Consider the following 57,671-nt stretch of genomic DNA (forward strand, 5'->3'; position numbering starts at 1 on the left):
CCTCTTCAACCACGGATGACACAGAGCAACACGGAAGGATTGTTTGTTCATTTTCCGTGCATTCAGTGTATTCCGTGGTTAAAGCATAAATATAGGCATTCAAAACCCTCTTCAACCACGGATGACACAGAGCAACACGGAAGGATTGTTTGTTCACTTTCCGTGTAATCCGTGTATTCCGTGGTTAAATATTTGTATTTACGTCTATTCAGTAGTTAAAGCTTAAGGAACCTCTGAACAAGTTACGAACCATATCCTGCCGCAAGAATGCACCGTCTCAGAGTTACCTTAATCCATTCCACAAGCCAGGTTAGGTTTCGGCCTAACGAACCAACGACAATCAGACTCGGACAATTTACGTGATCTGGATGGATAAATTAAACGCGTAAGCATGAGAACAATACCTAATGCAATAGATGTCGTTATGACCGATACAATACCTGCCATTGCCAGATACCAGGCGTAGACTGTCATAGAATGTGTGCTCACAACACCCAAGGACGATACCAGGCACGATATAACAATGATCGCCACTTGAACAAGTGTAATGGATTTGTGAATTTTACAGATATTTATCATCTTTTAATCCCGCCATAATCTTTAGTGGAATGATGTACTCAGAGTTATGCCTGCTCACCTGATACAACTTTAATTCTTAAAACATACCCATAGCAGATGCATTCAACCGCATCTTGGTGGACTATATATCGAAAGCTTTTATTGCAGATGGAAAGTCAGAGATTCTTGGCTCGGTTAATTTCTTCCGGTCAATTCATGAATCGGTTCACGGAGAGACTGACTTCTATAGACTTCGTAGAAATAATCTACGAAACATGGCTTTTGTCTTCTTTTTAACCTATTCATCACAGTAGACCCTTGTTCCATTATAAAATGTAGATTCACTAATTAAATAAACCCAAAACTTTTTAGTGGAACAAATAAACGCCTTAAAACTGGACTCTCTACCATATTTAAAACAGGCTGAAGACAATATACTTTTCGTTATGAACACCAGTAGTACTGGAGTTCCCATTAGACTATTCACAGGCTCCCTCCAGAACAGATGTTCCATCTTTATGCGCGGCAAGATTGACAGATCACAATTGCGATTACAAGACGTAATGCTGACCATTTATTGCTATTGTTTAATAACCTCACCTCGACACATTCGATCGACCTTTGATGTCTCTGGTTAAGCCTGAGCAAGGAAGCCGTGTGATCAATAAAGTTGCCATAAATCGCAATTAGGGCTACAAGCGTGGCTCAGATCAAGGCGTGGCACAAGGATGTGCCGTTTACGGACCTAAGGATGGAATGGCCCAGCCCGCGTCAAGAGCCGCAACACCGAGCTGAGCCACGCTTGTAGCCCCTACCCTTATGATATTTAACGACAGGCCGTCGAGTATTAATACCTATGACCTGGTTAGTAACTATGCCCTTGCTGCAGCCTCTCCGTTTCCTATCGTAGAAATCACTTTGATCTGTCGATTATCCGGGACTTCATTGTAAGAGAGGATATGCATACCTGGTGCAGTATGCTTTGCAAAACGCGCCATCCAGGACCGAATAGGTGCAGCAACCAGCAGTAAGCCTTGTTGTCCTTGCGCCTCCATTGAAGCCTGGGTCTCAGCCAGTGCATTCTGAAGTCGTTCGGCCAATCCAGGTTCAAAACCAGCCTGACCATCTTCAGATGCCTGCAAGGTGCGTTGTAACAGTTGTTCCAATCCAGGATCTAAAACAGCAACAGGAATCTCTTCTGTGGTACCTATAAGTTTCTGCACTATCCCCCGTGATAAAGCCACACGAACAGCGGCTGTTAACACATTTGGATCCTGACTGCGTGTAGATTGCTCAGCCAATGTCTCAGCAATGGTACGAAAGTCCCTGATGGGAACATGTTCTGATAGAAGATTCTGAAGTATCTTGGTAACCACACTAAGAGATAGCGTTTTAGGCACCAGGTCTTCCACCAGTTTAGGTGCATTTCGTGCTAACAGATCAAGCAGTTGTTGTGTCTCTTCATGACCTAAGAGTTCATTTGACTGTGACTGGAGTATTTCACTCAAGTGTGTAGCCACCACCGTACTCGCATCGACAACGGTATAACCCAGTGTTTGGGCATGATCCTTCTGTTCCGGATCGATCCAAACTGCTTCGAGTCCGAATGTTGGGTCCTTAGTTGGCGTACCCTGTAACTGACCAAAGACCTGACCTGGATTTATTGCCAGCTCTCGGTCGGGGTAGATTTCCACCTCTGCAACCACCACACCATTGATCGAAATTCGGTAGTTGTTAGGTGCCAAATCGAGGTTATCTCGAATATGAACCGATGGGATAAGAAAGCCCAGTTCCTGAGAGAGTTTACGCCGGACACCTTTGATCCTGTTCATCAACTGACCACCCTGATTGCGATCAACCAATGGGATCAGCCGATAACCGACTTCCAAACCTACCAGGTCAACGGGCTGAACATCATCCCAACTCAGATCCCGCTGCTCAGGTTGTTCAACAGGTTCTTCGACAAGCAGCTCTTCCTCAGGTTGTTGCTGGCGTTGCCAGATCAGCCAGGCTCCCCCGGCCGCTGCAGCCGCAAGTGTTAGAAAGGCAAAATTGGGCATGCCTGGAATAATACCCATCAAAAACAAAACTGCCGCTGCAACGGACAGTGCTTTGGGGCTATTGAATAGCTGGCTGACGATCTGCCCACCCACATCCTGTGTACTGGCAACCCGGGTTACGATTATTGCAGCCGAGGTAGAGAGTAACAGTGAGGGAATTTGCGCTACCAGGCCGTCACCAATGGTTAACAACACATAGTTCTGCAAGGCCGTTGAGAAATCCAGACCATGTTGCGCCATACCAATGGAGAGACCACCAATAATATTGATGAACAGAATCAAAATACCTGCAATAGCATCACCGCGAACAAACTTACTTGCACCATCCATGGCACCATAAAAGTCTGCCTCGCGAGCTACATCTTCTCTTCGCGTTCTCGCTTCATCCTGGTCGATCAGGCCAGAGTTGAGGTCTGCATCGATGGCCATCTGTTTACCTGGCATGGCATCCAGGGTAAATCTTGCACTGACCTCTGAAACCCGGCCCGCACCTTTGGTGACCACTACAAAGTTAATGATTACTAAAATCAGAAATACCACCAGACCAACCGCATAGTTACCACCGATTACGAACGAACCGAAGGCTTCGATTACCTTACCCGCAGCATCACCACCAGTGTGCCCTTCAAGCAGTACCACCCGAGTCGATGCAACATTGAGCGCCAATCTTAATAGGGTGGCAATCAGCAACATACTGGGAAAAACTGAGAATTCCAACGGCCGACGAGTATAGATAACGACCAACATCACAACCAAAGAGAGCGTGATATTGAAGGTAAAAAACATATCCAATGCGATAGGTGGCAGAGGAATAACCAGCATTGCCAACAACATCACCAGCACCAGTGGTGCTCCGAGACCTCGTGCACCCAGTTGTTTGATGTTGTCTAAAATTGCAATATTATCCATTCTCTTCATCCGAGTTAGTGCAGATTATCAGCAGCCGAAAATTATTCATGCTGATACTCCTCCGGTACCTCTAAATCATCAGGCATCTCGGGATATAGACCACCTTCAGCGCTATAGGCCTTAAGCTGAAATACATAAGCCAACAGACGGGCCACGGCCATGTAGAGACCAGCAGGAATGAAGGTATTCAATTCAGTATGGAAAAATATGGCTCTGGCCAGAACGGGGGACTCTACAACAGGCACCTTGTGTTCAGCGCCAACCTTACGAATATTCTGCGCCACAAGATCAGCACCCTTGGCAACAAGTTTCGGCGCATGCATCGCCTCTGGATCATACTTAAGTGCTACAGCATAGTGAGTCGGGTTTGTCACAATAACATCAGCCTGAGGAACTTCCTGCATCATCCGTCTTTGTGCCATCTCCCGTTGTAACTGGCGTATCCGTCCTTTGACTTCAGGACGCCCTTCCGTCTCCTTCATCTCATCGCGCACTTCCTGACGGGTCATTTTCAATTGACGCTTGTGCTCCCATAATTGAAAAGGCACATCAATTGCCGCGATAAGAATCAGTGTTGCACTCATTAAAATAACCGACCAGCCAATAAGCGCGCTGAGATGCTGCAATGCTGGGGTAATTTCCATATTGTGTAGCGCCAGAAATTGGTCCAATGTCGCTCGCAACAACAATATGGTTGTGCCACCAATAAACAAAAATTTCGCCATTGCTTTCAACATCTCCACCAAGCTTTTTGCTGAAAACATCCTTTTCAATCCTTTCAAAGGACTCAACTTGCTCAGCTTTGGTGTCATGGATTCCGCACTGATTGAAAAACCACCCAAAGCTACGGAACTGAGAATTGCTGCTACGATCACTAGCAAAAAATATGGAACTATGGCAATAAAGGCTTTCCTAAACCCTTCACCCAAACTTTGGCTCATGGCGTTGATATCAAATATCTGCTCTCTGGTGATTACAAAACCATCACTCATCATCTGTGACATGGAATCACCAACTGAACCACTCATTATCACCAGGCAGATGACACCACCCAGTGTAACCGCCATGCTGTTGAGCTCCCGTGATCGCGGTACCTGGCCTTTTCGTTTCGCATCATCAAGGCGTTTCGATGAGGGTTGTTCTGTTTTTTCCTGGCCGTTTTCATTGTCAGCCATGATTCACCTCTCCACCTTCAGGGTCAGCATCAGATGCTGGAAGGCCTCATCCTGCAACTCGGTAAATACCGCAAAAACATTTGGCAAGCTTACCCACATCAGCGCGAATCCGAGCAACATAGTGATTGGAAATCCTACCGAAAATATATTCAATTGAGGCGCAGCACGCATCACCACTCCCATGCCCATATTCACCATCAACATAGCACCGACAATAGGCAACGCAATAATCAGCCCCCCTGCAAACAGACGACTACCCCAGGCGACCAGTTCGATTAACCCATTCCGTGAAATACCATCCACCGCTACCGGCATTGTGAGAAAACTGTCAGAGATCAACTCGATCGCATGCAGATGGCCGTTAAAGATCAAGAAAAGCAGTGTCGCCAGGATCAGATAAAACTGTGATATCACGGGTACCTGTACGCCATTTGCCGGATCCACCATTGAAGCAAAGCCCAAGCCCATACTGTAGGCGACGACCTGACCACCGAATACCAATGCTGCAAATACCATCTGCAACAGAAAACCCATCATGATGCCAATCAGAATCTGTTGAAGCATAATCATGAATCCGGTGTGACTAAGAACATCTGCTGGGGGCAACAGAGGCAGTGTTGGTGCAACTAAAAATGAGATCAGCACCATCAAAAACAGACGCAAACGTACCGGTACCTGGCGGGAACTGAACAGAGGAGCGGAGAGCAGCATGGCACTAATACGCACCATCGGCCAAAAATAGGTTGCGATCCAGGCATTGAGTTGAACTTCATTGAAGACCATGATCGTCTACCGGATTCTCCATCGCTGATTACAGAATCAGCTCAGGTATACTCTCGATTAAATTAATCGAGAAATTCATTAACAGTTGCAGCATCCAATTACCTGCCCACATTAAAATCAGTCCAGACACAACCAGCTTGGGGATAAATGTCAGGGTCATCTCATTGATCTGCGTGGCTGCCTGAAACATGGCAATGATCAAGCCCACAGCCAAAGCAGGAAGCAATATCATCCCGGAGAGGATGCCGATAACCTCCAGGCTATTCTGTCCGATGGCCATTACAGTATCAGGACTCATGAGCAGATCTCCCGTCTATATTTGAAAACTGGATGCCAAAGTGCCAAACACCAACGCCCAGCCATCAATCAGTACGAACAACATGATTTTGAAAGGTAACGAAATGATCATTGGCGAAAGCATCATCATGCCCATCGACATGAGAATACTGGCCACCACCAAGTCGATTACCAAAAACGGAATGAACAGTAGAAAACCGATCTGAAAACCTGTTTTCAATTCACTGGTTGCAAATGAGGGCAACAATAAACTGAAGGGCACTTCTTCAGGTCCGTTGAATTCACCAAAATTACCGATCCTTGCAAACAGAGCCAGATCATCTTCGCGTGTCTGTGCAAGCATGAAGGTTTTAACCGGTTCCGCAGCAGCCTGAAGTGCCTGCATGGTATCCAACTCTTCTGCCATATAGGGTTGCACTGCTACCTCATTTACTTCATTAAACACCGGCATCATGATGAATAGTGTCAAAAACAGGGCGAGTCCAATGAGAATCTGATTTGAAGGGGTGTTTTGAGTACCCAAGGCCTGTCGCAGGATTGCCAGTACGATGATGATCCTTGCAAAGGAAGTCATCATCATCAGCGCCCCAGGCAACATAGTCAGGGCGGTCATAAACATCAGAACCTGAATAGTCAGAGTATAAGTCTGCCCGCCATCAGCACCAGGGGTAACACTGAAAGCATCTACACCAGGAGCGGCTTGCAACAAACCGCTGACAAGCAATCCGAAGATAAGCCACAAAATTTTCATTGTGCTTTCTCACTACCCTGAGGAGTCGAATCATTTTGCTGTTCAAGCTCTTCAAGATGTTGTTTGAAATTTGCAGTTCCATCGTCCAGCAAGTGCAGCATGCGCACCTGTCCAGGTGCTACGCCGATCAACATTCGAGTGTTTTCAACTTCAACCACTACAACACGTTCGCGACTACCGACCGAGGCGCCACCAACAATGCGAACCAAACCCTTCCCGCCCATGGACATCTGGCCATAGCGTTTGAACAGCCAGGCCGCGCCAACGATCACTGCCAATACAATCAACAAACCACTGACTGTACTTAAAAGTCCTTCAGCGCCGATTGGAGAAACATTGACACCTATCTGCTTCTTTGTCTCTTCAGCTGCCATCAGGCAATTACTGAAAAAAATCCCAATCAGTAGCCAGCGGGTCATCAACTTAACCTCTTGACCCGTTCGGATGGACTGATGATATCGGTCAAACGTAAGCCGAATTTCTCATTTACCACCACAACTTCACCTTGTGCAATCAGGGTGCCATTAACCAGAACATCCATCGGTTCACCTGCCAGCCGATCAAGTTCAACTACTGAACCTTGATTTAGCTGCAATAAATTTCGGATATTAATTCTAGTGCGTCCAATCTCCATCGAGATAGTCACTGGCACATCCAAAATGGCATCCATGTTGACACTGTTTACTGATGCAGATTCATCTGTCAGCTCATCAAAGCTGGCTGCTGCAGTATCTGTCGGTTGTTCATCATCCGCTTGATCTTCAAGCGCTGCTGCCCATTCATCAGCTAACGCTTCATTAGGATCAACACTTTTCTCATCACTCATCTTCATACCCTCTTAGGGGATTTACCCTTGGCCATCGATAACAATCAAGCTACAACAAGCTCCCGGAGATGACTCCGACAGATTGCTCAGGCCTTGTTCTCTATTTCAAGATAATCGTGCAAACCTTTGCGCTGATTATTTATAAGCCATTCACTGATCTTTAAGGCATAGTTTCCATCAGAAACACCTAACTTGGCTTTAAATACCGGAACATCAGCTGCTTCAACCTCTACCTCTTCCGGCATGTCGATCGGAATCACATCACCAGCTTTCAATCCTGCCAGATCTTTCAGACTCATTTGCACCTCGGTCAGATTGCTGCACAATTCCACTTTTGCAGCCAAAATCTCTTCTTTAAGTGACCGCTCCCAACGCTCGTCTCTTTCGCCCCGATCACTTTGAACGCCGGCATCCAGTAATTCGCGGATGGGTTCAAGCATTGAATAGGGCAAGCAGATATGGAAATCACCTCCCCCATTTTCCAGATCCACATGAAAAGAGGTCACTACTACTACTTCTGATGGACTGACGATGTTTGCAAATTGTGGATTGACTTCAGACCCGCTGTATTCGAAGTCGACATTGAATACAGGCTTCCAGGCACTCTTCATATCTTCAAAGGCGCTGTTCAGCAATAACTGAACAACCCGATTCTCTGTGGGCGTAAAATCACGACCTTCAATCTTGGTATGGAAACGACCGGTACCACCGAAGTAATTATCAACAACGCTGAATACCAGTTTTGGATCAAATACGAATAACCCCTTCCCACGCATTGGCGGCATACGGATCATATTCAGGCTGGTTGGTACAAAAAGACTGTGGACAAACTCAGAGAATTTCTGCATCTGGATGCCAGAAACTGACAGATCCGCTGTTCGTCTCAACATATTGAAGAGACTGGTGCGAAACAATCTTGCGAATCGTTCGTTAATCATCTCCAGAGTTGGTAGCCGCCCCCGTACAATTCGGTCTTGACTGGTAAAATCATATGAGACGGTACCACCCTCATCCGAAACTTCTGATTCTGTGGCGACATCCCCACTATCGACACCATGTAACAGGGCATCGATCTCTTCTTGTGATAGCAGGTCGCTGGCACTCATCTCTAATTCCTATATGTTTGGATTACTGCATCACGAAACTGGTAAAAAAGATCCCATCCACTTCACCCGGCCCTTCCAACTCCTTCACCACCTGATTCAGTGCCTGCAGCATCTCATCCTGCAAGGCATCTTTGGCTTCACGTGTTTTCAGGGATTTCGCATCTTTAGCTGATAGAAGATTGAGTAGATGATGACGAATCATGGGATCATTGTGGCGGATGAACTCTGCCATGGGCTCAGAGTAGACCCGTATGCTGACACCGATCTGCAACAGGCTTGGTTTGCCAGGCATATTGACTACAAATGGCGGTTTGAAATCGAGATATTGAGCTGGCCCCTTCACCTCTTCCACCTGCTCTTCAGCTGTTGCTTCTTCAGCTTCAGCTTCCTCATCTCCGCTGAGTAGAAAAAATGCAGCTACACCACCGCCGATCAGCACAACCGCTACAATAGCGATAATAATGATGAGCTTGGATTTTCCGCTCTTCTCTTCACCCAGGTCGAGCTCTTCAGATTCCTGTTCGTTTGCCATGTTGTCATTCCTCAATGAGACTACTCATCAACGAATGCAATTAAAGTGCCACCCTGGTTGACCTGTTTTTATCAATTATTTTCAATAAGTTATAAATTGCTAAAAAGAAAAAGACAAAAAATTGACTCCTCATACGGACCCAATCAGGCGATTTTCCGACATCAAGCTTGTTGCCTGGATCTTTGAAAATATTACTTTCAACGCCAACTGAACAGGTGATGCCACACTCACCTCGGTTGTTAATAACATTATTGACCTGGCCGAATATGCCATCCAATAGTAATAAAAATACTATTATTCAAGCATGCCCTACCTGCAAGACATGCAGACATAGTGAAAACGCTTTTACAAATGAAGGATTAGTGCTATTAATTACAACAACATCCAGGTATAACTCTATAATAAACTTGGGATTTACGTGGAAACTCAACAGCAAAACAAAACAACTGCAGGCAAATTTTGCGATCTGCCTTCCCCGCCAGCGATACTGATAGCGTTGATTGATAGCTGCAATAACCCCGATGTGAGTTTCGAATCATTGGCAGAGATCATTCAGAAGGATGCCAGTATCACATCCCAAGTAATGTCAGCAGCAAATTCACCTTTTTATCGACAATGGAACGAGTTCACTACGCTTCAACAGATGCTGGTAGTGCTGGGCATCAACAGTGTCAGAACCATCGCTATCAACAGTGCGGTTCAGCAATACTTTTCCAACCTCAGTAAACAGATTGGTCAAAGTCTAGATCTGATCTGGTCAAGATCACTGGTCTGCGCCTATGTTGCCCGCTCCCTGGCTGAACTCACTGCCTACGCAACATTAGAAGAGGCTTACCTGGCCGGTCTGCTTCATCGTCTTGGACAACTTGCACTGTTGCAATCAGATCATCAGGGATATCTGAAACTGATCGATACAAACCAGGAAATCCAAGCGCTGCTACAGGCAGAAGAGAAGAGTTACGGGGCGACCTTTCCGCTGATTGGATCAGAGATGGTCGATCGATGGCAGCTTGAGGGTTTTCTTTCTGATGCGCTTCGTTTTCAGTGTGAACCGGCTGAAAACATTCTTGACAGTTCACAGCTGGTCAAACTGGTGAACCTCTCATGTCAACTCGTCGCAAACGGTATCAAACCAGATGATAGTGCACTGGCCCAAGGCGATGAGCTGTTTGGTTTGAATCAGGCTGTATTGGAACAGGTCATTACTGACGCCCATGAAAAGGCCAGCGCAGCCGCAGGTAGTTTAGGTATCCCATTCTCTGTCACAGGAGAAAATTCCTCGACTAAAGAGAAGAGTGAGGCGCAGCAGCAGGCACTTGGTGAACGAGTAAAACAAGCTGCGCTTTTCGGTGGCACTCTGGCGAGAACAAGCGAAAAGGCCGATTTTTCTGCCACTCTGCAGCAGATACAGAGAGATGTTGATCTACTGTTCGGAATCAAACAGGTCTGTTTCCTGCTGAAAGCGGAAGATGCACCACAATTAATCCCTCACTGTCCCTCCCCGACTCGCAGAGAGAAGATCCAGGATCTGCTAATTGCCATTGAATCGGATCGTAGTACGGCAGCCTGGGTTTTTAACAACCAAAGCCTTGCTTTCACCCATGATGATGCACATCTAGCAAGGCTGTCGGTTGCAGATCAACAATTGATGCGCCTGATCAGCAGTGAAGCACTGCTCTATCTGCCTCTGACATCCCAAGAGTATCCCATTGGCGTGATCGCACTCGGTATGGACAAGCACCAATACGATGCTCTCACCCCTCAGATATCACTTTTGAAACTGTTTGCCCGTGAAGCCGGTGAAACACTACAGCTTCAGCAGGAGATATCCACATCACGGCAACAGCTACTTGATGATGAGCGCGCCGCCTTCCACCTGGAGGCGCGAAAAGTGGTTCACGAGGCCAATAATCCACTTGGAATCATCAACAACTACCTACATATACTGGGCATGAAGCTGGGTGATGATAACCAGGTAAAGGAAGAATTGGATATCATCAAAGATGAGATCAACCGGGTCGGCAAGATTCTGCTACGTATCCGGGATATTCCTGATGAGTTGGAACAACAGGAAAAAAGGGTGGATATCAACAGTCTGATTACGGATCTTCACAAGTTGTTTCAATCCTCACTGTTTACAACCCACAATATCAACACCGAAGTCGACCTCGATGCCAATATCCCTCTGATCACTCTCCAGAGAGGTCATATGAAGCAAATACTAACCAATCTGATCAAAAATGCAGTCGAAGCCATGCCAGAGGGAGGGAAACTGAGTATTGCAACCAGAGATAATGCCTATCTTAATGGTAAGGCCCATATTGAGATTCAAATTGTGGATTCTGGGCCTGGGATCGATTCAGAGATCATGGATCAGCTTTTTTTGCCTGGGAAGAGTACCAAAGACAGCTCACATTCAGGTCTTGGGCTGGCGATAATCAAAAGTTTAATGGATGAACTTTCCGGGGTGATCAATTGCACCTCGAACAACAAAACGGGAACGCGTTTTCAGTTATTTTTGCCTCGTACGGCATGAGAATAAGCAATGCATCCATATTATCCAGCACCATGGCCGGGGATTGAAGGAAACTTCTCCACAATACCAAACGGGCTCAAAAAAGAGCAGCGCAAGCGGGAGGGTATTGCACGAATTCTTATCGCAGATGATGAACCCAGAGCAAGAGCCAGCCTGAAAGAGCTACTGAGGTTCTCTGGGCATGAGATAACCCTGGCAGAAAGTGGCAGGGAAGCGATAGAACTTCTTGATAGCAGCAGTTTCGACCTGATACTGCTCGATCTCAACATGCCTGACCTGAATGGTCACAAAGTAATGGAACATATCAGTCAGGAGAGTATCGATTGTGACATTATCGTAATCAGTGGAGAAGCCACTTTCGATCATGCCTCATTGGCCCTGCGCAAAGGTGCCCAGGATTTTCTGCGAAAACCCTATGAGCCTGAAGAGCTGTTACGTACCATCTCAAACACCCTGGAGAGACGACGCTTACAGATAGAAAATACCCAGATATCACAACGCCTGAATGAATCTGAGTCACTGCACAAATTCATCGTCAATAACTCTCCGGATATGATCTACCTGCTCGATCAGGAAGGCCGGTTTGCATTCGTCAATGAACGCGTCGAAACCCTGTTGGGTTATCCCCCGAAGGAGATGATTGGTCAACACTTCTCAAAACTGGTCTATGAGGAGGATATCAATCAGGCCCATTATACATTCAATGAACGGCGCACTGGTGATCGTGCAACACGAAGCACAGAGTTACGATTGAATTGCAAAATCAATGAGGGACCGCGTTATTTTGAATCTCGAACAGTTCCTATAGAGCTGAGCTCTATAGGCATCTACGCCGTTGATAATGAAAATCAAAAATCCTTTATTGGCACCTACGGAGTCGCCAGAGACATCACAGAGCGAAAACAGGCTGAAGAGTTGATCAAGTATCAGCTTTACCATGATCTGCTGACCAACTTACCAAATCGAACACTATTCCGAGACCGGCTGAACATGGCCATGGCGCAATCGAAGCGCTCAGGTAAAAAACTGGTGGTGATGTATCTCGACATGGACAGGTTCAAGATCATCAATGATTCCCTTGGCCATTTCGTTGGTGACGAACTGCTGAAACTGGTAGGACAACGCCTGCGCAGTGAACTGCGAGAAGCTGACACCCTGGCACGGGTGGGTGGAGATGAATTCAATCTGCTGATTCCAGAGATCAATGATATCCAGGAGGCGCGTAATCTGGCTGAGAAGATTCTACGTCTCACCTCTAACCCCTTCTTCATCAAAACTGAAGAGATCTACATGAGCTTCAGCATCGGCATTGCCGTCTATCCCGGTGATGGCGATACCAAGGACGCCTTGATCAAGAATGCCGACATTGCCATGTATAAGGTAAAGAATTCAGGTAAAAACGGCTACGCATTCTACTCCGAGCAGATGAAAACCCATTTCGCCGCTTCTCTGGATATAGAAAATGGCCTGAGAAAGGCGATATCCACAGATGAACTCTGCCTCTACTATCAACCTCAATACAATATGCTGGAAAACAGAATGGTAGGCGTTGAGGCACTGGTGCGATGGCAGCATCCTGTGAAGGGCCTCATTCAACCTAACGAATTTATCAATGTTGCTGAGGAGTCGGGCCTGATCATCCCACTCGGCGAATGGGTGATGCGCAAGGCCTGCGAGGATATGCAACGCTGGCAGACAGAGGAGAACATCACCCTGAGTCTCTCGGTGAATATTTCTGTACAGCAGTTGGAGATGGATCAGTTCGTCAATAAAACATTGGCAATCATCAAGCGACATAACCTGCCCAGAAATGTACTGGAACTTGAAATTACTGAACATGCCATTATGCAGGATATGGAGAAAGCCATAGATACCCTATCCCGACTCTCCCTTAAAGGCATACGTATTGCCATCGACGATTTCGGCACCGGATACTCATCCCTGGGTTATCTTCAATCACTACCGATCAACACTCTGAAAATGGATCGCTCTTTTGTCGAAGGGATCAAATCCACAGGTGACAACTCCATAGTCACTGCGATTATCTCAATGGCCAGGGGACTCAATCTGGATCTTATCGCTGAAGGGGTAGAGAGTCAGACACAGATTGACCAACTCAATATTGCCGGCTGCCACTTGGCCCAGGGATTTTTCTACAGCCGCCCTGTTCCCGAAAGTGAGTTTCTGCAGATGATCAGATCGCGTAGTAACATGATCAACTAGCGGGCCGCAGCGGCCTAGTCTGCTGGTAGTACAAGCTATGGAATAGCCACCAAAAAAAGATAGGGATATCATGAATAGAGACATAAACATCACACTGATTATTACGTTATTTCTTTTCTCCGGTTGCAACCACGACTCAAAGAATCAGACTGAACAATCCCCCTCTTCAGGGCACTTGGATCACTGAATCCTGCGATCCTGTTCCAATGGATGAGACAACTGAGACAAATCTTTGGGCAAAAGCGACTACGAATTCACCAGCTTCGGCACCATCCAGACAAGCCCCAAACTCTATTCTGATTCAGACTGCACCCTACCCCATAGAATTGATAAAACTGAATTTGGTTCAGTGGATATAGACTTCGAAAACTGCCTGACCCGGCCTTGAGGTGAAATTGCGGAAAATGGGGCGTGTACGTTTCAGGCAATAGCCTCCAGACAATCATCCAATAACAGGTAGAACTACCTGCAGGGATGCACCCATGTTAGGATATTGGCCAATAATATGAGCGATCGATTAACCCGACGACCTGGCATGCCGTGTTAATGGATGGCCACTCTCTGAAAATCAATACTACTATTTGAAAATCATGGCCCAATACATCTATACAATGAATCGGGTGGGCAAAGTTGTTCCCCCGAAAAAGCAGATTCTGCGGGATATCTCCCTCTCTTTTTTCCCCGGCGCCAAAATCGGCGTACTCGGACTCAACGGTGCAGGTAAATCGACTCTACTGCGTATCATGGCAGGGGTTGATACTGACATCGAAGGCGAAGCCCGTCCTCAAGCCGGCATACGAGTCGGTTATCTTTCCCAGGAACCCCAGCTTGATGAAACCCTTGATGTCAGAGGCAATGTGGAAGCTGCACTGGGCGAGGTCAAACAGGCCCTGTCACGTCTTGACGAAGTCTACGCCGCCTACGCCGAAGCTGATGCCGACTTCGATGCCCTGGCAAAGGAGCAAGCCAAACTCGAAGACATTATCCAAACCTGCGATGGTCACAACATTGAGCGACAGCTGGAAATTGCTGCCGACGCCCTTCGTCTCCCTGCCTGGGATGCTGACGTAAAAACACTCTCAGGCGGTGAGCGTCGTCGGGTCGCCTTGTGCCGCTTGCTGTTGGAAAAACCGGATATGCTGCTGCTGGATGAACCGACCAACCATCTCGATGCTGAGTCTGTAGCCTGGTTGGAGCGATTTCTGCACGAATATACAGGTACTGTGGTGGCGGTTACCCATGATCGCTACTTCCTCGACAATGTCGCTGGCTGGATACTCGAACTTGATCGGGGCTACGGCATTCCATGGGAGGGCAACTACTCCTCCTGGCTGGAGCAGAAAGAGCAGCGCCTGGCACAAGAGTCCCGTGAAGAAGCAGCTCATGTAAAGAGCATGAAGTCTGAGCTTGAGTGGGTACGCTCCAATCCAAAGGGACGCCATGCCAAGAGCAAGGCCCGTCTGCAAAGATTCGAAGAGTTGCAGTCTCAAGAGTTTCAAAAGCGCAATGAGACCAATGAGCTCTATATCCCACCAGGCCCAAGACTGGGTGATCAGGTGATAGAAGCAGAAAATTTAAAGAAGGCTTTTGGTGATCGAGTGCTCTACGACGACATCACCTTCAACCTGCCAAAAGGTGGCATTGTTGGCATCATTGGCCCTAATGGCGCAGGTAAGACCACTCTTTTCCGTATCATTACCGGGCAGGAAAAACCGGATGGTGGTGAAATGCGCATAGGTGAGAGTGTGGAAGTTGCCTATGTCGATCAGAGCCGCGATGCTCTGGATGCGGATAAGACCGTATGGGAAGAGATATCTGATGGTCAGGACATCCTTACGGTAGATCGATTTCAGATGCCTTCCAGGGCCTACGTCAGCCATTTCAATTTTAAAGGCTCAGATCAACAGAAACGGATTGGCAATCTATCAGGCGGTGAACGCAATCGGGTACACCTCGCGAAATTACTTAAAAGTGGCGGTAATTTACTGCTGCTCGACGAACCGACCAACGACCTGGATGTGGAGACCCTCAGGGCATTGGAAGAGGCCCTGCTCTCATTCCCAGGTTGCGCGGTAGTCATCAGCCATGATCGCTGGTTTCTGGATCGTATCGCAACCCATATTCTGGCATTCGAAGGTGATTCTGGCGTAGTCTGGTTTGAAGGCAACTATGCTGATTACGAAGCCGATCGTAAACGTCGTTTGGGTGCGGAAGCCGACCAACCTCACCGCATCAAATATAAACGTCTGAGCAATTGATTCGAACCTGATTACTTCAGATTCAGAAACGCATCCAGAGGCATCGGCCGATGAAACAGGTAACCTTGAAACTGATGACAGCCCATATCCAATAAAACCTCAAGGGCCTCTGACCGCTCGATGCCTTCTGCAATCACTTTCATCTTGAAATGTTGTGCAATAGAGATAATGACCTCAACAATGGCTTGATCATCTGGATTAGTATCGATATTAGCGACGAAGGCCTGGTCGATTTTGACCCGATTAATGGGTAGTCTGCGCAGATAGGCCAGAGAGGAGTAACCGGTACCAAAGTCATCAATTGAAATATGTAGTCCTGCATCCCGCAGCAGCCTCATCTTTTCGATCGCCTCTTCAACATTATCGAGCAATGTCCCCTCAGTCAGTTCCAGCTCTAAGCGATTGGGTTCTACACCGGACTCTTTTATTGTGGCTAATAGACGACTGACAAAATCGGGTTGATGAAACTGCTTGGCGCTTAAATTAACCCCAAGCTGAGCCCCAACAGGCAGTGCACCCTGCTGATCGAGTATTTTGATCAGTTTACAGGCTTCAATTACTACCCACTCGCTGAGGGGGACAATAAAGCCTGACTTTTCTGCCATTGGAATGAAGGTACCCGGCGACATCATACCTTTTTCCTTATGTTGCCAACGGATCAGGGTCTCTGCCCCTATGATGCATCCCTCAGGGTCAACCTGGGGTTGCAGCCAAAGCTGAAAGTCTCCGACCTTGAGGGCAGAGCGCATATCATAATCGAGGCTGAGACGTTGACTGGTGCCCTCATCTGTAGAGGTGTTGTGAAGATGGATGGTACTGCGGCCTAGCGCTTTTGCCCGGCGGAGTGCAGAGCGACCGTGACTGAGCAGCGCCTCGGGCTCATCACCTCTACCGGTCAACATAGCAATGCCAGCGCTTGCAGACACGCTTATCGATCGGCCGTTGACCTCACAGGGCTCTTCAATCTGTGCTAAAAGCCAGCGGGTCAACTCCACTACTCGTTCCCTTGCAGCTTTATCATCAGCTGGCAGGTTTGTCATCAAGACACCAAACTCGTCACCATCGAGTCGAGCGGCAACTGTCATATGGTCGCGAGGAAAAAAAACACGTTGTGAAAGTTGGGCCAGAACAGCATCCCCAATCTGGTAACCAAGAGACTCATTGATATCGCTGAAATTATCCAGCCCCAAGTAGACCAATGCGCTAAATACCTTCTCTGAGATGACCGTATCAATGTTATGTTTAATCTGTCTAAGCAGAAATCTTCGATTGGGAAGGCCAGTCAAGTCATCGTGGAATGCCAGATGCTCAATACGTCTTTCTGCAACTCTTCTGCGCTGCACTTCATGGGTGATCTGCTCATGCTGGATTGCCGCTTCATATCCCTGACGTAGACGTTCAAAGACAGGTGTCAATGCGCCAATCAATATATCCGGCAAAGGCGTTTGAGCACGCTCAAGAATCAATATGCCGTTATCAGCTAGCGGATAGACATAAAAAAACTGCTGGCCAATTTGAAAAACAGTCACTTCCTTTGAGGCTATTTCACTACGGAAAAATGCAGCGATCCACTCTCCAATCTGCGGTGTTTCAAGAATCCCACCTTGATGATCGGCAGGCATGGCAAAATAGACACAACCCTCGGGGCCCGGGTTGGCTTCAGTCGGTAGCAACTCAATCTCTTCTATCTGCAGAAAAAGATAGACCCTGCGTACAGAAAGGCGCCGCAGACAGACCTTCATCAGATGCCGCACCATTGGAACCAGTTGCGGTTTGAGACCGATATTCATCGCCAATTCATGCTGAATTGAGATTAAGCTCAAGGTATCGATTTGACGTGACTCGATCATTTCGCCAATCCAGCAATCACTGTGGTTTTATTCAGCCACTGGATCCCCCCCTGGTCGGAGTTGGCAATTTCACCGACAGATAGAATACCCAGTACAGAAATGCTTTTAGGCAGATTTCGCCGGATAACTGCCAGCTCATCACTGAAATCATCACCCAACACCATTCGCCGGGAGATACAGTCGATCACAAACACAATCAGACCATCTTCCGAGCTATAGCGATTGGAGTAGCGATTACACAGATTGAGCGCTGCAGTTCCCGCAGCATCGATCAGATCATCCCGATTGGAATGAAGCAGATATACCATTGCGTCAGTAGGAACAGCTCCGGCACATACTATGGAGTTGCCGACACGGTTTACCGGATCACGTACAAGAAACTCACTATCCAGCTGTTCCATTCCGAAAGGATAGTGATTAGCCAGATCACTGAACGCCTCAACCTCCACTGAATGACCAAGATGTTGGGCGACAATGTTCATGTAGAATGGAAAAGCGGGCTGATAATTAATCTGATGTATCAGATTATCGGTCGCATCAGTCACTAAAAAGGGCCCCTCAACCCTTTCCCATCCATGTCGGACAGAGGTAGTCAGCGACATGGTGCTGAATAACAACAGCGCTGCATTAGAGATCAATCCTTCAGGTGTGACGATATTTGGACGTGAAGAAAAATCGATATAGCCGCAGCCTGCACCAATTACCTCGACATTGGGTCCTATACAATCATGCAGTGTGGTTACAAAGTTATCCACCCCTTTGGATAGACCATCAATAACAATCAATACGCTTGATCTATTTTGGTTGGCAGCTAATATTTTTGAGATATCTCGATTGAGAGCGCTCTCTGATCGGGTAATGTCAGGTACCACATAGGCGATAGAAGTTGATGTTAAACCACACACCAATATGCCACTTTCGTATGATTCATCCCCAAGGATAACCCCTGGCACAACCACACCAACCGCAGGAACAGGCAATGCATGCAATAGATCAGGCAGGGTCTTAATGTCGATGGCACTTGTACTGCCAATCAATAGCAGTAAACCCTGTGCACCACTATTTATAGCCGCTTCTAGACATCCCCTGAGACCTTTGAGTGTCCCGCTCGTATCTAGATGAACGCTGGAGAAGACTCTATTCATTTTCAAGCTACAGATTGGATATTCGAATAAAGTATCGCAAATATCGCCACTTTAACAGTTAGTAGCCAGGACTTATCATAAAATCAGTAATAATATGCCTAAAACTAAGTCATTTACCCACATTGAGCGGGTCTCTATCGCTATTTTGGTGGGGCATGGCCCCACCCTACCCTGATCTTAAATGTGCAGGATAATTGCATCGGCTATTTGCCATATCCCTTCGCGGTTCAACATATGCGTAGGGTGGGGCCATGCCCCACCGGATAAACTGAAAAATAGAATATAGCTGGCTCTATAGCCATTTAAGTTCTATCCCATTCACCCATATTGAGCAGGCCTCTATCGCTATTTTGGTGGGGCATGGCCCCACCCTACCCTGATCTTAAGTTTTGTATTTTTGATCCTTGTGAAGCCGAGAATTATCTTGGGATGGTAGTGATAAATCTATTTTATTGGCCCTGAAACAGGTGGCATAAAAAGATGCTAACAGACAAAAAATCCTCTGGCTCGCAGAAAATCGAGCATATGCGCCCTCTTCTTACCTTGTACGGCATTCGCCGTGGCATTAGACCAATCTGTTATTTTTATATTGGTACCACGCGCTGCATAATAATCTGACATCTGTTGATCGTATTCTGCCATTCGATCTGGTGCTATATCCTGATACTGATCCTGATGCAGAATACAATCTACAGGCATCCTTGGTTTTACCTCACTATTTGAATCCGGCCAGCCCAGACACATTCCAAATAGTGGCGTTACCCAGTGAGGCAGACTGAGTTGTTCCACAATGATCTCCGGTTGATTGCGAATGCCGCCGATAAAGACACCCCCCAAGCCTTGAGACTCTGCCGCCAAAATCAGATTCTGCGCCATTAACGCGACATCAATGACTGCAGCCAAGCTGTGCTCACTGTACCCCTCCAGTTCACCCATCTCTCTGCTTTGACAGGCCCTGTTGATACGACGCAAGTCAGCACAAAATACCAGAAATTCTGCAGCCTTCTCTATCCAAATCTGCCCCCCAGCAGCCGTTGCGATAGCCGACCTAACCTCTGGCCGTGTCACCCGCACAACTGAATATGCCTGAATAAAGCTCGAAGTTGCCGCAGCCTGACCGCAACGGATCAACGCCTCGAGTTGGCCAGGATTGAGCGGTTTATCCAGAAAACGTCTTACCGATCGGTGATTGAGCTGCAATTCCTGAGTTTGTGTCATAGACATGGTAGATTTGGCCTCTTTGTAACGGAAAAGGAACACTCATTTCATACACTTTCTGCGACAGGATTGTGCCACTAATTACCCGTTTTTTATAAGAATATTTTCATTTACACTTCGCATCCGGCATATATCCTACTAGTCGAGCAATCAAGCCTGCAAACCAGCACATGGCGCTGACTTTGAAACCCATTTCAAACCGCACAAAAAGTAGCGGAAAACTTATTGGAATTGAATGGCGTATATGTTTCTCAAGTAAAATCTAATCAGACCGTTATATTATTTATGAAGCTGGACTAGAACATCAGGTACCCCTCACCACCTGATACGAAGAAATGGATGCAGTAATGCTGATTCGACTACTACAATCAAAATACTATTGGTTATCCCCAATAATCTTTTGGCTGCTTTTAGCATCCCTTTCTCTAATATGGAATCTCACCCTAATTGACCGGTCTGTAAAAGAGATTGCCTTCGAACGTGGAAAAATCATGTTTGAGATGGTCAGACTCACCAAGATCAACCCCATTTTGATGGCAAATGATCCGACCCTTCTCAAGAAACAGAGTGTTAAAGATATCCACTATCGTGCCGTATCAGCGCAACCAATGAATCCTGAAAATCTCGCTGACCCATGGGAATCAGGCGCTCTCAAACAATTCGAAAAGGGATCGAAATTTATCTTTGAGGAATTTCTGCAGCAGGAGCCGGAGTTTTTTAGATATATGGGCCCTGTCTTCATGCAGGAGCAGTGTCTCAATTGTCATGGATATGAGGGAAAAACTGCAGGTGATATACGTGGTGGAATCAGCGTAAAAGTGATGGCCAAACCAATAATTGCCTCGCAGTTCAAGGCAAAGCAGATCATGTTATTTCTGCACATTACTGGCTTTATTGTGATCTCTTTCACCGCAAATTTTCTCATCCACATGCTGCGCAAACACTGGTTCATGTTAAAAAAGACACAGGACGACCTGGAAGAGAAAGAACAATTCCTCAGTGATGTCACTAAGAGTATGAGTGAGGGATTTGTAGTGTTAGACGAACAAGGTAGAGTTAAATTCTCAAACCCTGAAAGTGAGTGGTTACTGGGTTGGAACACGCAAGAGATGGAGGGGAGTCTGTTTAGCAAAATGGTTTATAGTGATAAGACCCCAGATCCAGATAACTCGGTAGAATCTGCAATCAATCTAACACTAGCAGATGGAATAACCCGTTCCGGTTATGATGATACTTTTTTTCACAAGGAGGGCCGAGCGGTGGATATTGCCTATTCAGTCTCTCCCCTGATAAGAGAGAAGGAAGAAATTGGCGTTGTTGTCACCTTTAACGATATTTCAGAACGAAAAAAAGCCGATGAGCAACGCAGACAGCTGGAAAGAGAGCTGAATCAGACCCATAAAATGGAAGCTGTGGGGCAATTAGCCGGTGGTATCGCTCATGAAATAAACACACCCATCCAATATATCGGTGACAATTTAAGGTTTCTCAAGGAGTCTCATGAAGATATCGATAGATTATTAAATGCCTATCTCAAACTCATGCAAAAAGCGACAGATCATCCAGATCTCAAAGCCGAAGTGGAAAACGCAAAAGAGATTATAGAAGAGATAGACTTGGATTATCTTGGTGAAGAGACATCGAATGCCATACAACAATCTATCAGTGGCTCAGCTCAAGTTGCCGATATTGTTTTAGCGATGAAAGAATTTGCTCACCCTGGTTCAAAAGAGATGGTTGCTACAGATTTAAACAGAATTATCGGCAATGCAGTGGCAGTATGTAAAAACGAGTGGAAATATGTAGCGGAGACGAACCTGAAATTGAGTGACGATCTACCGAATATAGAGTGTCTGGCTGGTGAGATTTCTCAGGTCATTCTGAATATGATTGTCAATGCAGCCCATGCCATAGAAGGCGCCAAACGTGAGCAGAAAGGCACTATCAACATCACATCGAATTTAGATGGTAATCATGCTGAAGTACGCATTAGCGATACCGGCACAGGAATACCCAAGGAGGCACAGGATCATGTATTCAACCCATTCTTTACTACCAAAGATGTCGGGCGAGGGACAGGTCAAGGATTAGCAATTGCTCAAGATATTGTCGTTGGAAAACATCAGGGTGAACTCTACTTTGAGACCGAAGAAGGGGTTGGAACGACCTTCACCATGCGACTGCCTCTAAGTAGAGCCACAGATTAACAGTGGTCTACACTGAAGCGGAAAGCGTGCCCATATCAGAAGCAGATGCACTAGGGAGAACAAGATTGCTTCTCTGCTGACTGACAATCAGACTTAAAACCATCTCAACAGTGACCTCATCGTTTGATAGACCATTACTTAATACTTCATCATAGTAGTGATAAAAACGTTTCCAGGTGATTTTTCTGGTGGCATTTTGTTGGCGGGTCACTTGATCATTAACCCCTAGAAAAAGATATTCTATCTGTTTCCACTCAAGGAACCTCGCAGGATCTTTGACACCGGTTTTTTTCAGTTTCAATTGTGCCTCACGCTGAGTCATACCCCGAGCCAGAACGCCATCCATAAAAAGCAATCCCTGCATAACTCTTGATGTGGGGGGGCGTTTTTGCCACTCTTTAATATTCTCGGCATCAGAAAATATCTTTCTGATGTAATAATTTGCCATTGTTTTGTTTCCACTCAATGAGCGTGGCATCTTAAAATGTTTCAGAATTTCCACCTGGCGAGTTGTGGCAGGTTGCGTTAGCCCTTGTAAATGAAAGAGCTCTTTATCGGTCAACTCATCTGCAATACTTGCTCCCATCTCTACCAGGCTCTTCAGGTGCTTATCTGAACTACTTTTTATTTTCGCTTCTGATTTGCTCCCAGACGAGCGCCCAAGGGTAAACGCAATTTCGACCTGTTGCTGAAGCTCTATCGTTGCCTGCAACTCTTTTCTCTTCTGCTCAGCCTGGTCAAGTGTAAACAAACTTGATAATAGAGTCACAGTATCTCCTTCCTCATAGTTGTTTCCATTCCCCTCTCCATCTCAATTAATTCGGCGCCAGTTTAGTAAGTTGACCTAGTCTAAGATGCGAGCCTGATCTCAATATTCCAACCTGTTACACAGCCGTAATTTCTGGATAGGAGCATAGTACTATTTTCAGAAACGCACCGAACATCGTTGAATTGATCAGCCTAAAAAGAGCAAGAGATAAGGCATACTCTGAAACTGTTATAGAAACGAATTTTTCAAACAGTAGCGAATACTACCACCATGTTAGAGTTATGCATTCACCTAAAAATAAACGGTAGTAAAAAATAGATTAATTCCAGCGCTTTAAGTCTGCACTTAAAATCTTCTGGCAGGTAAACTCAGGCTGGGGGAGATGAGATTATTGGAATCCACTGAGGCATCACGCCTTTATTGTGCCATTTTTCTTCCTTACAACTATGCCTGTAGAACTATTAATTATTTAAACATCACAAAAATACTCTAACTATACTTAATATAAGGATGAAGCTGGTGATACTATCGAATACCAAAATCGCCTGCATCAAGAAATCAGAATAAAATTAGATTTCCGCCCCAATCACTTCAGGTATTGTTTGGCCTGGATTAGAAAAACATTTAGTCATAGGGATGATGCCAATGGTTGCGCGAGTATTGGCGCAAATTATATACATACAAATGGTGGTGGTGGGGCTACCCGTGCTGGCACTGCTTCTTTTAACTACAACGTAACAGAGGTGGGCGATCACACCTTTAGTGCTCTATATGGCATTTCAGGAGGCGCAACGACAACCGTTGCCAATAATGCACCTGCCGCCGGCGCCGCCACTCAAGCAGTCGCTATTCGGTCTGATGTTGCTGCTGGCGCTTACCCTGGTATTCGGGTCACTTCTAGCCTCGCGCAGAGTCCGTTGATGTGATTAAAGGTATAGAATAGGTAATTTTGGAAATTTGCACTTTGGGTTCCATATGGTTAAAAAAAATGCGTTGATTACAGGCAATAGCAGTGGCCTCGGATATGGGCTCACTGAAGTACTCCTGGCTCATGGATATCGTGTTCATGGCGTTAGTCGGAGGGGCTGTAATCTACAGGGCGATCTACTCGATATCCAATGTGACCTGACAAACTTTGTCGCTATTCCAGAGATGCTGGATAAATTGCTGTCAGGAGTTGAGACGCTTGACTTGGTTGTATTGAACGCTGGCATGCTAGGCGAGATAAAACATATCAGCAGAACCTCCCTGGAGGAGTTACGCCATGTCATGGATGTCAATCTTTGGCCAAACAAGATCATCCTGGACTGGTTACTGAATTCCAGAATCCAAATCGACCAGATACTGCTTCTCTCTTCCGGAGCTGCCGTGCTTGGCAATAAGGGTTGGGGTGGTTATGCACTCTCAAAATCTGCGCTGAATATGCTGGGGCGTCTCTACGCCCATGAGTTTCCAGATACACACATTACATCCATCGCACCGGGACTTATTGAATCCGATATGATGGATTATCTTTGCACCCAGGCGGACAGCAATGAGTACCCAGCTCTACAACGACTTCAGCAAGCAAGAGTTGATGGTACTATCCTGTCACCACTACAGGCTGGTGAAAGAATCCTGGAAACCTTATTGCGACTCAAGGAGTTTGAAAGTGGGAGTTATATCGACCTGAGACAGATCATAGCGCCGGATGAGTACCAGACACTGATAGAATCACGTAACCGAACCTATCAATCCGGCAACTAAATATGCCGAATTATGTGTATGGCAGGCTTGTCAGGGTGCGGCACAGCCGCACCCTGATCTTCAGCTTAGATAACTTTTTGCTTCCTCACCCGGATCGGGTAACCCGGCAATCCGCCAGATACTGATGCAGCTTCCAAACAGATGGTGGACCTTATGTCTGGGGATTCCAGTAGCACGACATACAAGACGCATATTGGGTAACGCACCCAGGTTGATGTAGCGATCTCTGATATGGTGAAGCAGTTGCCAATGTTGCTCACCCAAGTCCGCCAAACCCTCTTCACGGGCTAAATCGCGAGCTACCTCTTCATTCCATACTTGATGGTCGAGCAGAAAACCCTCTTCGTCGAAGTGAACCCCGGGGGATACTTCAGTAGATTGATCAACAGCGGTCTGATGCATAGCCTCAAACTCCTCATGAAAAGTTTAAAATCGAATATTGATCAAAAGTATGGGAGAGAATCATTCTTATGAAAAATGATTATTTATGATTTTATATCACAATTCGTGATATACCATCCCAAACCAGGCTTGTTCAAGCTCTGACGGCACCTCCCCGCAATGAGAGACGACTGCTGACAAAGAGCTATGAATCAGAGGTCCACACCTCTCTGCCAGCAGCCGTTTAAATTGATACTTAGGTTATTACCCTACTGCTTACTTGGTGGACGATTGAGTGGCACTCGGGCATGTTGAGGCAGTCTCTGGATGTCGAGGGAGAGTATCCACTCAACCAGAGCAGCGGCATCTTGCTTGCGTACATTCACATTCGGCGGCATAAAACGCATATTGACGTTATGCCACATCTTGGTACCGCCCTGTGTACCCTTGAGAACTGAATCCAGGAGATCATCCTGAGCAGTTTTCACATTCTGGTATCGGCCCGCTATTTCACGAAACGACGGAGCAAGAGGAACCACACGGGTCTCGGTGACAGGATCTACCCGGTGGCAGATATTGCAGCCGCTGAGACTTGAAAGACGCAACATATTGTCGTGTCTTTGCAGGCGCTGAACGGTTTCTTCATCCACCTCCAGATCTAGAATCCAGCGCACTAATGCCGAAGCTTCATCGCGGGAGACATTCACATTCGGTGGCATAAAGCGCATTGCCACCTTGCCTTCCCACTGTTGTTCCCGGTAGGCAGTACCATGAACTACCCGGTCGAGTAATTGATCGAAGGCCTTGCCGTCATTGCGATAGCGTACCGCCACCTCCTGATATGAAGGCGCCAGAGGCTTTTCGCCACTGCTGTCCGGCGTCACCCGATGGCAGATAAAACATCCTCTGGTATTAGCCAGATCGAGCATCTGCTCATCTTCTGCCTGTAGTGCGGTCGCCGTAACTAGAGCAACGATTAAGCCGCTCAGGTACGTCAAAAACCTTCTCATGGTCTCTCTCTCCTGGTCGCTGTTTTCCGAATCTGAGATGGTGGACTATTTCCATCATCTACTCTGCCACTTCCCACGCCAGTGAAAAGTGACCCTTGGCAGTCTGCTTAGACCCAAAAAAATCAGTTCTCCGCTTCACTCTCTACAGCTGATCTTTTCAGGTTATAAACAGACCTGCAATCTATTAACCCGGCGACTAAGTATGTTGACTTCGGCCTCTCTTTTAAAAATCATATTGCTAGGGGTTTCAAGCCTGCCCTTGCTCGGTGTTGCTCTCTTGACAAGGACAGGCTTGAAACCCTGAAGACGACATACTTAGTCGCCGGGTTAATAAGATGAAATAGCAACATTCATGCCCGACATAAGAGAGCCATGTCTGGCCAGTCCCCAGCAACTGACCTAACCATTCCCGGCATGATTGTTCATATTCGAAGCGGATGTACCACAAGTGATACAAGCCGAAACAGTGGATCAGCGTTAAAACAGAATCCTCGGGGCAAGCGATAAGGCATGTCCCTTGCTACTATCATTGGATGTGCAATGAAAAGGTTTCACCAACAGAATGACTGCCTCTGTCCCCGCTTATAGTCTACTGCTACGGTGGTTGCTGCTGGCTGGACTGATTCTGTTTGCCAGTTGGGTACTATGGGATCAGGGCATGCTTCAACGGATACTGATCTCCGATCCCACCCGTATTACCTTAATGATCTCTGTGATCTTCCTTGCTGCAAGCGGCCATTGTGCACTACGCAGTTTCTATCTGTCGGTGGAGCAGGAGTCCCTGTCACGCATCTACAGTGGCTTAATAAGCTCCAAGCGGCAGATAACTCGGGAATCCACCATGCTGGATGACTCTCTGAGTGGTGAGTTTCTGCGCGGTGTGTTGACCAAGCCCAATCAAAAAGGCGACCAGACAGGCAACAGGGATTGTCAATTACTGGCACAGGTGATGGCTGAACAGGCGCGGGGTCAGCATGAAGCAGGCTGGTTTGTAAGTGGTCTGCTGATCAAACTGGGATTGCTTGGCACTGTCGTCGGTTTTGTATTGATGTTGGCTCCGGTAGCAGCATTGGAGTCTTTTGATCTGGCTGATATCCAGGGACTGCTGCAACGCATGACCGGCGGCATGGGCATCGCCCTGAATACCACCCTGCTCGGCCTCTCCTGCAGCATGCTTCTGGGACTGCAGTACCTGATGCTCGACCGAGCTGCCGATCGTCTGGTGGCGGCAGCTGTCCACCTGGCGGAGACAGGACTCAACAGTAGTAGTGGATCAGGGCACTGAGAAATGGCTATGTTTCGTCAACATCGCAGCTTTGATGCCGACCCATTCACCGACCTGCTGTTCAATGCACTGCTGGCTTTTACCTTTCTCTTTCTAGTTGCACTGATGTTCCTCAATCCACCCGCCAAGTCTGGCACCATCAATCCCAAGGCTGACTTCATCATTACTGTCACCTGGCCTGACAACAACCCGGATGACATAGATACCTGGGTGGAGGGTCCAGCTGGCCAGCTGGTCTGGTTCAAACAGCCCCAGGCCGGCTTGCTGCATCTGGACCGGGATGACCGGGGTCTGGCCAATGACAGCCTGGTGGTGGATGGTCGTGCAGTTGTGAACCCCCTTAATCAGGAGGTAGTCACGTTGCGAGGTCGTCCTCCCGGAGAGTATGTGGTCAACGTCCACTACTACAACAGCAAGACCCTGCAGCCTGTACCGGTAACAGTCTCCCTGGCAGAGGTCAATCCTGCACTGAAGATTCTTCACTACGCCACTCTGCGGCTGGATCGTCTGGGTGAGGAGAAAACTGCGCTCAGATTCAATATCGCCCCAGATGGCCAGGTCTTCGATATCAACACCTTACCCAAATCAATCGTGGAGGTTAGAAAGCTGTGACGGAATCCACCATGTTACTGGTGCTGGCATATGTGGCACTCACTGCTCTTATCTCCCTGACCCTGATACGCGCACCGCTCCACTGGAGTTTAAAACTACTGCTGATTGTTGTAGCCAGCACTCTCTACTTTGTCAGTTTTCAGGGCTGGCGAGATGTACAGGGCTGGCCTGTCAGCAGCAGCCTGCCAATACGCTTCCAGCTGCATGCAGCGGTCATCGAAGAGCCAGACAAGCGCAGTGGTTCACCTGGCACCATCTTTGTCTGGATCACTGATCTGACTGATGGTGAACCTGACGAGCGGCCGCGTGCATACCAGGTAAATTATGAGAAGGAACTGCACAATAACCTACAGGATGCCCTTAGGAACATGCGTAACGGGGTGGTTCAGTTGGGACGGGTAAGCAGCAGCGGAGGTGTTGCCGGTCTCCCCCGGGACTACACCCGTATGGGAGAGAGAAGAGAGAAGATAGAGATCTATAGTCTGCCCGACCCGGCTCTACCTGAGAAGTAACCATGAGAGAATCTGCTTCAATCATTGGTTGCCTCGTTCTATCACTGCTTACAAGTTGCGGACAACCCCCTTCCCCGCCTCAGGAGAGTTACTTCCCACTCGAGCCGGGTATGCGCTGGATCTATCGTGTCACTACCGAAGTGGCTGGACGGACAGAGCGCCGTGAATTTGTTGAGCACAACGGAGATATCGAATCTCTGAACGATATTCCACACAGGGTCAGGATCACCGATGAGGGTACCCGTTACTACATCCGCAGTGTTGAAGAGGGCATCTATCGCAGTGCCAAACGGACGCTCGTGGAGAGTGAACCAAACAGAGACCCGGATCCACATTGGGTATTGAAGCGTCCCTATAAGCCAGGTACCAGCTGGAACAATCTAACCCACCCCTATGTATTGCGACGAATCAGCCCTTACGAACAGACCCTGACTCGAGGTAGCGCCCTAAAAATGGCCTATCAGATTACCCGCCTGGATGCCGTGGCGGATGTCCCAGCGGGTCGCTTCGAAGATTGTCTGCTGGTCGAAGGCGAGGCTCAACTCACCCTCTATGCGGATGGTCGTGAAGGGTATCAGGATATCCTGATCAACACCCGTGAGTGGTATGCCCCGGGAGTTGGCCTGGTAAAACTTGTTCGGGAGGAGCCCATGTCAGGCAGTGTATTCAGTGGGGGCCGGATTGAATTTGAGTTAGTCGCCTTGGAACCATGAGGCTTCTCTAACTTCTTTGAACCAGAAGCGCATTCAATCTTTAGTACTGGAAAAATACTCCTTAAAACTGAGGCTATCCTGATGATTGCCACTGACATAGTTTAACAGGGCCAGGAATCGCCGAGGATCGGCAATCAGACCAGAGTGGCGGTATCGCTCCTCACCTCGGCCATCTAAAAATACCATGGTTGGCGTGCGCACCACACCCAAGCTATGCGCCAGGGCTTTGGCACTGGTTAAACTGCCATCCAAATCTGTCATCGGCTGCTCACTCTCCATATCCAAAGCAACTGCGATATATTTTTTCCGATATTCGGTGATCAACCCTTTATCGGCCAACACGCCCGCCCTCATACGCCGACAGAATGGGCATTGCCCGGTCTCGAAAAAGAGTAGCACGCCATCTCGTTCACTATCATTTCCCATCTCCAGAGCCCTACTCAGATCAACTGCGGGACATTCGAACAGGGTATCGGCCAATCCCCCACCCATTCCCGGCAGAGGCTCTGGTTCACCCGACACCAGCGGCAAGCCAGCCTCTGCCCAACCATCACTGCCTTCGGGATACCAGTAGAGATTCCGGTAACCCAACTCAGAGGCCCGCTTGACTGCGTTCCAGGACATCCAGCAATCAGTCACACAATAAAAGACCATTGGACGCGCCAGGTCACCACCAGTGAGACGATGCAGACTGCGCTCGAACCAGGCTTGCATACAGGGTTCCAGGTGACCATAGCCGACGTTGGGCAACCAGATACTGCCTGGTATATGTTTTCGTGGAGATGCGGGTAACCAGGAGAGGCCAAATTGGGCAGTTTCAGGTCGCAGCGTGATGGCGAGGAGATCAATCAGCAATGGATCTGAGCTCTGTATCAGCTTAGAGAGTTGTTGAGTATCCAAAAGCTCCCCATGCGGGGGAGTCGGGGGTAGAGGGCTTCGGTAGTGAGAAATACGGTAACCCTGATCAGAGAAAAGAGCGGACTCTCCGATCACCCCCATGGGGAATAGCACGATCAGCAGAAACAGGGGGCTGAGCACCTGTGACAACAGACTCACTCCTTCTGCTCTACCAGACCATGTTTCAGAGCTTCTGCTTCCAATGCCGGATAGAGATGACTCAGAGAGCGGGGATACTCGTCTGCAAATACCGCTAGCTTGTTTACTTTGTCAGGTGCCTCAGGCTGCAATAATTCAGCCATAGCCGCCCCTGACTCAGCCTTTTTGGCCAGGTAATCATGTAGCCACCTCAGATAGTCTGAGGTCTCTGAAATTGCATCACTACTCGCAAGGGGTAGTCCATGACCTGGCACCAACACTTTGAATTCAAGCTCATGCAGTTGCTTCAATGCATGCTGCCAGTGGTCGAGGTGAGCGTGAGGCGTGGTTGGTGTACGGCCGTGAAACACCAGGTCTCCGGCGAACAGCACGCCGGTAGTCTCATCAAGCAGCGCCAGATCGGCCCCAGTGTGACCCTGCAAGGCGATCAGGCGTATGCGGTGCCCACCAATCTCTCTGATACCCGGTTCAACCCGATGTGTGGGAATAACCACCCTGGTGCCTTTCATCCAGCTGCCGACCAAGCGGTATAGATTGTCGTTGAAGGTCTCCCCAAGCAGACGAATACTCTCCCTGGTCTCCTCTAAAGCGGCAATCGGAATACCTTCAAAGGCTTGATTACCAAGAAAGTGATCCGGGTGCATATGGGTGATATAGAGCTGAATAATAGGTTTAGAGGTCACCCGGGCGATGGCAGCCTTCAATTGTTTGCCATACAACCAGGAGGGGCCACTGTCGATCACAACCACCCCCTCCTCTGTCACAATAAAGCCGGTATTGACGATATTGCCACCATTTCGAAAATTGAAATGTTCATTCAGCCCCACCAATACATAGGTAGCTTCAGCCACTTTCAGAGGTTCAAGTCGATAATCTTTTTCTACTGCCACAGCTGACCAGGAGAGAAATAGAAACAGCAGTAACAGATACCTCACTTAACCACTCCCTCTCCAGCACTATCATGGGTGATCAGAGCTGCGACCGGGTTACCGTTGTTGTCGCGGCCTTCAAGAGTGAGTTGATTGAGTTTCGGCAGATCCAGAGTCAGTAACGGATTCTCCCCTACAGGCTCGAACAGAGAAATACGGCTGATAAGAGCGCCATCAGCATCATGTAACTCCAGCTGCTCCAGGTAGAAGGCAGGTATACCGGCAACCAGCCCCGTATCCATAGGGTGAATGATATGCGCCCGCAGACGACTGTAACCCTCTCGCCACCAAAGACGGGCGCTTACCTCTCCCAGCCGATCGGCCCAGTCAGAAGAGCCACTACCGAGACTGGCCGCAGTACAGCCGCCACCTGCCGCATCCACCAGAATCCCACCCACATGCCATACCCCATCCTCTGTCTGTGCGGCAGCACGAACGGGGGTGGCCTGCTGTAACTTGATACGCACGCCAACACGAGGTGAAGCCTGGACAGGCTCCATTTCGAGTACTTTTGGAATTGGATTGAGTTCAGCAAAGATCATCAGACGTTGCACCTTACCCAGTGCAGATGCATCTACCCAGACCGGTAGATTGAGTGAGTCCTCTGCAACTGCGGGAGCAGAAACACGCACCCGGTCGTCGAACACCACAGGTTCGCTGTTGAGCAGACGCTTATGCATCTCAAGCCACATCACAGAGTCCAATGGGTCTCGGTTTTCGTCTGCAGTGCTTATACCAGTTGCCAATCCAAGCAGGAGATAGAGTGCACAAACAGGTCTGAACCTCATTTAACAACAGCCTCAGAAGGTTCGATCAGTATGCGGCGGGGCCAGAGGTTATCTGATGCCGGATGTATCTCCATTGGATCGATGGGGCGTAGATCGCCATCCTCAGGAGGGGCCTGCAACACATTAAGATCGGTCTCCTGCAACTCACCCAGCAGGCCACCGCCCCCGCTATGCAACTTGTAGTAGAGACCATTCCAGCCATTTATACCGTACTCACCTGGCGCCTTGTGCAGGAATAGAAGATCGTACTCAAGATCGGTTAAATCATTTTCGCTAATGCGTCGATTCAACTGATAGGGATAAGGCAGACGACATATCATGCGCTGAGCATGGGGCAGACATTTGAATGGCCGCATTGAAAGAAAGTGATTCTCAAACTGGGTCTCGTGCCAATCTATCTGATAACTGAAATCTGCACCCTGCGGTCGAATCTGAACCTGGGCAAGTGGTAGTTTCCGACCTTCACTATCCTCTAGCGATAGGAGATACGCTCCTGCCAGATCCGCGACGGCAGCTTGTGCAATCAGTAGCAGAGATGCGCTAAGGGCGACGTTGACAGAGTTTCGTATCATCACTGTAGGCAACGACCCCTGAATTTTCAGGCTGCAGGCGCACCACTCGGCTTGGTAACTGATAACTGGAACCATGGCTTTGAAAAATAGATTCCAACTCACCGTTCTCACGCACCTCAATCATAGCCCGATCGAGTGCCTGGGCAAGATCCTCATTACCCTGCTTCACTGCTGCACCAAGATCCCAGCCACTACTGCGCATACCTGGCATCTGAACAGGCCCGACCGCATAGGATTGGCGTGCATCACCAAGGGCAAACTCGATCTCACTCCGAGGTCCGGCAACACCACTCAGTTCACCTTTTTTGAGAGCCTCTACAGCCTCGCTCATGGTACGGAAGTGAACCACTTGATCACGAATTCGACCGCTATAGGCGCTCAGCAGATAGAAATCGGCAAGGGTGTCCAACTCGACACCGACCTTCTCACGGGTGAAGATTTCCAACGGCGACCCACGACCCGGATTATCAGCTGCCACAGCTATCACAATCTGCTCCCGGTAGTAGGGGGCGATAAAGCTGACCCGATCATTCTCTTCTGCGTATGCATCATCATACGGGGTATGTAGCATTACATCGGCCACACCTCCCCCCAGATAGTGTCCTTTCCAGACATTATTTCGCAGATCGTCCTCCATATTCTCATCTGCGCCCACAGCCCTGATGGCTGCTACCACACCCAACCGTTTAGCCAGGGCATGAGCAATTTCAATATCGATACCGACAATACGACCTTTCTCACCGCGATAGGAGAAGGGTGGAAAATCGGCATATACAGCCACCTCCAGCACCCCCCGTTCCTGAATCCGTTGCAGGGCAGTAGCGCCCTCCTCGGCATGGACTACTGAAGTTGAGCTTATCCACCATGCAGCCATGGCAGCCATCACCACAGCATTCAATAATTGCCGCATTTTATATCCTCCAACTAACCGGTTATTGATCTGCTTCAAGGGTCACCAACCAAGCCCTGATCGACCACATGGCTTCCTGGGAGAGAATGCCTTCAAAAGATGGCATATAGGTTATGCCATTACGGATTGCACCATTGCGTAAACGCATGATAAACCAAGCGTCACCCTCTTCATCAGGCGGCAAATTACGCAGATCCGGAGCAATACCGCCAGAGACTGCACCCAGGCCATGACAACGCGCACAATTTTGATTATAGGCAGAAGAGCCAATCTCAATAGCCTTGTCATCTCCAGGGTATGGATTCAGTTCCAGCCACTCCTCGCCCAACTGTTTCAGTGCAGAGGTGTCAACAGGTTGAGGTGCGACATCGCCATGACCGAAGACCGTTGATAGTGTTCCGGCCCAGAGGACTGTCGCGAGAGCGGCGAGCTTGAGTGATGGAAGACGCATTTATAAAAAACTCCGTCAAAAAATTAAAACATAGTGAGCGACCGTGCCGCCCTTGTGAAACTACACCGATAAAATTCTTACGGGGTAAGTCGATTAATAGTGAGCGACGGATAGCGCAACTACCCGTCGCCCCTTTACGTCAGTAATCAGGCTCCGGAAAGCTTGAACACCCAGAGTGAGCCACCCTGGTTGAGGAATTTGACCTTACTGGCCACATCACCACCCCAAAGCGGAACTGCGCCACCCCAACCTGAAGGTACAGCGATAAACTGCTCGCCATCCTGTTCCCAGGTGACAGGGCACCCGACAACGCCGGAACCGGTTTGAAACTTCCATAGCTCCTCACCAGTCTGATCATCAAAGGCTTTGAGATAGCCCTCGGGTGTTCCGGTGAAAACCAATCCACCACCAGTGGTCATAACACCACCCCAGAGAGGCGCGTTATTCTTATACTCCCACTTGATCTTTCCAGTTTTTGGATCTACCGCTCTCAACGCACCGATATAGTCGTCATAGAGCGGCTTGATGGTAAAACCTGCACCCAGATAGGCAGCACCCTTCTTGTAGGTCACAGGCTCATTCCAGATATCCATACCCCACTCGTTGGCTGGCACATAGAACAGCTCTGTATCGGGGCTGTATGCCATTGGCATCCAGTTCTTTGCACCCAGGAAAGAGGGGGCAATGAAGATGGAATCACCCTTCTTGCCATCCCCTGTTTTAGTCGGATCGCCGGGACGAAGTCCGGTCTCAATAGGACGACCAGTCTTCATATCGATACCCTTGGCAAAATCGACCCGGGTAACGAAGGGAAAAGCGTTCTCCAACTTGCCGTTGGTACGGTCAAGGACATAGAAAAAGCCATTGCGATCGGCGTGACCCGCCAGCTTCTTACCCCCGGTATTGAAGGAGACCAACTCATTTACACCGTCATAGTCCCAACCATCGTTGGGTGTGTATTGGTAGTGCCAGGAGATTTTGCCGGTATCTGGATCTAATGCCAGGGTAGAGGTGGAATAGAGATTGTCCCCTGGACGCATATGGGCGTTCCAAGGCGCAGGATTGCCAGTACCGTAGAAGATCAGATCAGTTTCAGTATCGTAAGTACCCCCCTGCCAGGTAGCAGCACCGCCTGTCTTCCACATGTCGCCAGGCCAGGTTGCATTGGTAGTACCGGTGATCCCGTTCTCCTTCTTTTCGCCGTTTTTCCAGATATAGCCCATGTGTCCTTCAACAGAGGGACGAATCCAACGCAGCTCACCAGTCTTGGCATCTCGTGCTTCCACACGACCAATGACACCGAACTCACCACCGGAAACACCAGTGATTACCATGTCTTTCACGATCAGGGGTGCCGCGGTGAATGAGTAGCCAGCCTTGTAATCATCGATCTTTGAGCGCCACTTGACCTTACCGGTAGCTTGATCCAATGCCACCAGGCGGGCATCAAGGGTACCGAAGATTACCAGGTCACCGTGGAGGGCTGCGCCACGATTAATAACATCACAGCAAGGCAAAATACCGTCGGGCAGGCGATGATCGTACTGCCATAACTCCTCACCACTCTTGGCATCGATTGCGTACAGACGTGAATATGAGCCTGTCACAAAAATTCGACCGTTATGTATCACAGGCTGCGCTTCCTGGCCGCGCTGCTTTTCACCACCAAAGGAAAAACTCCAAGCTGGCACCAGCTTCTTCACATTGCCCTTGTTGATCTTTTTAAGTGGACTATATCGCTGGCCCTGTTGACCCATGCCCCAACTGACCACATCTCCAGTAGTCTTGGCATCATTATCAATATCAGCCTGGGTGACCCCGGCCTGAACCATACTGCTCAGACTTAAACCTCCACTCAGTACGGTAACTACCGTAGCTGCGCTTAAGGCCTTAGTTTTCAGCGGGAATATCATATTTATTTCTCCTCCCCGAAAGTGGTTGATCGTCTCTGGATGGTCGGCAAGGCCGAACGCCCTGGCGCCGCCATACCCTCCTTCAAACATCTATAGCAAGACCCAGGCCACATACAAAAACAATTTATCTATCTGATATTTATAGATTATTTTTTTTCAGGTCAGTTTGGAGATAGCGCCCAAAATTTGCAGGTATCAGATAACAACAAAGGGTGTATCGGTTTCGTTACAGGAGGTTACAGTTACAGCGTTGTAGAGAATCCGGAATAAGAATGTTCAGCTCGATATGTGGGCTGGAGAGTGCACAACGATCAGTCAGGGCAGAACATTTACCCATTAATCATAGGATCAACCCATAACAGGCAGAACCATCCAATAACCGCCAGACAACGATAAACTATTTGGGGTTCATTACAGTTGTAGTTTGCTGTAATCCAACTATTTGACTAGACTTCAGCTGATTACTAATAAAAGGCATATCACAACATTCCCACTAGGTGGTATCGAATTTATCTGCGGATCTGACTCAGAAATTGCCGGATCAAGACCCCAGTTTTCACAGATAAGCGTGTCACTTGATTAGATCAACCGGGATAGAACTGGGAGTATTTACACGATTGTCGCTGAAGTTGCAGTCGTAATAACTACACCAGTCATCGTAGGGTGATTAGTTCCAAGGAGGGCTGATTACGGTCACAGATAGTGATAATCAGCCCTTGCTTAGCCCAAGAAGTTATCCATGGAATCGTGACGTCGCCCCGATCATCTATCGGTGGCAAAGCTGTAGTCATCACGAAAGGAGTGATTTGTGTGAAAAATGCCAGTGCAGTTGTATACAGCATGTTGCTGCCTGAAAAATAATATATAGCCTCGCTGAAAAGTGGGGATGGAGGATGTAGTAGATGGCTCGTAGACACCTACAACGTCAACACGCACAAAATATTTTTAATGTACTCGCCGACGAAAAATCACCGGATGATTCGCCGTTGGCCAGACAGATTCTGACATCATGGCGCAGATGTGCCGTTAATGATGAACTGGATCCATTACATATGCACAGGCCTGCGGTGGTCGATGCCTCAGCCCTAAGAGAATTGTGCCAGCGTTTTGAAGGCTTTTTACATCTGGCTGAGCCGGAGATGCTCAATCTGCATAGCTCTCTTAAAGGATCAGGCTATGCACTCATCCTCACCAATAATGATGGGGTTATACTGAATCATCTCACCAGTGACCGACTTATTGATGACTTTCGAGAAGCAGGACTCTGGGAAGGCGCAAACTGGGGGGAATCCCATGTCGGCACCAATGGCATAGGCACCTGTATCGCCGAGGGTAGACCGCTCACCGTACATAAGGACGAACATTTCCTCACCCAGAATATACACCTCACCTGTTCCGCCGCACCGATCCACGACCCCCATGGTAACCTCCTGGCAGTACTGGATGCCTCCTGTTGCAGCAATGAAGACAGCACCTCTGCTCAGGTTCTGGCACGGGCACTGGTCGCGAACTCTGCACAGATCATTGAGAACCAGTATTTCCTGCACTACATGAGAAAATGGCGAATACTGCGTTTCCACCAGCAAGTGAATCATCTCGGACTCGCCTCTGAAGGCCTGTTGGCGATCGACGAGGAAAACCGGGTATGCGCAATCAACAGAAGTGCACTGAGGATCCTTGGCATTAGCGACCGCCAGCAACTACTGAATCAAAATATAGACTTTGTCCTCAGTAAGGATCTTAACAAGATGCTGCAGCAAGCCTCCAACGGAGACAACAGCATCTTTCATTTCCAGGATCAGCGCAACGGCAGGCAGCTATTCGGACACCTATTCCAATATAAAGAAAAAATCCGTCGCGATAACAGAGAGCTATCGATACCACCAGCCAAAACCAATCCTGATGATTGCCGCGGCGAGCTCTGCGAGTTATCTGTACTCGCGGGAGAAGACCCGTTTATGAAAGAGGCTGCCCGCCGCGCCAAGCGGGTAATGAACAAACGCATACCTATTCTCTTACATGGTGAAACCGGCACAGGTAAAGAGCTTTTCACTCAGGCTATCCACTTGGCCAGTGATCGCCGTGAAAAGCCCTTCGTGGCACTTAACTGCGCATCGATACCTGAGACCCTGATCGAAAGTGAACTCTTCGGCTATCGCCAAGGAGCCTTTACCGGAGCCCGCAGGGATGGAAGACGTGGTAAGTTTATCGAATCCGACGGTGGCACCCTGTTCCTGGATGAGATAGGAGATATGCCCCATACAATGCAGTCACGCTTGTTACGTGTATTGGAAACCCAGGAGGTAGTACCCCTGGGTGGGGATCAACCTGTAAAAGTGGATCTTCATGTGGTCACGGCAACCCATCGCGACCTGCGCAAACTGGTCTATACCGGTGAATTCAGGGAAGACCTCTACTACCGTCTGAATGGTATTACCCTTGATCTTCCCCCTTTGCGTGACAGAGAGGACTTGAGCAGGATCATCGTCAAGGTTCTGGAAGCAGAAAACGATACCGGTACCGCATTAAAAATCTCCAAACAATCGATGGATGCCCTTCTGAGCTACCAGTGGCCAGGCAACTTACGCCAACTACGCTTTGTCATACGAACTGCAATCGCGTTATGTGAAACTGGCGAACTACAGCTGGATGATTTCAATCTTGATTATGCGCCACCACCACCGCCAGAAACAAAACAACAGGCAGCACCATTGACCCAGGAACAATCCTTCGAAAAACCTCTTCCTGAAGAAGTGGACGAAGAAGACAATCCGCTTCAGTCCGCTGAACAGCAAGTCATTCTCGCCACCTTGGGAAACAATGGCTGGAACATTTCAAGAACTGCCGAAGCATTGGGAATGAGTCGTAACACCCTCTATAGAAAACTAAGAAAGCACGGTATCAATCAAACCCGTTGATAGTTGTAAGAATATATAGAGCTATCCGGTTAATATCAGCAGCCCATGGGTGGGGATAGCAATCTTCTTATAATTACGATGCGTGATGGTGGGGCATGGCCCCACCCTACCCAATTTAATATACATAGGATGGAGCTACCCTTAGTGATGGTGGGGCGTGGCCCCACCCCACCCATTGATATACTTAAACCTGAGAACACCTGTAGGGTGGGGCCATGCCCCACCAACTTAACCCTGAGAATAAGTGTAGGGTGGGGCCATGCCCCACCAACTGCCTAGCTAAGAGAGAGCGTAATACAAGCAATAAAAAAATCGCCTTTTAAACTCATACATAAATTATTTATGAGTAATCGATACTACAGCTAAGAAAATAGTTCTCAGAAAATGTCAGAGCTCAGTTTCAACCGCCGCAGCCACTTTCATCGCCTTCTGCCGAGCTTGTTCAATATCCCCGCCACGCGCCAATGCCACCCCCATTCGACGTTTGCCTTTTACCTCAGGTTTGCCGAAAAGTCGAAGTTGAGTATCCGCATCAGCAAGTGCAGTTTCGAGATTTCCAAAGCGGACTTTATCTGATTCACCGTCTACCAAAATGACTGCAGATGCCGATGGACCATGTTGCATGATATTTGGGATTGGTAAACCCAGGATTGCGCGGGCGTGTAGCGCAAATTGCGATAGATCCTGCGCGATCATCGTCACCATACCGGTATCATGTGGGCGGGGAGATACTTCACTGAACGTGACATCATCCCCTTTAATAAACAGCTCCACGCCAAAAATACCACGTCCACCCAAAGCACCGGTTACCTTCTCAGCAATCTCTTTGGCTTTAGACAATGCGCTATCACTCATTGGTTGTGGCTGCCACGACTCCTGATAATCCCCATCCTCCTGACGATGACCTATCGGTTTACAGAAACTGACACCGTCTATATGGCGTATGGTCAACAGAGTGATCTCATAATCAAAATCTACAAAGCCCTCTACAATGACCCGTCCAGCCCCGGCACGACCACCCTCCTGCGCATAGGTCCAGCTCTTCTCAATGTCAGCTTCACTTTTAATGGTGCTCTGACCTTTGCCTGATGAACTCATAATCGGTTTTACCACACAGGGGATACCAATTGAGGTGACCGCTTCAACAAAGTCCGCTCTATTGTCGACAAACTTATAGTTGGATGTTGGGATACCCAACTCTTCCGCTGCAAGCCTGCGAATGCCTTCACGGTTCATGGTCAGTTTTGCCGCATTAGCAGTGGGAATCACATTAAAGCCTTCCCCTTCAAGCTCAACTAAAGTGTCTGTGGAAATCGCTTCTATTTCAGGCACGATATAGTCAGGCTTCTCCATCTCAATCACTCTTCTCAACTCATCACCATCCAGCATTGAAAAGGCATATGAGCGATCTGCCACCTGCATTGCCGGTGCGTTTTCATATCGATCACAAGCAATCACCTCACAACCGAAACGCTGCAATTCAATGACAACCTCTTTACCCAACTCCCCTGAGCCACAGAGAAGAACTTTCGTTGCATGAGATGAAAAGGGTGTTCCAATGATTGTCATCGTCGGGTCCTGTAGAAAGTAAAAAAAGAGGGTAAGAGAGAAAATATAGAAGAATTAACTGCCAAGTCCAGCTTGTGCCTTATTGGCCGAATGAACCCTGGGTGGCGTATGGCTGCTTTCCAACCAGTTGATCAATTCCAGCCACTGCTGACGGTCTTTTTTCATCGAGGCTGTTTTGAGCTCTACAATGGCACAACCGTTCTCTGCGGCATGGACATAGTTTTGAGTATCTCTCAAAAAAGCAACCAGAGGGATATCCAGTAGAGCCAGGGTCTCTTGTAGTTGCTTGAACGCACGAGTGTTTAAACGAACCCGGTTGGCCACAATTCCCACAGGTATATTGATACCCATCTGACGGCATAGTGTGGTCAGCTCCTGAAGAAAATCCAGCGTCACATGGCGGTCAATCGCTGATGGGAGTACCGGAACAATCACCGCTGAGGCGTTGCGCAGCATGTCCATCATATCGAGGCGTTTCATTGAAGCCGGTGTATCCACCACAACTCGCTCTGTTTCCCCTGGAACCCGCTGGGCAAAAGCCCGCGTGACAGCCCCTTGAGTTGGCTTAGCCGCAAATACACCATGAATATTGGAGAACTCTTCAGAACGAAGGTCAAGCCAGCGCTGACTGGAGCCCTGAGGGTCATAATCGAACAATGCAGTCGGCGTCCCGGCCGAGGCGTAGTAACCCGCCAGATTGGTCGCGATAGTTGTTTTTCCACAGCCTCCCTTGCTGTTGAGTATCAGAAGCCTTTTCATCTCACCAAACCTGTTCCTGTGGTGAATTTGAGGAATATTCCTCCTATTCTACGCCAATTACAAGCCAGGATTACTATTCCATCCAGTCTTGAGGGCTGTGCGATTAATCCGTAATCAATCCACTCCTCCTATCGCTCTCTATCAGAGATCCACTGTTACTTGATTCCGGACACCTTCCCTGGCATCAATCCTATTCTTGTCCAACCACTCTATATAACCCCTAACCCATTGATATTCAATAAAAGGAGTCAGATGGAATCGACACAAACAGAGCCTAAGCGGGACACTCCTGCTGCACCAGACTCTCTTCAACAGTCCGTCCAATCTCCGCCGCATTCTGTACCACGTGAACATCCAGCTCAGCCAAACGTTTCATTTTGGCCTGGGCCGTATCGTCTTCGCCAGAGATGATGGCTCCAGCATGTCCCATGGTACGACCTGCAGGTGCAGTAGCTCCGGCAATGAACCCGATCAGTGGTTTTTGCATATGCTCTCTTGCCCAGGTTGCCGCCTCGACCTCCTGAGATCCACCAATTTCACCAATCATCAATACCGCATCGGTCTCAGGGTCTGTAGCAAACTGCTTCATCAGGGTCAGAAAATCACAGCCATTGACCGGATCACCACCGATGCTGATGCTGGTAGAGATGCCCAGCCCCAGTTCACTCATCTGTTCCACCGCTTCATAATTGAGGGTACCGGAGCGGGAGACCACACCGATTCGTCCTTTACGGTAGATATGAGCCGGCATGATTCCGACCTTACACGCTTCAGGGGTGATCACCCCTGCAGTATTAGGCCCGATAATAATGGCGTCATGACCGATCAGATAGCGTTTCACCCTGACCATATCCTGTACAGGCACACCATCGGTAATCACCACAATCACCTTGATTCCCGCGTCAATCGCCTCCATTACGGCATCTGCTGCGAATGCAGGTGGGACAAAAACCACACTGACATCCGCCCCCGTCTGCTCCACCGCATCTGTAACAGTGTCAAATACTGGCCTGTCGATGTGTGTTTGACCGCCCTTACCAGGGGTGACACCGCCGACCACCTGGGTGCCCATACTAATCGCTTCCTGGGCATGAAAAGTGGCGTGCTGACCGGTGAAGCCCTGAAAGATGACCCGGGAATCCTTGTTGACCAAAATACTCATGCCGCCCCTCCTGCAAGTGCTTTAACTGACTTCTCAGCCGCATCACTCAAACGATCGGCATGTATGTAGTGCAAACCTGAGTCGGCCAGAATCTTCCGCCCCTCCTCCAGGTTGGTACCGGCCAGTCGCACCACGATAGGTACATTCACCTCCTGATCCGCGACTGCTTTGACAATACCCTCTGCTATCCAGTCACAGCGATTGATGCCTGCATAGATATTCAACATCAAAACTTTGACATTCGGGTCTTCCAGAACGATTCGAAAGGCGTTGGCAATCTTCTCGGGTGAAGCACCACCGCCTACATCGAGAAAATTGGCAGGCCGCCCTCCATAGAGGCTTATCGCATCCATGGTTGCCATGGCCAGACCGGCACCGTTGACAATACAACCAACGCTGCCATCCAGTGCAATGTAGTTAAGATCATGGCCAGACGCCTCAACCTCTTTCGGGTCCTCTTCATCGAAATCCCGTTGATCGGCAATCTCAGGCTGACGAAACAGAGCATTACCATCAAAGGACATCTTTGCATCCAGAGCCAAAAACTGCCCATCCCCAGTGGATACTAACGGATTGATCTCAGCCATCAATCCATCCTTATCGCGAAAACAGCGATAGAGACGTTTCATGATGCGTGCAGCAGCATTTATCTGCTTACCACTAAGACCGATACCTGCAGCCACTTTGCGGCATTGAAAATCCTGTAGACCTACTGCGGGATCAACCACCTCGTTAATGACCTTGTCCGGAGTGGAGGCGGCAACCTCCTCGATATCCATACCCCCGGCGGCAGAGGCAATCAAAGTGATCCGCTGGTTAGCCCTGTTGATCACAATACCAAGATAGTATTCAGCCTGGATATCCTGTAACTGCTCAACAAGCACACGGTTGACCATACGCCCCTGCTCACCGGTCTGCTTGGTAATCAGGTGACTGCCAAGTAGCTTTTCAGCATGCTCACGCACTTCATCCAGATTCTTGGCTAGCAGCACTCCTCCGGCTTTTCCTCGTCCCCCTGCATGTATTTGAGCCTTAACTACCCAACCCTCACCACCAAGCTGTTCGGCCGCGGTCAGGGCCTGATTGGCTGAATGGGCCATTCGACCCTCGGGTACAGGAATTTTATATTGACGAAAAAGGTCCTTGGTCTGATATTCATGGATGTTCACGCAGCGACCCCCGGCTTGGTCAGTCGCTCAACCTGAGCCATCTTCTCCAGCAGCACCTCAGCCTGTCGAATGGAGGCAGCATCGATCATGCGACCATCCAGACTGACTGCACCCAATCCTTTGGCGGCAGCCTCATCCATCGCCTGGATAATTCGTTTCGCGCGATCCACTTCCGCATCACTCGGCGTGAACACCTGATTGGCCAGTTCTATCTGAGCAGGGTGAATGGCCCATTTACCCTCACCACCCAGTGCCGCAAAAGATTTGGCCACTGCCAAATATCCTTCGGGATCACTGAAGTCACCAAATGGCCCATCAATAGGACGTAAACCGTAGGCCCGACAGGCCACAATCATACGGGACATGGCAAAGTGCCATTGATTTCCCAGGTATGTCTGCCGGTTACCGCTAGCATCCGCATCGGCCAACACGTGATAGTCAGGATTGACGCCGCCCATGCTGACGGTTCGCGCCTGAGTGGATGCAGCGTAATCTGCCACACCGAACACCAGAGCCTCGAGTCGATCTGGACAGCTTTGTGCTATCGCTTCTACGTTAGCCATCCCCATTGCCGTCTCGATCAGAGCATGCATATTGATCTGCTTGAGCCCTTTTGCCGCTTCAATCTGCTCCATTAGAAGCGCCACAAATTCAAGATCTGAAGGTTGACCAACTTTCGGCACCAGAATGGTGTCCAGCTTGTCCCCTGCCTGTTCCACCACATCAACAATGTCGCGATAACAGAAATGGGAATCCAAGCCATTGATTCGGACCGATACCGAACAATTCGACCAGTCATAATTATTGAGTGCTTCAATTGCGTTTTTTCTGGCTTGCTCCTTGTCAGATGGTGCAACCGCATCTTCCAGATCGATAAATACAAGATCAGCACCAGAGTGCGGCGCTTTTTCAAGCATTCGTAGATTACTGCCCGGTACAGCCAGTTCGCTTCTATGCAGGCGATTCTTGAAGGCCATATTTGGATTCCTCCGTGTTTTCTGCCCTGAACAAAAACAACGGTCTAGCCGCTGTTTCCAAGTTCAGTATTTATGATTTTATAATCCTGGTTTGTTGCAGTTGCTTTATATTCATGTCGTATCGCATGATTGGTTATTGCGCTGCAATATATTCAAACCGGGTACGTTCTGCCCTGTTGTGGGAATTTTAGTATCCACAAGCAGGGCAAGTATTTAACACAGGAGTAGAGCAAATGACAGTGACTGTCATCAGTTAAAAGGGAATTGAGCGATAGTAATGAGTTCAAACTCTTATCAGAGTATGACAAAGCGCGGGCGGAGCCTGTGTTTCAGCATGACCATTAAATGAATGCCAGATTCAATCCAATATTCATTATATTTATAAATAATCAATTACACCGTGACTCATCATCTGCAGTTCAGGCAATCCCTGAACAGCTAAAAACATAAAATTTCAGCAAAACAGGTTAACACTCAGGGCAAAGATACTCCCGGCCGCACAGTAATGAAACGATAGGGCGCTGACAGCACTCCCTGCTCGGTAGTAATCAATACTTTGGCCTCCCACTCCATCGAGTCTCTAACGCAGACAGGTATCATGCCATCAGCTTCGTAGCGACCTGACTCAAGCTGTTGCATGACCACCCTGTTGTAACCCATATTCATGTCGACACCGGTAAAGTCCACTTCCACCTTGTCTGCATCAACACCGTTAACCTGAACTTGCAGTTTCAAAGGTTTTACCAGAGGTATCTCTCGGGGTTCGATTGAAAAACTAATCCTTATATCAGGCTCTATTGAGGATACGCAGGACCCTTGACGTAGGTCGCATTGAGGATCAACTGCAGCTGATTGACTGATCTCTGGAAACAGAATAGGCCATGCCTTGTAAACCGCCACCAAACAGACCGCAGTTAACAAAATAGCAGCAGCAATCCATAGCACAATTGTACTCTGACTCTGGTTATCCTTACTCTTTTCACTCATCGAAAAACATCACATGATTAATAAAGAAATACATAATGCAGACCCTTGATTGGGTCGATTGTTAAGCCTATTTATTGAGACAACTTATTGGTTACTTTGTATACAACCTTTTTTCAAATTTAAAGCCAATCTTTAAGCCCGAAAAACAATCTATTTATCAAAGCGTATTTTAGATTGATAAACACTCAAACTGACTTAAAAACCTTAATCTTCTAGCGCCTTTTGGTGGGGCATGGCCCCACCCTACCAAGAATATAAAACTTGTAATCAGCTTACTCTTAAAAACAGAGGTATGGTTTTTATCAAAGTATTAATTAACTGAAATTTGATATAGCTGATATGTCACAAGCTGCATCAGCGTTTCAGCTCCTCTTCAATGTAACGCTTGATGTATTTCTGACCATTTAAGTTTGAACTGACCACCCAGACCACCATTAGCATTGCCAACACAAGAATCAGCGGTGCTGCGGTGGGTATAAATAAGAGTATAAACAACAGTACCAGCATACCCACACCCATAAACTTAAACCCGCGTTTCCATGCCTGCCTGATAGCTTCCTCTGCTTGAACGGGCGAATCGATCTCTGCCTCGCGAAGTGCATCCCGCATCATCTCATAGCCTTGTTGATGACGTCTTTGCATGCGTCCGAACGGGTCGTTCATTTTCATATAAAAATTGTCTCCAGAAAAGCATACCCAAATGAGTTGCTTATTACGGATATTGAACCTAGAAAATCAGTTGGCCGCTCCATTCTAATAGCAGGTTCCTGATTTTGTAGAAAATAGCTTCGATGCACATGGTCACCTGTCAGGTGAATCACGCTACAGCGTAAATTGATCTTTTTAGGTTAAAAGCTTAAAGATATAGATTGGGCTTACTGGTGTAAATCAAATCTATAGATGAATGATGCAAAAGCGGCGGCTTGAAAACAGGGTATTTATGAGATTGGCTGAGATCGCAGGGATAGGCACGGTATGATTGCAGATGCAATCCAGAACAACCAACAAAATCGTCTCTACGAATTTATGGCGTCCCCAAGGGGAGTCGAACCCCTGTTACCGGCGTGAAAGGCCAGTGTCCTAGGCCTCTAGACGATGGGGACAGGTCTTCACAAAAGGCTCCAATATCTGGAGGCCACCTGCAAAGTGGAGCGCGAAATCTACGGTACTTTCACCCCGCTGTCAAGGGCTTTCCCACAAGAAGAAGTAATTATTAACCCGTTATTTATAATGGGGTACCTCAACTGGACTCATGTTTGAAACAGCGGAATATGCCCTATGGGTTCAACAGGTTCCTCCGCATGTTGAGGAAATCCAACCAGATAGCCCTGAATAAAGTCGCAATCCTGCTGCTGTAAGAATTCCAGTTGAGATTCACTTTCAACACCTTCCGCAATCACGTCGATCCGAAAGGCATGGGCCAGTTGAATCATCGCGGTAACAAGACTGGCATCATAATTGTCGGCGTTAACATTTTTTATGAAATCCCTATCTATCTTCAACAGATCAAATGGGAATTGACGCAGATGGCTGAGGGACGCCTGTCCGGTGCCAAAATCATCCAGCGCTATTCTCGCACCAAGCGCTTTCGCCTGTTGAAGAAAAACGTCGGCTTCAGCAAGTTCCTGGGTGAGGGTATCTTCAGTTATTTCCAGAATCAAACTCCCAAGCGGAATCTCACCATTTACCAGACTTTCCAGCAAACCTCTGCAGAATGTAGGGTCGTTGAGTAATCTGGCTGAGAGATTAATCGATATTGCGACGGTCTCATCGCGTAACAGACTCTGCTCCCGCTGGAAAGCAATTGCATGTACCAGCATCGGCTCAAACAGAGTGTTGATAAGCCCGGTCTCATCCAACACCGTGAGAAATGAATCAGGATCGAGCAGGCCACGATCAGGGTGCTCCCAACGCAGCAGCGCTTCAAAACAGAACAACCTGCCGGTATACGTTTCCACAATAGGCTGAAAGTGATATGTGAACTGCCCGGAATCTACTGCGTTGCGGATATCATTTTCCAACATCAGACTTTTAGAGGCTCGGGCGGTCATATCTCCACTAAAAAAGCGATAGGCTGACCGCCCCTGACGCTTGGCCTCATACATTGCAGTATCAGCATCTCTTAGTAGATACTCCACTGAGACATCATCATAGGGCGCTATGGCAATACCGATAGACGCCGACACCCGCAGTTCGTTTTTTGCAATGGTTATCGGTGCTTTGATGGCGTTCAGGATCTTTTCTGCCAAAGGCTCCATATCTTCACGGCTGCTGATACCTTCAATAAGGACCGCAAACTCATCACCACTTAATCTGGCCACAGTATCCGAGCTACGCATCAAAGAGGTCAGGCGCTCGGCAATCACTTTCAGCAACTCGTCACCGACCAAGTGCCCCAAACTGTCATTAACCTGCTTGAATCGATCTAAATCGAGAAACATCAAGCCAACTAAAAACTCACCTCTAAGTGCGATCTCCAGGGCATGCGCAAGACGATCCCTGAACAGTACACGATTTGGTAATTGAGTTAATGCGTCATGATGTACCATGTGGTCAAGATGGCTCTGCCGGCTATGTACTTGTCGGCGCATTTCACTAAATGCCTCCACCAGATCTTTGGTTTCCTTAAGATTAGATCTTGGCTGAGTTGTGGCCTCTAATGAACCACTTGCTTCCATCTTCAATGCCAGAGCGGTTTCAGCTATCGGCTGCAGCAGATTACGTTTTATGAATTGATAGGCAAGAACAAGCATTAACAAGCCCATCAAGGCCAAGAACAATATAGAGGTCGATAAACGCTTCGCCGTTTGTGCCAGCCGGGTTATATCCTCTGCCGATTGTGCATCCAGACCCAGATCGATAATCGACATTCGTTGACGCATGGTTTTTAACAATGGATCGACCTGATCTCTCATAAAGTTCAGATCTCTACGCCATGTTGGTGTATTCATAACCTCTTTGACTTTATTAAAGTCGTTCATCCAGGTGGCAGAATCGACCTCGATTCTGCTCAGAGTATCCATCATGGTAAAACTGGGCTTGACACGATCATAGTGATCCTGAAGGAATCTCAAACGTTCCATAAATCGATCAGCATAGTCAAGAATAGTGTCATAGCGATTTTCCGGCAGTGGCGCAGACTCAGACATAAAGAGACCAAACCGATTCGCTATCACCAACCGAAATTCTGCTGTCAATCCAAGCCAAAGTCGCTGCATGGATGAGACCTGCACAATCAGGTCGTCCTTACTATCGGGGCTGTATTCAGCCTCATGAAGGAGTAGCTGTAGATGCCCAAGCACTCTCTGGTTGTAGGGATACATCTCCTCCAACATGAGTTTCATAGCAGGAAACCAAGCCTGAACATCCCGTCGTACTTCTATAAGTTGATAGGTTTTACGATGTAGTTTATTCCGATCATCCAGCAGGGCCTTGGCGACGTTCGGGTCTCCTGCTGGTAGTCGCTGTAGCGCTTCAGCAAGGTCATTGAGGATCTCACCCAATTGCCTCAACCCATGTTTGGTATCGTCCAGATTCTCTTTCTTGGGATCGATGAGGATTCTTTGCAAGTGACTTTCTATATTATTCAGTTGTGTCTGAGCATCTGCCAGAACACCAGAGGCCAGGGTTCTGGAGGTGATATTAGATATCTGTGACTGAGTGGATGTTTTGACGAGATTCCAGCCCAATAATGCAAAGGCGAGCAGCACGGCACCAACCAATACTGCCAAATAGGCATAGCGACCCCGATAGGAGTCGAGACCAGGCAAAAAAGATGTAATGCTCTTCAAGAGCATTCCCTATTTTTCATTTTAATTCAACATATTGCATACATATTCGAGAACCCATCCAACCGATAAAAGCTACTCCTGTAGTGATTCCCTACCTCTATACCTTATCGAAATTCTTGCCCCACTAAGTTCTATAGCAGGGGCTTAAAATGGTGCTTCAAAGCTAGATCTGTTTTAGAAGGCATTGAAAATGGGTAACTATTCCCAAATCCGCCTATATTGCTGTTAGCGTCATCCCGACCTAAATCCTTACTACAAAAACAATCATCAAAATTTTTAATTAAAATACCGTTCAATATATCAACTTGAATCGCGCGGGAGTATACAAGATATGGCTGATCTACGGTTGACCTTGAGCAACCGATTGACAAATATACCAAAAACCCGGATTTTTTAGATCCGGGTTGCTATACAGACTCTGCATATGGAGAGAGTGGCTTATATCTCTGTCAGCTTACCCTCGAAGACAATGTCACCCTTCGGTTTATCTGTAGGCATATCTTCCATCTCCTCAACAGAGACCTTAAAAGCACTTTTAGCTTTAGGCATCATAGGTAGCGCCAACTCCTGGCTACCATCATGGGGCAGCACCCCTACAGCGTGTAAATTCCCATTCTGATCCTCCATCCACAATTGACACACCTTACCGGATGGTAATTGTGTGGGCTCCACAGCACTGACTTTGACCAAATCATGATTGGGTCGAGCAGCAACCACCCATCCTGTTCGATCCTGATCATTCATGACCACTAACACACTGTTCATCTCCGACCCAGGCTGGCCGCTCATCAGCACGATGCCAAGTGCAACTACCAGTGTCGTGGCCATCATACCCAGATTACGCCAGAAACCGAGGCTATCCCATACACTCGTTGCCGAGGACTCATCCAGATGGGATTCCCGGACAGGCGTCAGGCGCGATTCCACACCTTCCCAAACAGAAGCTGGTGGCGCAACAGGATCAATACTCTCGAGCATCGGCGCAAATCGCAGCTCCCAGGCATCTACCTCCTCCTGGAGTCTGATATCATTTTGCAGCTGGCGCTTGAAATCCTCTCGTTCTTCTCCTTCAAGGGTTCCGAGAACATACTCACCTGCCAGAGTATTGCTATCTAATTTTTCATCTTTAGGCATCATTTTCCAGACACCTCCTAAGTTGATTCAAACCACGACGTATCCATGTCTTGACAGTACCGAGTGGTGTATCCGTGTGGGATGCCAACTCATCATGAGTTAACCCTTTGAAATAGGCCAACACCAGCACTTGTCGCTGTTGATCCTTCAATTCTCCAAGACACTCCTCCAGTCGACGACCATCATCACTACGAGAGAGGCTATCCGGTGGCAAAGGTGCACCATCTACCTGCTCCGGCACACTTTTGTCATCACGATCCATGACTTCCCGTTTTCTTTTGCGCAGCAGATCCAAAGCCTGATTGCGCGCAATGGTCGACATCCAAGTCAGCGGTGCAGCCATATAGGCGCGGTAGCTGGCTGCATTGTTCCAGATCTTGACGTAGGCATCCTGCAAACAGTCCTGCGCCAAATCATCCCTAATTAATATACGTAATACCACGCCATATAGTTTCGCCGAAGTCATGCGATACAAACGCGCGAAGGCCTTGCGATCATTTAGCGCACATGCAGCAAGTAGCGATTCGAGTTCCTCATTGCGCTTTTTAATCGCTTGCTGTGGATCTAGATCCCCATTTTCCATTGCCCCCTCCGAGGGTCTGAAACCAACCCTAAGGGTACTGGGCTGACGCTTTAGCAGCAAGCAGAAGAGGCTTTGATATAGATTGCATCACTCCTGATTAATAGGTTCACCCATGAAACCAGAGAACTTCAGACACTGCTTTCCGTTGATTTCAACAATTTGCACCGTCTCCCCCCTTCCGCGTCCAAATCCCTGTATAACAGCCTCATTCTCTGAGACCGGCTGCAGAGGCAGTCTAACCAGACTTTCACTAAGATGTGGTGCTCGATAGTGCAGACATAACACACCGCTCTCTTCACTCAGATGGAGATCCTGGATCGAGAAATCACCATCAGGATTTATAGTTCTATAACTTCCCAGGCGCTTGCGCCAAACCGTCTCCCAAGGATCTGACTCGATCTTATTGCCAAGAATAATCTCCTCCTCTCCCCGGTGGGCGACCAATAGATCCATACCATTTTGCTGGCGTGATTTGAATCGTAAATCCCCCAACACCCGATAGCCATCTGGAAGGCTGTCGATACTCTGTTGAGTCAATCCCAAGCTGCCATCATCAAATCGAACCAGATCAAGAATGCGTTCTATAATGCAGGCGCAAAGCCTGGGGTGTTCCGGATCCACCATCAGCAAACCAAGATCCGTCGCATAGCCACCAGATGGGGTTTCAAACTGAGGGTTATCCTGCTCAGTCAACTGCAGAGGCTGTTGATGACTCTCCCCACCCTGAACCATCAATGCAAGAGTTAAAATAGTAGTTGCCAATTCACGGGCCATTCGATTACTTCCAGCACCATTTGCCAACACAGCCACCCCTAAACCATGCTTGGGCAATAACACCATCTCTGCGCCAAACAGCAGGGTACTGCCGCCATGGCGAACCTGTCGTCCAGTGTTTGCATAGTCTTGTAGAAACCAACCCATTCCCGGTGAGATACCCAGGGAGATCTCACCATCTACATTTTGCGGGCGCCACATCTGCTCAATCAGAGGCGCAGAGACACCAGGTAAATCGCGCTGCAGAATACGGGTCATAAGTCTGCCCGCATCCCGAGCAGACATATAGAGGCCAAGAGCAGGCATATCCCGCAGTGGGGGTAAAGGCCTGACCTGACCATCCAGATGTCCGGAAGAGAGTTGCTGCCGCATCTCCTTTGTCAGTAAAAAACCACTACTTGACATCCCCAACGGTTCGAACAGATTCTGCCTCATATATTCGGCATATCGCTCAGAGGTTTTTGTTTCGATTAAATGACCCAATAAGTCATAACCGAGGTTTGAGTAGCTATAAACCTTGTTGGGATGATAAGCAGCATATTCATTACGCAGCAGTTCTGTCACCTTGGTGAAATAGGTATCGGTATACATCCCTTTACGCAGATCACTGGGCAAACCACTACGATGGCTTAATAATTGTCTTGGCGTGACTGGCCTCGCAGAAGATTCACGGCGACGAATTGAAAACATGTCAAGCTGCTCTTTGAGGGGCGCATCGAGATCTACGCGGCCATCTGCCACAAGCTGCATGATACCCAATGCAGTTACCGGTTTGCTCAGCGAACCTGCACGAAACACCGTATCTGCAGTTACCAGCTCACCGGTACGACTGTCTGCATCCCCAAAACCTTCGACCCAAAGCGTACCCTCACTATTAACAAGAGCAACACTGATACCGGGTACAAACTCCTCTTCAAGCATTCGCTCGATCAACTTCAAAGATTCCGAGCGAACCTGAGCCATATGGGCTCCAGGAATCAAACTTCCCCCACTCGATGCTTTTTCATCCACTGAGGTACAGGCTGATATAGAAAAGATCAGTGCAACAAAGACTACTCCCAGGCGAGAAAGCACATTACACCTCTTGTTGGCGAATACCGGCCCTTTTGAATCACAGGGCAGGCAAAGGATGAGCAAAGAGAATTATAGCTATGAATTTGCGGCAATCTATCACCACTACTCACAAACATCTTCCAGGCATATCAAGAGATCCTTCTGCTCATCCAACCTGCAATCCCGCTAGTATGACGCACCACACTAGGACCTGTTAACACTATCCACTTTACCAGTTGAGCGGTGTACCAACATCGATCAGGATACTACCGTAACCTTCATCTACTCCGCCCTGTACCCTGTGACTCGTCTTTGCATAGCCACCCGAATGAAGGATCGAGTTACCATAGGAGTCGCCGATACCAGGCTGTACAGCTGTAGCCAATCTTGTGGAGTTTGCATGACCGTCATACAGATCCGGGTTTTGTCCTGTGACATCGAATCCACCGGCATACAAATTAGATGAAAGAATCATGGCTGCTGTGATAATTAATGTTTTCATTTTCGATTTCCTCGTTTTAATTAAGAGCTGATGTTTCAGCTTTCAGTTACCTATACGGGACGAGTCGAAAGATGGATTCAAAATTATTTCAACTGTTTTTCAGCCTGCCTTTCACATGCCAAATGATCCATAATCAAGATTAGATACCAAGCGGAAAATCAATTCTGCAGCTGACCGAGGCTTAGCCTGAAGAATAAAATGGGGACCAGCAAGTTTATAGTGACTAGCCCCTTCGTACCTCTGTAGCAGTTCTAAAGAATGGGCCCGATCAACCAGTCTGTCATCAGCGGCCTCTATTACTGCTACTGGCTTCTCCACACTATTGCTGGGTAGCGCCATGGTTCTGATCTGGCTCACCCTCTGCGTAAGCAGATGCTCTGGTACCTCCCTGATGGTTTGCAGAAACTCCAGTATCAACTCATCTGTGGCTTCACTTCCAAGCAGAAACAGCTTGAGCAGGTATTTCGGTATGGGAAAGTTCACTACCCGCTTCAGAGGCACCATCTGCATTAAAAACAGTAACAGAGGTCTTGGTGGCGAGATAAAACTGGCGACGAAGATGACGCCCTTTAAATGGTAAGGCTTCGCTTCGAGGATATAGGTCGATATACCTCCGGAGAATGACTCAGCCAACACCACAAAAGGCTCCTGGGGCAGCTTCAGCATCAGGCTCTCAGCTAACGACTGATAATCCTGAGAAGTACAGTCAGGTAAAGAAATTAATTCTACATCCCCATGATATTCCTCAATAAATCGCCTAAAAAGCCGTCCTGTACCATCAAGACCAGGTAATAAAACCAGTTTCATACCCCCCCTTTAGGGCCCTTCTATTAATCAGTTTAAGTCACATTACTTTCATAATACTGCAATCTTTTTCTGCGATCATTATTTGTGCTGAAGAGCGATTGACGCGCTGAGTTTTTGTTCTGCGAGTCGGATTTCGTACTCATCAAACAGTGCGATAGACATGCCCAATAGCTTAATCGAGAGTTATGCCAATGAATACAAACTCCTTAAGACCTTACCGCAATTCAAGTTATATCGACTATTCCGTAGGGTGGAGATATCTTTTCGACAAGGATTATCGAGCCAATGTGCAGGATCGCTGGGCCGATCAACCGCGGTTTTTGACGGTTACTGAGATAATCATTGGCATCGGAAGCATCCTTTTCTCTACTATCTTCCCCCTGCTGATCACATTTTTTGTGCTTGATGCCTGGGTTTTATAGCGTATATTTCTCTAACTCAGCCCAGTGTTACGCCCTTATCAAGGGATGGGCCACTGCCTGCGAGCCACGCCCCGAAGGAGGGCTGAGGCTATATTTCCAACCAGCATCTGGAGCGGAGGAGAGTTAATAAGACGGCAGTGCTCTCATTCGATATTCTGTTCCCACTTATAGGGAAACAGTATGTCAATCTCACGCCAGATATAGCCGATATAAACAGATATTAGCTCAGTCTATTACAAATAGCCCCGCATTAAAGCGGGGCACATTGTCTGCTCAATACCTAAGATCCACTATATAATTTCACAACTTTTGCAAATTGTTCCTCAGAGAGGACTCGTTTCATATTATCTCTACAGTCAATTTTTGTGCTGATAATAGTGCTACGCAACTCTAGCATCTTAGAAGCCAAGTCCAATATTTCGGCTTTACTTTTACCAGCCATTGTAGCGTCATAGATACTCTTCTCCAGCTCGGTAATTTGTGCCACTTTTGCATGCATAGGCTTACCGTGACTTTCTCGCCAGGCAGCTAACTCTTTAGACTGCTCTTCACTAAGATCCAGTGCCGCCTCATGCTGTTTTACAACCTTCATGTAGTTCGGCATTGGACTGGCATGTTTCATCATTTGAGGAAAATCATGCATTCCATGTTGTTGCTCGGCCTGAGCGTTCAGGGAAAAGAAGAGTAATGAAACACAGATAGCAACGACTGTTTTTCTCATATTTATTGTTCCTGTTATTGCAGAATTTTAGATTTCATGGATAGTGCTTTACACTTAAAAAGTGTGCACCATATCACATATTTTGGCAAGCCATTCTGGTGTTCTACCGCCTGACACATAATGTTTCCCCAAGGCAGGCCAATACTAAGTAAACCTTCCATTTACTATGGCTACCACCATTCTGGCATCAGTTTAGTAGACTCTTACAAACACCAGAATTGATATTCAGAAAGCGGCTATTTCAATTTGTGTTAACAAACCCTGGGATGCTGGGAACTGGCTAACACTTTATTTATAAAATCCTAAAAATCTCCCCCACCTATAACTTCTTTGAGAACAGCGCCCTATTTTACCTTCCCCCCATAAGTATCATAAAACCAGGTCAGCACTCATCGCTCTGATGTGGCCGATCGTGATAATAATTAGGAGAAGGATCCATGAAGGAAATATATAACTTACCCTTGATAACTACTGCCGCAATGGTTTTCGCTGTTGCAACCGGGTGTGGTAGTGATTCTGAAAACAACACATCCAGTACCAACGACAGAGAACAGCAAGAGGCTGAAAAACTCAATAGCTCTCAATATAGTGCTGACGCTTACAATGGTAATGAAGCAACGGCTTCTAAATCAAAATTCAGAAGATCAAGAGACAAATGGAGATCGAACAGCAGACCAGTTGCTGATATAACCGGTAACCATACCTCTTTTTCTGGTGAGACAGTGACTCTTGATGGCAGTGACTCCTATGATGAAGATGGTGATACTCTCAGATATTTTTGGAGACAAGCCAAAGGACCTGCGTTACCAATTGATAATCGCTTCGAAGACACCCTGACATTTGTTGCACCCCAGGTTACTGAGCCAACGCAATTTTTGTTCTATCTAATAGTGTTTGATGGAAAGTCAGCAGACCTGACAGGTTTCAGTCTTCAAATCTCTCCTGTTGCTGACAGCAGTCCGCCATTGGTCAGCCACCGATACCCTGTTTCAGATCAAGTAGATACTCCGATCAACTCAGAAGTAAGCGTCACATTCAATGAAGCACTTTCAGAGAGTAGCATCGATGAGACAAGCCTTACTCTTACTCACAGTGGATCACTGATTCCTGGCAGTGTCATCTATGACGATGTCAGTCACAGCATAATTTTTTCTCCCAACAGAGAATTACTTGATGGTACACAATACACAGTCACCATAGGAGAGGGTGTCCAGGATATAGCGGGGAATCCAGCACTTTCCGAGAGCTGGCAGTTCGTGACAGCGATCAGTGACGATAACACTGATGATATTCCCGATGATGGTGTTGACGACAACCCGGATGACGGTACTAACGACAACTCTGACGAGGGCAGTGATGAGAACCCGGATGACAGTGCCGACGACAACCCTGACGAGGGCAGTGATGAGAGCCCGGAGGACAGTGCCGACGACAATCCTGACGAGGGCAGTGATGAGAACCAGGATGACAGTGCTGACGACAATCCTGACGAGGGCAGTGATGAGAACCCGGATGACAGTGCCGACGACAACCCTGACGAGGGCAGTGATGAGAACCAGGATGACAGTGCTGACGACACCCCTGATGAGGGAACTGGTGATAACTCAGGATTCAATCTAGGCGCAACTACTCAAGATACAATCGATGCGTGTATGGATGAAGCAGATAAACAGATGCTGACTCTGGTGAACAATGCTCGCGCACAAACTCGTAGTTGCGGAACTGAAAGTTATCAGGCTACGACTACATTGGCATGGAATTGCCAGCTTGAAAGCGCAGCTTATGGTCACTCCGCATCCATGGCTGAAAATAACTTCTTCAGTCATACTGGTGAGGATGGCAGCAGCCCCGGTGACCGTATCAGTGATAGTGGTTATGTCTGGAGAACCTATGGTGAGAATATTGCCGCAGGCTACAGAGATGCCGAGTCAGTTATGGACGGCTGGCTCACAAGTCCTGGGCATTGTGCCAATTTGATGAATGCCAATTTTAAAGATATAGGAGTTGGTATTGTAAATGGCAGCGGTTCATATGGAATCTACTGGACGCAGGACTTTGCAGCTCAATGAAGTAGTAGAGCACTGACCAGTACAACTGGGTGTAATTAAGTTCATTAATAATAGACCAGCTGAACTGGTTAGGTAGGCACCAACAAAAAGGCCGGTAGACACCATGTTACCGGCCTTCTTTTTTTAACATCATAAAAAATTTCACTGCTAATGGTATGGACTCCCCTACCCTGGATGGAGAGCAAGTTTCTCA

General features: G+C 47.9%; 49 protein-coding genes and 1 tRNA gene. 13 read left to right on the top strand and 37 right to left on the bottom strand.

Annotated elements, in window-relative coordinates; all coding sequences use genetic code 11:
- Positions 1-1,430 precede the first annotated feature (1,430 nt).
- The 9 genes from flhA to AC4IE7_RS03160 form a co-directional block, all read right to left on the bottom strand.
- The gene (gene flhA / locus AC4IE7_RS03120; RefSeq protein ID WP_490775408.1) at positions 1,431-3,518 is read right to left on the bottom strand and encodes a flagellar biosynthesis protein FlhA; all 2,088 of its coding nucleotides are present in this window, start codon (positions 3,516-3,518) and stop codon (positions 1,431-1,433) included.
- Positions 3,519-3,568: 50 nt separating this feature from the next.
- The gene (flhB, locus tag AC4IE7_RS03125) at positions 3,569-4,702 is read right to left on the bottom strand and encodes a flagellar biosynthesis protein FlhB (protein ID WP_490775345.1); all 1,134 of its coding nucleotides are present in this window, start codon (positions 4,700-4,702) and stop codon (positions 3,569-3,571) included.
- Between the two features lie 3 nt (positions 4,703-4,705).
- Positions 4,706-5,485 (bottom strand): flagellar biosynthetic protein FliR, encoded by a 780-nt coding sequence (fliR, locus tag AC4IE7_RS03130; RefSeq protein ID WP_490775346.1) that lies wholly within the window; start codon positions 5,483-5,485, stop codon positions 4,706-4,708.
- Between the two features lie 28 nt (positions 5,486-5,513).
- Positions 5,514-5,783, bottom strand: a complete 270-nt coding sequence (fliQ, locus tag AC4IE7_RS03135; protein ID WP_490775347.1) for a flagellar biosynthesis protein FliQ — start codon at positions 5,781-5,783, stop codon at positions 5,514-5,516.
- A gap of 15 nt (positions 5,784-5,798) precedes the next feature.
- Complete coding sequence (fliP, locus tag AC4IE7_RS03140; RefSeq protein WP_490775348.1) at positions 5,799-6,533, bottom strand: flagellar type III secretion system pore protein FliP; 735 nt, start codon at positions 6,531-6,533, stop codon at positions 5,799-5,801.
- Complete coding sequence (fliO, locus tag AC4IE7_RS03145) at positions 6,530-6,952, bottom strand: flagellar biosynthetic protein FliO (RefSeq protein ID WP_490775349.1); 423 nt, start codon at positions 6,950-6,952, stop codon at positions 6,530-6,532. The genes fliP and fliO overlap by 4 nt, the downstream gene beginning before the upstream one ends.
- On the bottom strand, positions 6,952-7,359 hold the full coding sequence (gene fliN, locus AC4IE7_RS03150) for a flagellar motor switch protein FliN (protein WP_490775350.1): 408 nt from the start codon (positions 7,357-7,359) through the stop codon (positions 6,952-6,954). Before fliN ends, fliO begins: the two co-directional genes overlap by 1 nt.
- An 86-nt stretch (positions 7,360-7,445) precedes the next feature.
- Positions 7,446-8,465 (bottom strand): flagellar motor switch protein FliM, encoded by a 1,020-nt coding sequence (gene fliM, locus AC4IE7_RS03155; RefSeq protein WP_490775351.1) that lies wholly within the window; start codon positions 8,463-8,465, stop codon positions 7,446-7,448.
- Between the two features lie 22 nt (positions 8,466-8,487).
- Complete coding sequence (locus AC4IE7_RS03160) at positions 8,488-8,997, bottom strand: flagellar basal body-associated FliL family protein (RefSeq protein WP_490775352.1); 510 nt, start codon at positions 8,995-8,997, stop codon at positions 8,488-8,490.
- A gap of 418 nt (positions 8,998-9,415) precedes the next feature.
- On the opposite strand from AC4IE7_RS03160, the gene AC4IE7_RS03165 reads away from it, so the two are divergent.
- The 3 genes from AC4IE7_RS03165 (at position 9,416) to ettA (ending at position 16,014) form a co-directional block, all read left to right on the top strand.
- On the top strand, positions 9,416-11,533 hold the full coding sequence (locus AC4IE7_RS03165; protein WP_490775353.1) for an HDOD domain-containing protein: 2,118 nt from the start codon (positions 9,416-9,418) through the stop codon (positions 11,531-11,533).
- A gap of 9 nt (positions 11,534-11,542) precedes the next feature.
- Positions 11,543-13,756, top strand: coding sequence for a putative bifunctional diguanylate cyclase/phosphodiesterase (locus tag AC4IE7_RS03170; protein ID WP_490775354.1), 2,214 nt, complete (start codon positions 11,543-11,545; stop codon positions 13,754-13,756).
- Positions 13,757-14,346: 590 nt separating this feature from the next.
- Positions 14,347-16,014 carry an energy-dependent translational throttle protein EttA gene (ettA, locus tag AC4IE7_RS03175; protein WP_490775355.1) on the top strand — a complete coding sequence of 556 codons (1,668 nt, stop codon included), beginning with the start codon at positions 14,347-14,349 and terminating at the stop codon, positions 16,012-16,014.
- Between the two features lie 11 nt (positions 16,015-16,025).
- Here ettA and AC4IE7_RS03180 read toward each other — a convergent pair whose 3' ends face one another.
- The 3 genes from AC4IE7_RS03180 to nfsA all read right to left on the bottom strand — a co-directional run bounded on the left by AC4IE7_RS03180 (position 16,026) and on the right by nfsA (position 20,233).
- Positions 16,026-17,864, bottom strand: a complete 1,839-nt coding sequence (locus tag AC4IE7_RS03180) for a putative bifunctional diguanylate cyclase/phosphodiesterase (RefSeq protein WP_490775356.1) — start codon at positions 17,862-17,864, stop codon at positions 16,026-16,028.
- Entirely contained in the window at positions 17,861-19,009 is a 1,149-nt protein-coding gene (locus tag AC4IE7_RS03185) for an FIST signal transduction protein (protein WP_490775357.1), read from the bottom strand. The genes AC4IE7_RS03180 and AC4IE7_RS03185 overlap by 4 nt, the downstream gene beginning before the upstream one ends.
- 483 nt (positions 19,010-19,492) lie before the next feature.
- Positions 19,493-20,233, bottom strand: coding sequence for an oxygen-insensitive NADPH nitroreductase (gene nfsA, locus AC4IE7_RS03190; RefSeq protein ID WP_490775358.1), 741 nt, complete (start codon positions 20,231-20,233; stop codon positions 19,493-19,495).
- A 485-nt stretch (positions 20,234-20,718) separates the two neighbouring features.
- Here nfsA and AC4IE7_RS03195 point away from each other — a divergent pair, with 485 nt between their 5' ends.
- Positions 20,719-22,434, top strand: a complete 1,716-nt coding sequence (locus AC4IE7_RS03195; RefSeq protein WP_490775359.1) for an ATP-binding protein — start codon at positions 20,719-20,721, stop codon at positions 22,432-22,434.
- A gap of 7 nt (positions 22,435-22,441) precedes the next feature.
- On the opposite strand, the gene AC4IE7_RS03200 is transcribed toward AC4IE7_RS03195, so the two are convergent.
- The gene (locus tag AC4IE7_RS03200; RefSeq protein WP_490775360.1) at positions 22,442-23,203 is read right to left on the bottom strand and encodes a hypothetical protein; all 762 of its coding nucleotides are present in this window, start codon (positions 23,201-23,203) and stop codon (positions 22,442-22,444) included.
- Positions 23,204-23,805: 602 nt separating this feature from the next.
- On the opposite strand from AC4IE7_RS03200, the gene AC4IE7_RS03205 reads away from it, so the two are divergent.
- Both AC4IE7_RS03205 and AC4IE7_RS03210 read left to right on the top strand, forming a co-directional pair.
- Entirely contained in the window at positions 23,806-24,129 is a 324-nt protein-coding gene (locus AC4IE7_RS03205; protein WP_490775361.1) for a hypothetical protein, read from the top strand.
- A 49-nt stretch (positions 24,130-24,178) separates the two neighbouring features.
- A complete protein-coding gene (locus AC4IE7_RS03210; RefSeq protein ID WP_490775362.1) occupies positions 24,179-24,949 on the top strand; it encodes an SDR family NAD(P)-dependent oxidoreductase in 771 nt (256 codons plus the stop codon).
- A 60-nt stretch (positions 24,950-25,009) separates the two neighbouring features.
- Here the strand turns inward: AC4IE7_RS03210 and AC4IE7_RS03215 are convergent, their stop codons facing one another.
- Positions 25,010-25,351 (bottom strand): TusE/DsrC/DsvC family sulfur relay protein, encoded by a 342-nt coding sequence (locus AC4IE7_RS03215; protein ID WP_490775363.1) that lies wholly within the window; start codon positions 25,349-25,351, stop codon positions 25,010-25,012.
- A 248-nt stretch (positions 25,352-25,599) separates the two neighbouring features.
- The gene (locus tag AC4IE7_RS03220; protein ID WP_490775364.1) at positions 25,600-26,340 is read right to left on the bottom strand and encodes a c-type cytochrome; all 741 of its coding nucleotides are present in this window, start codon (positions 26,338-26,340) and stop codon (positions 25,600-25,602) included.
- A 562-nt stretch (positions 26,341-26,902) separates the two neighbouring features.
- Here AC4IE7_RS03220 and AC4IE7_RS03225 point away from each other — a divergent pair.
- Genes AC4IE7_RS03225 through AC4IE7_RS03240 form a run of 4 tightly spaced genes read left to right on the top strand, consistent with a single transcriptional unit; the run spans position 26,903 to position 29,462 of the window.
- Entirely contained in the window at positions 26,903-27,625 is a 723-nt protein-coding gene (locus tag AC4IE7_RS03225) for a MotA/TolQ/ExbB proton channel family protein (protein WP_490775365.1), read from the top strand.
- A gap of 9 nt (positions 27,626-27,634) precedes the next feature.
- Positions 27,635-28,237: a DUF2135 domain-containing protein gene (locus AC4IE7_RS03230; protein WP_490775366.1), complete on the top strand. Its 603-nt coding sequence runs from the start codon at positions 27,635-27,637 to the stop codon at positions 28,235-28,237.
- Positions 28,234-28,749, top strand: a complete 516-nt coding sequence (locus tag AC4IE7_RS03235) for a hypothetical protein (protein ID WP_490775367.1) — start codon at positions 28,234-28,236, stop codon at positions 28,747-28,749. Before AC4IE7_RS03230 ends, AC4IE7_RS03235 begins: the two co-directional genes overlap by 4 nt.
- 2 nt (positions 28,750-28,751) lie before the next feature.
- A complete protein-coding gene (locus tag AC4IE7_RS03240; RefSeq protein ID WP_490775368.1) occupies positions 28,752-29,462 on the top strand; it encodes a hypothetical protein in 711 nt (236 codons plus the stop codon).
- A 33-nt stretch (positions 29,463-29,495) separates the two neighbouring features.
- Here the strand turns inward: AC4IE7_RS03240 and AC4IE7_RS03245 are convergent, their stop codons facing one another.
- The 7 genes from AC4IE7_RS03245 to AC4IE7_RS03275 form a co-directional block, all read right to left on the bottom strand.
- Positions 29,496-30,518 carry a thioredoxin fold domain-containing protein gene (locus AC4IE7_RS03245; RefSeq protein WP_490775369.1) on the bottom strand — a complete coding sequence of 341 codons (1,023 nt, stop codon included), beginning with the start codon at positions 30,516-30,518 and terminating at the stop codon, positions 29,496-29,498.
- Positions 30,515-31,453 (bottom strand): quinoprotein relay system zinc metallohydrolase 1, encoded by a 939-nt coding sequence (locus tag AC4IE7_RS03250; protein ID WP_490775370.1) that lies wholly within the window; start codon positions 31,451-31,453, stop codon positions 30,515-30,517. Before AC4IE7_RS03250 ends, AC4IE7_RS03245 begins: the two co-directional genes overlap by 4 nt.
- Entirely contained in the window at positions 31,450-32,235 is a 786-nt protein-coding gene (locus tag AC4IE7_RS03255; RefSeq protein ID WP_490775371.1) for a quinoprotein dehydrogenase-associated SoxYZ-like carrier, read from the bottom strand. The genes AC4IE7_RS03250 and AC4IE7_RS03255 overlap by 4 nt, the downstream gene beginning before the upstream one ends.
- The gene (locus AC4IE7_RS03260; protein WP_490775372.1) at positions 32,232-32,810 is read right to left on the bottom strand and encodes a hypothetical protein; all 579 of its coding nucleotides are present in this window, start codon (positions 32,808-32,810) and stop codon (positions 32,232-32,234) included. Before AC4IE7_RS03260 ends, AC4IE7_RS03255 begins: the two co-directional genes overlap by 4 nt.
- A complete protein-coding gene (locus AC4IE7_RS03265; RefSeq protein ID WP_490775373.1) occupies positions 32,776-33,717 on the bottom strand; it encodes a substrate-binding periplasmic protein in 942 nt (313 codons plus the stop codon). The genes AC4IE7_RS03260 and AC4IE7_RS03265 overlap by 35 nt, the downstream gene beginning before the upstream one ends.
- Before the next feature lie 22 nt (positions 33,718-33,739).
- On the bottom strand, positions 33,740-34,168 hold the full coding sequence (gene pedF / locus AC4IE7_RS03270) for a cytochrome c-550 PedF (protein ID WP_490775374.1): 429 nt from the start codon (positions 34,166-34,168) through the stop codon (positions 33,740-33,742).
- A gap of 146 nt (positions 34,169-34,314) precedes the next feature.
- Positions 34,315-36,171 carry a methanol/ethanol family PQQ-dependent dehydrogenase gene (locus tag AC4IE7_RS03275; RefSeq protein ID WP_490775375.1) on the bottom strand — a complete coding sequence of 619 codons (1,857 nt, stop codon included), beginning with the start codon at positions 36,169-36,171 and terminating at the stop codon, positions 34,315-34,317.
- 812 nt (positions 36,172-36,983) lie between these two features.
- Here AC4IE7_RS03275 and AC4IE7_RS03280 point away from each other — a divergent pair.
- Positions 36,984-38,999 carry a sigma-54-dependent Fis family transcriptional regulator gene (locus AC4IE7_RS03280; protein WP_490775376.1) on the top strand — a complete coding sequence of 672 codons (2,016 nt, stop codon included), beginning with the start codon at positions 36,984-36,986 and terminating at the stop codon, positions 38,997-38,999.
- Positions 39,000-39,386: 387 nt separating this feature from the next.
- Here the strand turns inward: AC4IE7_RS03280 and purT are convergent, their stop codons facing one another.
- From purT to AC4IE7_RS03350, 14 genes are all read right to left on the bottom strand, one after another.
- Positions 39,387-40,568, bottom strand: a complete 1,182-nt coding sequence (gene purT, locus AC4IE7_RS03285) for a formate-dependent phosphoribosylglycinamide formyltransferase (protein WP_490775377.1) — start codon at positions 40,566-40,568, stop codon at positions 39,387-39,389.
- A gap of 54 nt (positions 40,569-40,622) precedes the next feature.
- A complete protein-coding gene (locus tag AC4IE7_RS03290; RefSeq protein ID WP_490775378.1) occupies positions 40,623-41,327 on the bottom strand; it encodes a ParA family protein in 705 nt (234 codons plus the stop codon).
- Between the two features lie 274 nt (positions 41,328-41,601).
- Positions 41,602-42,489 (bottom strand): succinate--CoA ligase subunit alpha, encoded by an 888-nt coding sequence (sucD, locus tag AC4IE7_RS03295; protein ID WP_490775379.1) that lies wholly within the window; start codon positions 42,487-42,489, stop codon positions 41,602-41,604.
- The gene (gene sucC / locus AC4IE7_RS03300; RefSeq protein WP_490775380.1) at positions 42,486-43,658 is read right to left on the bottom strand and encodes an ADP-forming succinate--CoA ligase subunit beta; all 1,173 of its coding nucleotides are present in this window, start codon (positions 43,656-43,658) and stop codon (positions 42,486-42,488) included. The genes sucD and sucC overlap by 4 nt, the downstream gene beginning before the upstream one ends.
- The gene (locus tag AC4IE7_RS03305; protein WP_490775381.1) at positions 43,655-44,635 is read right to left on the bottom strand and encodes an HpcH/HpaI aldolase/citrate lyase family protein; all 981 of its coding nucleotides are present in this window, start codon (positions 44,633-44,635) and stop codon (positions 43,655-43,657) included. Before AC4IE7_RS03305 ends, sucC begins: the two co-directional genes overlap by 4 nt.
- A 474-nt stretch (positions 44,636-45,109) precedes the next feature.
- The gene (locus AC4IE7_RS03310) at positions 45,110-45,622 is read right to left on the bottom strand and encodes a hypothetical protein (RefSeq protein WP_490775382.1); all 513 of its coding nucleotides are present in this window, start codon (positions 45,620-45,622) and stop codon (positions 45,110-45,112) included.
- Between the two features lie 354 nt (positions 45,623-45,976).
- Entirely contained in the window at positions 45,977-46,291 is a 315-nt protein-coding gene (locus AC4IE7_RS03315; protein ID WP_490775383.1) for a hypothetical protein, read from the bottom strand.
- Positions 46,292-46,649: 358 nt separating this feature from the next.
- Positions 46,650-46,725 (bottom strand) — tRNA-Glu (locus tag AC4IE7_RS03320).
- A 147-nt stretch (positions 46,726-46,872) separates the two neighbouring features.
- On the bottom strand, positions 46,873-49,413 hold the full coding sequence (locus AC4IE7_RS03325) for a putative bifunctional diguanylate cyclase/phosphodiesterase (protein WP_490775384.1): 2,541 nt from the start codon (positions 49,411-49,413) through the stop codon (positions 46,873-46,875).
- A 438-nt stretch (positions 49,414-49,851) separates the two neighbouring features.
- Positions 49,852-50,550, bottom strand: a complete 699-nt coding sequence (locus AC4IE7_RS03330; protein WP_490775385.1) for an anti-sigma factor — start codon at positions 50,548-50,550, stop codon at positions 49,852-49,854.
- A complete protein-coding gene (locus AC4IE7_RS03335; protein WP_490775386.1) occupies positions 50,540-51,130 on the bottom strand; it encodes a sigma-70 family RNA polymerase sigma factor in 591 nt (196 codons plus the stop codon). Before AC4IE7_RS03335 ends, AC4IE7_RS03330 begins: the two co-directional genes overlap by 11 nt.
- Before the next feature lie 87 nt (positions 51,131-51,217).
- Positions 51,218-52,978, bottom strand: a complete 1,761-nt coding sequence (locus AC4IE7_RS03340; RefSeq protein ID WP_490775387.1) for a serine hydrolase domain-containing protein — start codon at positions 52,976-52,978, stop codon at positions 51,218-51,220.
- Between the two features lie 208 nt (positions 52,979-53,186).
- Complete coding sequence (locus tag AC4IE7_RS03345; RefSeq protein WP_490775388.1) at positions 53,187-53,459, bottom strand: hypothetical protein; 273 nt, start codon at positions 53,457-53,459, stop codon at positions 53,187-53,189.
- A gap of 111 nt (positions 53,460-53,570) precedes the next feature.
- Positions 53,571-54,266 carry an alpha/beta fold hydrolase gene (locus tag AC4IE7_RS03350; protein ID WP_490775389.1) on the bottom strand — a complete coding sequence of 232 codons (696 nt, stop codon included), beginning with the start codon at positions 54,264-54,266 and terminating at the stop codon, positions 53,571-53,573.
- 191 nt (positions 54,267-54,457) lie between these two features.
- On the opposite strand from AC4IE7_RS03350, the gene AC4IE7_RS03355 reads away from it, so the two are divergent.
- The gene (locus AC4IE7_RS03355; protein WP_490775390.1) at positions 54,458-54,688 is read left to right on the top strand and encodes a hypothetical protein; all 231 of its coding nucleotides are present in this window, start codon (positions 54,458-54,460) and stop codon (positions 54,686-54,688) included.
- A 280-nt stretch (positions 54,689-54,968) separates the two neighbouring features.
- Here the strand turns inward: AC4IE7_RS03355 and AC4IE7_RS03360 are convergent, their stop codons facing one another.
- Positions 54,969-55,409, bottom strand: coding sequence for a Spy/CpxP family protein refolding chaperone (locus tag AC4IE7_RS03360; protein ID WP_490775391.1), 441 nt, complete (start codon positions 55,407-55,409; stop codon positions 54,969-54,971).
- A 437-nt stretch (positions 55,410-55,846) separates the two neighbouring features.
- Between AC4IE7_RS03360 and AC4IE7_RS03365 the strand changes: the two genes are divergently transcribed.
- Entirely contained in the window at positions 55,847-57,478 is a 1,632-nt protein-coding gene (locus tag AC4IE7_RS03365) for a CAP domain-containing protein (RefSeq protein WP_490775392.1), read from the top strand.
- Positions 57,479-57,671 lie beyond the last annotated feature (193 nt).

This window comes from Candidatus Thiodiazotropha sp. AKAK3 (genome assembly GCF_058244645.1).

Bases quoted from the DNA above. Each gene is read 5' to 3' on its own strand.
- flhB (WP_490775345.1), bottom strand. From the start codon at position 4,702: ATGGCTGACAATGAAAACGGCCAGGAAAAAACAGAACAACCCTCATCG.
- fliR (WP_490775346.1), bottom strand. From the start codon at position 5,485: ATGGTCTTCAATGAAGTTCAACTCAATGCCTGGATCGCAACCTATTTT.
- fliQ (WP_490775347.1), bottom strand. From the start codon at position 5,783: ATGAGTCCTGATACTGTAATGGCCATCGGACAGAATAGCCTGGAGGTT.
- fliP (WP_490775348.1), bottom strand. From the start codon at position 6,533: ATGAAAATTTTGTGGCTTATCTTCGGATTGCTTGTCAGCGGTTTGTTG.
- fliO (WP_490775349.1), bottom strand. From the start codon at position 6,952: ATGACCCGCTGGCTACTGATTGGGATTTTTTTCAGTAATTGCCTGATG.
- fliN (WP_490775350.1), bottom strand. From the start codon at position 7,359: ATGAGTGATGAGAAAAGTGTTGATCCTAATGAAGCGTTAGCTGATGAA.
- fliM (WP_490775351.1), bottom strand. From the start codon at position 8,465: ATGAGTGCCAGCGACCTGCTATCACAAGAAGAGATCGATGCCCTGTTA.
- AC4IE7_RS03160 (WP_490775352.1), bottom strand. From the start codon at position 8,997: ATGGCAAACGAACAGGAATCTGAAGAGCTCGACCTGGGTGAAGAGAAG.
- AC4IE7_RS03170 (WP_490775354.1), top strand. From the start codon at position 11,543: ATGCATCCATATTATCCAGCACCATGGCCGGGGATTGAAGGAAACTTC.
- ettA (WP_490775355.1), top strand. From the start codon at position 14,347: ATGGCCCAATACATCTATACAATGAATCGGGTGGGCAAAGTTGTTCCC.
- AC4IE7_RS03180 (WP_490775356.1), bottom strand. From the start codon at position 17,864: ATGATCGAGTCACGTCAAATCGATACCTTGAGCTTAATCTCAATTCAG.
- AC4IE7_RS03185 (WP_490775357.1), bottom strand. From the start codon at position 19,009: ATGAATAGAGTCTTCTCCAGCGTTCATCTAGATACGAGCGGGACACTC.
- nfsA (WP_490775358.1), bottom strand. From the start codon at position 20,233: ATGTCTATGACACAAACTCAGGAATTGCAGCTCAATCACCGATCGGTA.
- AC4IE7_RS03195 (WP_490775359.1), top strand. From the start codon at position 20,719: ATGTTTGAGATGGTCAGACTCACCAAGATCAACCCCATTTTGATGGCA.
- AC4IE7_RS03210 (WP_490775362.1), top strand. From the start codon at position 24,179: ATGGTTAAAAAAAATGCGTTGATTACAGGCAATAGCAGTGGCCTCGGA.
- AC4IE7_RS03215 (WP_490775363.1), bottom strand. From the start codon at position 25,351: ATGCATCAGACCGCTGTTGATCAATCTACTGAAGTATCCCCCGGGGTT.
- AC4IE7_RS03220 (WP_490775364.1), bottom strand. From the start codon at position 26,340: ATGAGAAGGTTTTTGACGTACCTGAGCGGCTTAATCGTTGCTCTAGTT.
- AC4IE7_RS03225 (WP_490775365.1), top strand. From the start codon at position 26,903: ATGACTGCCTCTGTCCCCGCTTATAGTCTACTGCTACGGTGGTTGCTG.
- AC4IE7_RS03230 (WP_490775366.1), top strand. From the start codon at position 27,635: ATGTTTCGTCAACATCGCAGCTTTGATGCCGACCCATTCACCGACCTG.
- AC4IE7_RS03240 (WP_490775368.1), top strand. From the start codon at position 28,752: ATGAGAGAATCTGCTTCAATCATTGGTTGCCTCGTTCTATCACTGCTT.
- AC4IE7_RS03255 (WP_490775371.1), bottom strand. From the start codon at position 32,235: ATGAGGTTCAGACCTGTTTGTGCACTCTATCTCCTGCTTGGATTGGCA.
- AC4IE7_RS03265 (WP_490775373.1), bottom strand. From the start codon at position 33,717: ATGCGGCAATTATTGAATGCTGTGGTGATGGCTGCCATGGCTGCATGG.
- pedF (WP_490775374.1), bottom strand. From the start codon at position 34,168: ATGCGTCTTCCATCACTCAAGCTCGCCGCTCTCGCGACAGTCCTCTGG.
- AC4IE7_RS03275 (WP_490775375.1), bottom strand. From the start codon at position 36,171: ATGTTTGAAGGAGGGTATGGCGGCGCCAGGGCGTTCGGCCTTGCCGAC.
- AC4IE7_RS03280 (WP_490775376.1), top strand. From the start codon at position 36,984: ATGGCTCGTAGACACCTACAACGTCAACACGCACAAAATATTTTTAAT.
- purT (WP_490775377.1), bottom strand. From the start codon at position 40,568: ATGACAATCATTGGAACACCCTTTTCATCTCATGCAACGAAAGTTCTT.
- AC4IE7_RS03290 (WP_490775378.1), bottom strand. From the start codon at position 41,327: ATGAAAAGGCTTCTGATACTCAACAGCAAGGGAGGCTGTGGAAAAACA.
- sucD (WP_490775379.1), bottom strand. From the start codon at position 42,489: ATGAGTATTTTGGTCAACAAGGATTCCCGGGTCATCTTTCAGGGCTTC.
- AC4IE7_RS03305 (WP_490775381.1), bottom strand. From the start codon at position 44,635: ATGGCCTTCAAGAATCGCCTGCATAGAAGCGAACTGGCTGTACCGGGC.
- AC4IE7_RS03310 (WP_490775382.1), bottom strand. From the start codon at position 45,622: ATGAGTGAAAAGAGTAAGGATAACCAGAGTCAGAGTACAATTGTGCTA.
- AC4IE7_RS03315 (WP_490775383.1), bottom strand. From the start codon at position 46,291: ATGAAAATGAACGACCCGTTCGGACGCATGCAAAGACGTCATCAACAA.
- AC4IE7_RS03330 (WP_490775385.1), bottom strand. From the start codon at position 50,550: ATGATGCCTAAAGATGAAAAATTAGATAGCAATACTCTGGCAGGTGAG.
- AC4IE7_RS03335 (WP_490775386.1), bottom strand. From the start codon at position 51,130: ATGGAAAATGGGGATCTAGATCCACAGCAAGCGATTAAAAAGCGCAAT.
- AC4IE7_RS03345 (WP_490775388.1), bottom strand. From the start codon at position 53,459: ATGAAAACATTAATTATCACAGCAGCCATGATTCTTTCATCTAATTTG.
- AC4IE7_RS03350 (WP_490775389.1), bottom strand. From the start codon at position 54,266: ATGAAACTGGTTTTATTACCTGGTCTTGATGGTACAGGACGGCTTTTT.
- AC4IE7_RS03355 (WP_490775390.1), top strand. From the start codon at position 54,458: ATGAATACAAACTCCTTAAGACCTTACCGCAATTCAAGTTATATCGAC.
- AC4IE7_RS03360 (WP_490775391.1), bottom strand. From the start codon at position 55,409: ATGAGAAAAACAGTCGTTGCTATCTGTGTTTCATTACTCTTCTTTTCC.
- AC4IE7_RS03365 (WP_490775392.1), top strand. From the start codon at position 55,847: ATGAAGGAAATATATAACTTACCCTTGATAACTACTGCCGCAATGGTT.